General features: G+C 60.3%; 48 protein-coding genes (2 of these 48 running past the window's edge). 25 read left to right on the top strand and 23 right to left on the bottom strand.

Annotated elements, in window-relative coordinates:
- The 3 genes from Q7C20_RS04275 to Q7C20_RS04265 form a co-directional block, all read left to right on the top strand.
- A protein-coding gene (locus Q7C20_RS04275; protein WP_375065694.1) for an EAL domain-containing protein crosses the window boundary here: on the top strand, nt 1-1,135 show its final stretch. 1,712 nt of this gene lie to the left of the window's left edge; 1,135 of the gene's 2,847 nt are visible here — the last part of the coding sequence; the start codon falls outside the window, past its left edge; its stop codon occupies nt 1,133-1,135.
- 162 nt (nt 1,136-1,297) lie between these two features.
- Nucleotides 1,298-2,164 (top strand): transcriptional regulator HexR, encoded by an 867-nt coding sequence (hexR, locus tag Q7C20_RS04270; protein WP_010168370.1) that lies wholly within the window; start codon nt 1,298-1,300, stop codon nt 2,162-2,164.
- Between the two features lie 225 nt (nt 2,165-2,389).
- Nucleotides 2,390-2,584: a PA3496 family putative envelope integrity protein gene (locus tag Q7C20_RS04265; RefSeq protein WP_348062234.1), complete on the top strand. Its 195-nt coding sequence runs from the start codon at nt 2,390-2,392 to the stop codon at nt 2,582-2,584.
- On the opposite strand, the gene Q7C20_RS04260 is transcribed toward Q7C20_RS04265, so the two are convergent.
- Complete coding sequence (locus tag Q7C20_RS04260) at nt 2,514-3,488, bottom strand: LysR family transcriptional regulator (protein WP_375065690.1); 975 nt, start codon at nt 3,486-3,488, stop codon at nt 2,514-2,516. The genes Q7C20_RS04265 and Q7C20_RS04260 overlap by 71 nt on opposite strands.
- 196 nt (nt 3,489-3,684) lie before the next feature.
- Here Q7C20_RS04260 and Q7C20_RS04255 point away from each other — a divergent pair, with 196 nt between their 5' ends.
- On the top strand, nt 3,685-5,100 hold the full coding sequence (locus tag Q7C20_RS04255) for an acetyl-CoA carboxylase biotin carboxylase subunit (protein WP_078739853.1): 1,416 nt from the start codon (nt 3,685-3,687) through the stop codon (nt 5,098-5,100).
- Between the two features lie 11 nt (nt 5,101-5,111).
- Nucleotides 5,112-6,920, top strand: coding sequence for a sodium-extruding oxaloacetate decarboxylase subunit alpha (gene oadA / locus Q7C20_RS04250; protein WP_375065687.1), 1,809 nt, complete (start codon nt 5,112-5,114; stop codon nt 6,918-6,920).
- A 75-nt stretch (nt 6,921-6,995) separates the two neighbouring features.
- On the opposite strand, the gene Q7C20_RS04245 is transcribed toward oadA, so the two are convergent.
- From Q7C20_RS04245 to Q7C20_RS04235, 3 genes are all read right to left on the bottom strand, one after another.
- On the bottom strand, nt 6,996-8,270 hold the full coding sequence (locus Q7C20_RS04245) for an autotransporter domain-containing protein (RefSeq protein ID WP_375065685.1): 1,275 nt from the start codon (nt 8,268-8,270) through the stop codon (nt 6,996-6,998).
- A gap of 232 nt (nt 8,271-8,502) precedes the next feature.
- The gene (locus Q7C20_RS04240; RefSeq protein WP_375065683.1) at nt 8,503-9,333 is read right to left on the bottom strand and encodes an amino acid ABC transporter permease; all 831 of its coding nucleotides are present in this window, start codon (nt 9,331-9,333) and stop codon (nt 8,503-8,505) included.
- Complete coding sequence (locus Q7C20_RS04235) at nt 9,330-10,151, bottom strand: ABC transporter substrate-binding protein (protein ID WP_348057601.1); 822 nt, start codon at nt 10,149-10,151, stop codon at nt 9,330-9,332. The genes Q7C20_RS04240 and Q7C20_RS04235 overlap by 4 nt, the downstream gene beginning before the upstream one ends.
- A 110-nt stretch (nt 10,152-10,261) precedes the next feature.
- On the opposite strand from Q7C20_RS04235, the gene Q7C20_RS04230 reads away from it, so the two are divergent.
- Nucleotides 10,262-11,161, top strand: coding sequence for a homocysteine S-methyltransferase family protein (locus Q7C20_RS04230; protein ID WP_375065680.1), 900 nt, complete (start codon nt 10,262-10,264; stop codon nt 11,159-11,161).
- Between the two features lie 135 nt (nt 11,162-11,296).
- Here the strand turns inward: Q7C20_RS04230 and Q7C20_RS04225 are convergent, their stop codons facing one another.
- From Q7C20_RS04225 to Q7C20_RS04215, 3 genes are read right to left on the bottom strand one after another with little or no spacing between them, the layout of a single operon-like run.
- Nucleotides 11,297-11,968, bottom strand: coding sequence for a GNAT family N-acetyltransferase (locus Q7C20_RS04225; protein WP_375065678.1), 672 nt, complete (start codon nt 11,966-11,968; stop codon nt 11,297-11,299).
- 10 nt (nt 11,969-11,978) lie between these two features.
- A complete protein-coding gene (locus Q7C20_RS04220) occupies nt 11,979-12,425 on the bottom strand; it encodes a GNAT family N-acetyltransferase (protein ID WP_348057607.1) in 447 nt (148 codons plus the stop codon).
- A complete protein-coding gene (locus tag Q7C20_RS04215; protein WP_348057609.1) occupies nt 12,422-13,060 on the bottom strand; it encodes an FMN-binding negative transcriptional regulator in 639 nt (212 codons plus the stop codon). Before Q7C20_RS04215 ends, Q7C20_RS04220 begins: the two co-directional genes overlap by 4 nt.
- Before the next feature lie 87 nt (nt 13,061-13,147).
- Here Q7C20_RS04215 and Q7C20_RS04210 point away from each other — a divergent pair, with 87 nt between their 5' ends.
- Nucleotides 13,148-14,686, top strand: a complete 1,539-nt coding sequence (locus tag Q7C20_RS04210) for a PLP-dependent aminotransferase family protein (protein ID WP_375065675.1) — start codon at nt 13,148-13,150, stop codon at nt 14,684-14,686.
- Nucleotide 14,687: 1 nt separating this feature from the next.
- Here Q7C20_RS04210 and Q7C20_RS04205 read toward each other — a convergent pair whose 3' ends face one another.
- From Q7C20_RS04205 to aspA, 4 genes are all read right to left on the bottom strand, one after another.
- Nucleotides 14,688-19,289 (bottom strand): hypothetical protein, encoded by a 4,602-nt coding sequence (locus Q7C20_RS04205; protein WP_375065673.1) that lies wholly within the window; start codon nt 19,287-19,289, stop codon nt 14,688-14,690.
- Between the two features lie 116 nt (nt 19,290-19,405).
- On the bottom strand, nt 19,406-20,383 hold the full coding sequence (locus Q7C20_RS04200) for an asparaginase (RefSeq protein ID WP_375065671.1): 978 nt from the start codon (nt 20,381-20,383) through the stop codon (nt 19,406-19,408).
- A gap of 76 nt (nt 20,384-20,459) precedes the next feature.
- Entirely contained in the window at nt 20,460-21,905 is a 1,446-nt protein-coding gene (locus tag Q7C20_RS04195) for an alanine/glycine:cation symporter family protein (RefSeq protein ID WP_375065669.1), read from the bottom strand.
- A gap of 390 nt (nt 21,906-22,295) precedes the next feature.
- Nucleotides 22,296-23,720, bottom strand: a complete 1,425-nt coding sequence (gene aspA / locus Q7C20_RS04190; RefSeq protein WP_375065667.1) for an aspartate ammonia-lyase — start codon at nt 23,718-23,720, stop codon at nt 22,296-22,298.
- Nucleotides 23,721-23,902: 182 nt separating this feature from the next.
- On the opposite strand from aspA, the gene Q7C20_RS04185 reads away from it, so the two are divergent.
- The 7 genes from Q7C20_RS04185 to Q7C20_RS04155 all read left to right on the top strand — a co-directional run bounded on the left by Q7C20_RS04185 (nt 23,903) and on the right by Q7C20_RS04155 (nt 29,439).
- Nucleotides 23,903-24,832: a LysR substrate-binding domain-containing protein gene (locus tag Q7C20_RS04185; RefSeq protein ID WP_348057620.1), complete on the top strand. Its 930-nt coding sequence runs from the start codon at nt 23,903-23,905 to the stop codon at nt 24,830-24,832.
- Nucleotides 24,833-25,021: 189 nt separating this feature from the next.
- Nucleotides 25,022-25,387 (top strand): helix-turn-helix domain-containing protein, encoded by a 366-nt coding sequence (locus Q7C20_RS04180; RefSeq protein WP_375065664.1) that lies wholly within the window; start codon nt 25,022-25,024, stop codon nt 25,385-25,387.
- A complete protein-coding gene (locus Q7C20_RS04175) occupies nt 25,384-26,688 on the top strand; it encodes a type II toxin-antitoxin system HipA family toxin (RefSeq protein ID WP_375065662.1) in 1,305 nt (434 codons plus the stop codon). Before Q7C20_RS04180 ends, Q7C20_RS04175 begins: the two co-directional genes overlap by 4 nt.
- 196 nt (nt 26,689-26,884) lie before the next feature.
- On the top strand, nt 26,885-27,376 hold the full coding sequence (gene purE, locus Q7C20_RS04170) for a 5-(carboxyamino)imidazole ribonucleotide mutase (RefSeq protein WP_003176980.1): 492 nt from the start codon (nt 26,885-26,887) through the stop codon (nt 27,374-27,376).
- A gap of 12 nt (nt 27,377-27,388) precedes the next feature.
- A complete protein-coding gene (locus tag Q7C20_RS04165; RefSeq protein ID WP_375065659.1) occupies nt 27,389-28,474 on the top strand; it encodes a 5-(carboxyamino)imidazole ribonucleotide synthase in 1,086 nt (361 codons plus the stop codon).
- 105 nt (nt 28,475-28,579) lie between these two features.
- Complete coding sequence (locus Q7C20_RS04160; RefSeq protein WP_348057628.1) at nt 28,580-28,825, top strand: GlsB/YeaQ/YmgE family stress response membrane protein; 246 nt, start codon at nt 28,580-28,582, stop codon at nt 28,823-28,825.
- Nucleotides 28,826-28,902: 77 nt separating this feature from the next.
- Entirely contained in the window at nt 28,903-29,439 is a 537-nt protein-coding gene (locus Q7C20_RS04155) for a DUF3299 domain-containing protein (protein ID WP_348057630.1), read from the top strand.
- A 118-nt stretch (nt 29,440-29,557) separates the two neighbouring features.
- On the opposite strand, the gene Q7C20_RS04150 is transcribed toward Q7C20_RS04155, so the two are convergent.
- The gene (locus tag Q7C20_RS04150; protein ID WP_375065656.1) at nt 29,558-30,457 is read right to left on the bottom strand and encodes a D-hexose-6-phosphate mutarotase; all 900 of its coding nucleotides are present in this window, start codon (nt 30,455-30,457) and stop codon (nt 29,558-29,560) included.
- A gap of 57 nt (nt 30,458-30,514) precedes the next feature.
- Nucleotides 30,515-30,919, bottom strand: coding sequence for an acyl-CoA thioesterase (locus Q7C20_RS04145; RefSeq protein WP_003176975.1), 405 nt, complete (start codon nt 30,917-30,919; stop codon nt 30,515-30,517).
- Between the two features lie 517 nt (nt 30,920-31,436).
- On the opposite strand from Q7C20_RS04145, the gene Q7C20_RS04140 reads away from it, so the two are divergent.
- The 7 genes from Q7C20_RS04140 (at nt 31,437) to Q7C20_RS04110 (ending at nt 41,090) form a co-directional block, all read left to right on the top strand.
- On the top strand, nt 31,437-32,726 hold the full coding sequence (locus Q7C20_RS04140) for an MFS transporter (RefSeq protein WP_375065652.1): 1,290 nt from the start codon (nt 31,437-31,439) through the stop codon (nt 32,724-32,726).
- Between the two features lie 338 nt (nt 32,727-33,064).
- Nucleotides 33,065-34,051, top strand: coding sequence for a phosphate ABC transporter substrate-binding protein PstS (locus Q7C20_RS04135; RefSeq protein ID WP_375065650.1), 987 nt, complete (start codon nt 33,065-33,067; stop codon nt 34,049-34,051).
- A gap of 386 nt (nt 34,052-34,437) precedes the next feature.
- On the top strand, nt 34,438-36,471 hold the full coding sequence (locus tag Q7C20_RS04130; protein ID WP_375065962.1) for an ABC transporter permease subunit: 2,034 nt from the start codon (nt 34,438-34,440) through the stop codon (nt 36,469-36,471).
- Nucleotides 36,472-36,486: 15 nt separating this feature from the next.
- The gene (pstA, locus tag Q7C20_RS04125) at nt 36,487-38,157 is read left to right on the top strand and encodes a phosphate ABC transporter permease PstA (protein ID WP_375065648.1); all 1,671 of its coding nucleotides are present in this window, start codon (nt 36,487-36,489) and stop codon (nt 38,155-38,157) included.
- A gap of 190 nt (nt 38,158-38,347) precedes the next feature.
- Complete coding sequence (pstB, locus tag Q7C20_RS04120; protein ID WP_056860879.1) at nt 38,348-39,181, top strand: phosphate ABC transporter ATP-binding protein PstB; 834 nt, start codon at nt 38,348-38,350, stop codon at nt 39,179-39,181.
- Nucleotides 39,182-39,252: 71 nt separating this feature from the next.
- Entirely contained in the window at nt 39,253-40,014 is a 762-nt protein-coding gene (phoU, locus tag Q7C20_RS04115) for a phosphate signaling complex protein PhoU (RefSeq protein WP_375065645.1), read from the top strand.
- Between the two features lie 167 nt (nt 40,015-40,181).
- The gene (locus tag Q7C20_RS04110; protein WP_375065643.1) at nt 40,182-41,090 is read left to right on the top strand and encodes a response regulator; all 909 of its coding nucleotides are present in this window, start codon (nt 40,182-40,184) and stop codon (nt 41,088-41,090) included.
- Between the two features lie 149 nt (nt 41,091-41,239).
- On the opposite strand, the gene Q7C20_RS04105 is transcribed toward Q7C20_RS04110, so the two are convergent.
- The 3 genes from Q7C20_RS04105 to phoB form a co-directional block, all read right to left on the bottom strand.
- The gene (locus Q7C20_RS04105) at nt 41,240-42,580 is read right to left on the bottom strand and encodes a hemolysin family protein (protein WP_375065641.1); all 1,341 of its coding nucleotides are present in this window, start codon (nt 42,578-42,580) and stop codon (nt 41,240-41,242) included.
- 269 nt (nt 42,581-42,849) lie between these two features.
- The gene (gene phoR / locus Q7C20_RS04100) at nt 42,850-44,136 is read right to left on the bottom strand and encodes a phosphate regulon sensor histidine kinase PhoR (RefSeq protein WP_375065960.1); all 1,287 of its coding nucleotides are present in this window, start codon (nt 44,134-44,136) and stop codon (nt 42,850-42,852) included.
- Between the two features lie 81 nt (nt 44,137-44,217).
- The gene (phoB, locus tag Q7C20_RS04095; RefSeq protein WP_003231714.1) at nt 44,218-44,907 is read right to left on the bottom strand and encodes a phosphate regulon transcriptional regulator PhoB; all 690 of its coding nucleotides are present in this window, start codon (nt 44,905-44,907) and stop codon (nt 44,218-44,220) included.
- Nucleotides 44,908-45,060: 153 nt separating this feature from the next.
- Between phoB and Q7C20_RS04090 the strand changes: the two genes are divergently transcribed.
- Entirely contained in the window at nt 45,061-45,438 is a 378-nt protein-coding gene (locus Q7C20_RS04090) for a hypothetical protein (protein WP_375065638.1), read from the top strand.
- 253 nt (nt 45,439-45,691) lie between these two features.
- On the opposite strand, the gene ubiA is transcribed toward Q7C20_RS04090, so the two are convergent.
- Both ubiA and Q7C20_RS04080 read right to left on the bottom strand, forming a co-directional pair.
- Nucleotides 45,692-46,582, bottom strand: coding sequence for a 4-hydroxybenzoate octaprenyltransferase (gene ubiA / locus Q7C20_RS04085; protein ID WP_348055408.1), 891 nt, complete (start codon nt 46,580-46,582; stop codon nt 45,692-45,694).
- Nucleotides 46,582-47,145, bottom strand: coding sequence for a chorismate--pyruvate lyase family protein (locus Q7C20_RS04080; protein WP_375065636.1), 564 nt, complete (start codon nt 47,143-47,145; stop codon nt 46,582-46,584). Before Q7C20_RS04080 ends, ubiA begins: the two co-directional genes overlap by 1 nt.
- 195 nt (nt 47,146-47,340) lie before the next feature.
- Here Q7C20_RS04080 and Q7C20_RS04075 point away from each other — a divergent pair, with 195 nt between their 5' ends.
- From Q7C20_RS04075 to Q7C20_RS04065, 3 genes are all read left to right on the top strand, one after another.
- Nucleotides 47,341-47,508 (top strand): rubredoxin, encoded by a 168-nt coding sequence (locus Q7C20_RS04075; protein ID WP_003213373.1) that lies wholly within the window; start codon nt 47,341-47,343, stop codon nt 47,506-47,508.
- A gap of 35 nt (nt 47,509-47,543) precedes the next feature.
- Nucleotides 47,544-48,692, top strand: a complete 1,149-nt coding sequence (locus Q7C20_RS04070; RefSeq protein WP_375065633.1) for an NAD(P)/FAD-dependent oxidoreductase — start codon at nt 47,544-47,546, stop codon at nt 48,690-48,692.
- A gap of 191 nt (nt 48,693-48,883) precedes the next feature.
- Nucleotides 48,884-49,159 (top strand): HU family DNA-binding protein, encoded by a 276-nt coding sequence (locus tag Q7C20_RS04065; RefSeq protein WP_003213368.1) that lies wholly within the window; start codon nt 48,884-48,886, stop codon nt 49,157-49,159.
- Nucleotides 49,160-49,280: 121 nt separating this feature from the next.
- Here Q7C20_RS04065 and Q7C20_RS04060 read toward each other — a convergent pair whose 3' ends face one another.
- From Q7C20_RS04060 to tssH, 5 genes are all read right to left on the bottom strand, one after another.
- Nucleotides 49,281-49,757 (bottom strand): hypothetical protein, encoded by a 477-nt coding sequence (locus tag Q7C20_RS04060; RefSeq protein WP_375065619.1) that lies wholly within the window; start codon nt 49,755-49,757, stop codon nt 49,281-49,283.
- Nucleotides 49,744-54,078 (bottom strand): RHS repeat-associated core domain-containing protein, encoded by a 4,335-nt coding sequence (locus Q7C20_RS04055; RefSeq protein ID WP_375065617.1) that lies wholly within the window; start codon nt 54,076-54,078, stop codon nt 49,744-49,746. The genes Q7C20_RS04060 and Q7C20_RS04055 overlap by 14 nt, the downstream gene beginning before the upstream one ends.
- A 12-nt stretch (nt 54,079-54,090) precedes the next feature.
- Nucleotides 54,091-54,525, bottom strand: a complete 435-nt coding sequence (locus tag Q7C20_RS04050; protein ID WP_348055419.1) for a DcrB-related protein — start codon at nt 54,523-54,525, stop codon at nt 54,091-54,093.
- 15 nt (nt 54,526-54,540) lie between these two features.
- Nucleotides 54,541-56,481, bottom strand: coding sequence for a type VI secretion system Vgr family protein (locus tag Q7C20_RS04045; RefSeq protein WP_375065614.1), 1,941 nt, complete (start codon nt 56,479-56,481; stop codon nt 54,541-54,543).
- 158 nt (nt 56,482-56,639) lie between these two features.
- Nucleotides 56,640-57,671, bottom strand: partial view of a type VI secretion system ATPase TssH gene (tssH, locus tag Q7C20_RS04040; RefSeq protein ID WP_375065612.1) — the final stretch only. 1,626 nt of this gene lie beyond the right edge of the window; the window shows 1,032 of its 2,658 coding nt (coding positions 1,627-2,658); the start codon falls outside the window, past its right edge — the gene reads right to left on this strand; it ends in the stop codon at nt 56,640-56,642.

The following is a 57,671-nucleotide window of genomic DNA, read 5'->3' as shown; positions in this document are numbered from 1 at the left end:
AGTGGCCGACCAGTTGTTGCAGAAAATGGCGCGCCGGTTGATCAATGCCTTGCCGGAAGCCGACACCATCGCACGGCTGTCCGGCGATGAGTTTGCCGTATTGTTCGATGCCTACGGCAACCTCTCCAGCCTTGCGCGGGTGGCCACGCGGTTACTTGCCAAGCTGCGCGTGCCGGTAACGGTGGAAGGGCATGAGCTGGTGGTCAGCGCCTCGATGGGCGTCAGTTTGTTGCCGGATAACGCGCGGGAAATTTCCGCGTTGGTCAGCCAATCGAACATGGCCATGCAACACGCCAAGCATTTGGGCGGCAACAACTTCCAATTCTTCACCGACAGCCTGCAAGCCAGCACCCTTGAGCGTTTGCAGCTGGAAAACCACCTGCGCAAGGCCATCGACGAGCGCCAGTTGACCGTGTTCTACCAGCCGAAGCTGTGCCTGGCCACCGGCAAGCTCAACGCCGCCGAAGCGTTGGTCCGCTGGGAGCATCCGCAGTGGGGCATGGTGCCGCCGGGGGATTTCATCGGTTTGGCCGAAGAGACCGGTTTGATCGTGCCGCTGGGCGAATTTGTGCTGCGCCAGGCGTGCTGGCAGGCGTGCGAGTGGCAGCGCCAGGGGCTGGCGCCGATTCGCGTGTCGGTGAACCTCTCGGTGCATCAATTGCGTCAGGGCAAGTTGGTCAGCCTGGTGCGCCAGGTGCTGGAAGAAACCGGCCTGGACCCGCAATACCTGGAGCTGGAGCTGACCGAGAGCCAACTGCTCGACAGCGTTGAACACATCATCGCCAACTTTCAGCAATTGCGCGATTTGGGCGTGAAGCTGGCCATTGATGATTTCGGCACGGGTTATTCATCCCTCAGCTACCTCAAGCGCATCCCGGTGGATTACGTGAAGATCGACCAGACGTTTATTCGCGGGCTGGGCCAGGGCCGCGAAGACGCGGCGATCACCCGGGCAATCATTGCCATGGCCCATGGGCTGGCGCTCAAAGTGGTGGCCGAAGGCGTGGAAGATCAGCAGCAGCTGGATTTCCTGCGCGGGGAACACTGTGACGAGGTGCAGGGCTACCTGATCAGCCGGCCGATGGAGGCTGAAGGGCTGGCGGACTTGTTACGCAAGGATGCGGATTTTCCCTGACGCCGCGTGGGCGACCTTTATGGCTACATCGCGCCTGCCCTTTGAATCAGAGGGCAGCAGGGCGATTTTGTGATGCATCGGACGGGTAAAACGACGATTCTTGTAGTATAACTACAAGCTTGCTACATCCCTGGCACCTGCCAATAACAAGAGTCCTGCCCTTTGAACCTGTTGCAACATATCGCCCAGTCGCGCCACCTGTTACGCAAATCGGAACTCAAGGTTGCCGATCACGTGCTGCTTGACCCTGCGGCTGTGATGCACAGTTCCATGGCCGACCTGGCCCACAGCGTGGGCATCAGTGAGCCGACCATCGTGCGCTTCTGCCGCGCCATCGGTTGCTCCGGGTTTCAGGACTTGAAACTCAAGCTGGCCCAGAGCCTGGCCGCTGGTGCGAGCTTCGGGCAGTTTGCGATCCATGAAGACGATTCCGTCGCCGACTACAGCCTGAAAATCTTCGACACCACGCTGCACACGCTGATGGAAGTGCGCGAGAAACTCGACCCGGTTGAGCTGCAAAAGGCCGTGACGGCCATGTCCCAGGCCCAGCGTGTCGAGTTTTATGGCTTTGGCGCTTCGGGCGCCGTTGCGGCAGATGCCCAACACAAATTCTTCCGTCTGCTGCTCACCGCAGCCGCTTACAGCGACCCGCACATGCAGGCGATGTCGGCTGTGACCTTGAAGCCGACCGACGTGGCGATCTGCATTTCCCAGTCGGGCCGCTCCAAAGACCTGCTGATCACCGCCAACCTGGTGCGTGAAAGCGGCGCGACGCTGATTACCCTGTGCCCGAGCCAAACGCCGCTGGCAGAACTGTCGACGGTCAATCTGGCGATCGATGTGCACGAAGACACTGAAATCTATACGCCGCTGACCTCGCGTATCGCGCATCTGGTGGTGATCGACGTGCTGGCGATGGGCGTGGCCATGGCGCGTGGCCCGAGCCTGGTCAACCACCTCAAGAGCGTGAAGCGCAGCTTGCGCAGCCTGCGGCTGTCACCCAAGTCCGTCAAAGCCCTCGACGACTGACAGGTCGCAGTGGGGCAGGGCTTGTGTGGGAGCGGGCTTGCTCGCGAATGCGGTGTGTCAGCCAAAGATTATTGACTGACACACCGCATTCGCGAGCAAGCCCGCTCCCACATTTTAATCTCATGCAGTTTTCAGAAATTTCATCGTCCTGTAACCCCCGCGCCGCCAAACCGTCATCCCCTGCGCCCATTCTGTACTCCCCGTACTCGCATTGGGAGACTCAACATGGCCCGGCAATACGAAGACAGCAGCAGTGTAAAAACCCGTCGTCAGCAAGAAGACCAGCGCCGTATGGCGTTCCGTCGTGCAATCGAAGACCGTTGTGAGGAGCGACAACTGCTCCAGAGCATCAGTGACTACCCGGAACTTCACTGGCAGGCACCCGCGGCTGCCCAGCGAACCGCTCAGCCAGCGCGCTGATCTGCACCCGTTCGCTGCGGATAAAGCCCAGGAACGCATGGGCCACCGGTGACAGGCGTTTGGCTTTGGCCTGCACCAGGCACCAACTGCGGTACAGCGGCAGCTCGTCCACCGGCAACTCTTTGAGCCCGCCGGTGGCCAGTTCCAGGTTGACTGCGTGGCGCGTCAGCAAGGCCACGCCCAACCCGGCGTTCACACATTCACGCTGCGCCTCGGCCGAGGCCACTTCCACCGTTTGGGTGAAGTGCACGCGTTTGTCCTTGAAATACTCCTCGCACGCCAGCCGCGTGCCCGACCCTGGTTCGCGCAACAGCAGCGTGTAAGGCTCGAGGTCTTGCAGGCGCAGCGGGCCTTGCCGGCTCAAGGGATGATCCGGCGGCGCCACGGCGACAATCGGGTTGTTGAGGAACGGCAGGAATTCCAGGCCCATGTCTTGCGGCACCATCGACATGATCACCAGGTCATCGCGGTTGTCCGACAGCCTGCGAATCACCTGCGCGCGGTTGACCACCGTCAGGTGCAATTGCACTTCCGGGTGCTGGCGTTTAAAGGCTGCAAACAGGTGCGGCACGAAATACTTGGCGCTGGATTCCACCGCCAGCTTCAACTGACCCTGCAGCGAACCCTGCATGTCCGAGAGCTGCATATCGAGGTTTTCCAGGCGCCCGAAAATATCGCGGCTGGCCCGTTGCAAGGCTTCGGCGGCCTCGGTCATGTAGAGCTTTTTGCCGACGTAATCGAACAGCGGCTGCCCGATCAGCTCTTCCAACTGGCGAATTTGTAGGCTAACGGCCGGTTGCGTGAGAGACATTTCCTCGGCTGCACGGCTGTAGGACCGCAAATCACACACTTCATTGAAAATCTGCAACTGACGCAATGTCATACGCATCAATGACTTACGCATGCTTCCAACCCCCAATCCGGCCATCTTGGCGCCAACTATAAGTCTTTACTTATACACAACCCAACAATTATTGATTTTTGTTAATCCTCCGGTGCGCATAGTGTGTGTCTTGCGACTGTCATGAAATATTTAGTCACGCGCCGACCCGGATTCAGGGGGTCGTAGATTGCAGCAATCGGCTCAAGGGAAATTCCAAGTGATAAAAAAGATCCTGATCGCCAACCGTGGTGAAATTGCCGTACGAATCGTGCGTGCCTGCGCCGAGATGGGCATTCGCTCGGTCGCGGTCTTTTCCGACGCCGACCGCCATGCGTTGCACGTCAAACGTGCCGACGAAGCTCACAGCATTGGCGCCGAGCCTTTGGCCGGCTACCTCAACCCGCGCAAGCTGGTGAACCTGGCTGTGGAAACCGGCTGTGACGCGCTGCACCCTGGCTACGGTTTCCTCTCGGAAAACGCCGAGCTGGCCGACATCTGCGCCGAACGTGGGATCAAGTTCATTGGCCCATCGGCTGAAGTGATTCGCCGCATGGGCGACAAGACCGAAGCGCGCCGCAGCATGATCAAGGCTGGCGTACCGGTGACACCCGGCACCGAAGGCAACGTTGCCGACATTGCCGAAGCCCTCACCGAAGGCGACCGCATTGGTTACCCGGTGATGCTCAAGGCCACCTCAGGTGGTGGCGGTCGTGGTATCCGTCGTTGCAACAGCCGCGAAGAACTCGAACAAGCCTTCCCCCGTGTTATATCCGAAGCCACCAAGGCCTTTGGTTCGGCGGAAGTGTTCCTGGAAAAATGCATCGTCAATCCCAAGCACATCGAAGCGCAGATCCTCGGCGACAGCTTTGGCAACGTGGTGCACCTGTTCGAGCGCGATTGCTCGATCCAGCGCCGTAACCAGAAGCTCATCGAAATTGCCCCAAGCCCGCAGCTGACCCCTGAACAGCGCGCCTACATCGGCGACCTGTCGGTGCGCGCGGCCAAGGCCGTGGGCTACGAGAACGCCGGCACCGTGGAGTTTTTGCTCGCCGAGGGCGAGGTGTACTTCATGGAGATGAATACCCGGGTGCAGGTGGAACACACCATCACCGAAGAAATCACCGGCATCGACATCGTCCGCGAGCAGATTCGCATCGCCTCGGGCCTGCCGCTGTCGGTGAAACAGGAAGACATCCAGCACCGTGGTTTCGCGTTGCAGTTCCGCATCAACGCCGAAGACCCGAAGAACAACTTCCTGCCGAGCTTCGGCAAAATCACCCGTTATTACGCCCCCGGCGGCCCCGGCGTGCGCACCGACACGGCGATCTACACCGGCTACACCATTCCGCCGTTCTACGACTCCATGTGCCTGAAACTGGTGGTGTGGGCGTTGACCTGGGAAGAAGCCATGGACCGTGGCCTGCGTGCCCTGGACGACATGCGCCTGCAAGGCGTGAAGACCACCGCCGCCTACTACCAGGAAATCCTGCGCAACCCGGAATTCCGCAGCGGCCAGTTCAACACCAGCTTCGTTGAAGCCCACCCTGAACTGACCAACTACTCGATCAAGCGCAAACCCGAAGAGCTGGCCCTGGCCATCGCCGCCGCCATTGCCGCCCACGCAGGCCTGTGAGGAACACAACAATGTCCAAGAAAATTTTCGTAACCGACACCATCCTGCGCGACGCACACCAATCGTTGCTGGCGACCCGCATGCGCACCGATGACATGCTGCCGATCTGCGACAAGCTCGACAAAGTCGGCTACTGGTCGCTGGAAGTCTGGGGCGGCGCGACCTTCGACGCCTGCGTGCGTTTTTTGAAAGAAGACCCCTGGGAACGCCTGCGCAAACTGCGCGCCGCGTTGCCCAACACGCGCCTGCAAATGTTGCTGCGCGGCCAGAACCTGCTGGGCTATCGCCACTACAGCGACGACGTGGTCAAAGCCTTCGTCGCCAAGGCCGCCGTGAATGGCATCGACGTGTTCCGCATCTTCGACGCCATGAACGACGTGCGTAACCTGCGCGTGGCTATCGAGGCCGTCAAAGCCGCCGGCAAACATGCCCAGGGCACCATCGCCTACACCACCAGCCCGGTGCACACCGTCGAGGCCTTTGTGGCCCAGGCCAAGCAGCTGGAATCCATGGGTTGCGACTCGATCGCGATCAAGGACATGGCCGGCCTGCTAACGCCGTACGCCACCGGCGAGCTGGTCAAGGCGCTGAAAGGCGCGCAAAACCTGCCAATTTTTATCCACTCCCACGACACCGCAGGTTTGGCCGCGATGTGCCAACTCAAGGCCATCGAAAACGGTGCCGACCACATCGACACCGCGATCTCCAGCTTCGCCTGGGGCACCAGCCACCCGGGCACCGAGTCGATGGTCGCCGCCCTTAAAGGCAGCGAATTCGACACCGGCCTGAGCCTGGAGCTGTTGCAAGAGATCGGCCTGTACTTCTACGCCGTGCGCAAGAAGTACCACCAGTTTGAAAGCGAATTCACCGCCGTCGACACCCGCGTGCAAGTCAATCAGGTGCCGGGCGGGATGATTTCCAACCTGGCCAACCAGTTGAAAGAGCAGGGCGCGCTGAACCGTATGAGCGAAGTGCTGGCCGAAATCCCGCGTGTGCGTGAAGACCTAGGCTTCCCGCCGCTGGTGACCCCGACCTCACAGATCGTCGGCACCCAGGCGTTTTTCAACGTGCTGGCCGGCGAGCGCTACAAGACCATCACCAACGAAGTGAAGCTCTACCTGCAAGGCGGCTACGGTAAAGCGCCAGGCACCGTGAACGAGAAACTGCGTCGCCAGGCAATCGGCAGCGAAGACGTGATCGACGTGCGCCCGGCGGATTTGCTCAAGCCGGAAATGACCAAGCTGCGCGGCGAAATCGGCGCATTGGCGAAGTCTGAAGAAGACGTGCTGACCTACGCCATGTTCCCCGACATCGGCCGCAAGTTCCTCGAAGAACGCGACGCCGGCACCCTGGCGCCGGAAGTGCTGCTGCCGATTCCTGAAGCGGGCGGCGTTGCCCGTGCCGGTGGTGAAGGCGTGCCGACCGAGTTCGTCATCGACGTGCACGGCGAAAGCTACCGCGTCGACATCACCGGTGTTGGCGTGAAGGCCGAAGGCAAGCGTCACTTCTACCTGTCCATCGACGGCATGCCCGAAGAAGTGGTGTTCGAACCGCTCAACGAATTTGTCAGCAGCGGCAGCAGCAAGCGCAAGCACGCCACTGAGGCGGGCCACGTCAGCACGGCGATGCCGGGCAACATCGTCGACGTACTGGTCAAGGAAGGTGACGTGGTCAAGGCCGGCCAGGCCGTACTAATTACCGAAGCCATGAAAATGGAAACCGAAGTGCAGGCAGCGATTGCCGGCAAGGTGACCGTTGTTCACGTGGCCAAGGGCGACCGGGTCAACCCTGGCGAAATCCTGATTGAAATCGAAGGCTGATACAGCCTTCGACGCTACCGTTTAATCCTCGGGGGGGCAGGTGCCCTCCTTTTTTTTGCCTGGAATTTGGTGGGGTTAAAACCTCATTTTCCATTGCCCCGTCAGGCCGTGGCCGCTGCTGTTGTCGCCTTTTTCAGCGCTGTAGGCCAGGCCCAGGCTGTGGTCGGTGGACAGCCCCAGCTCCAGCCCGGCTTGCAGGTTCAAACTGTTGCGATCCAGTGAAGTGCCGTTGATGGTGAAGGAATCCGTGCGCAGTGCGCTCAGGCCGAAAGACTGGCGAACCTGGCTGTCCACGTTGCCGTACAGGTGTTTCCAGTGGGTGCTCACATGGGGCGTGAGGCTCATCTGGTTGTCGAACCGGTACACCGTTGCCAGGCGAAGGCCGAAGGTGCTGCTCAGGTTTTGCTGGGTTTGTGGGCCGACGTTCAGCGCCGTCACGCCGCCTCTTTCCTTGAATGCATCGCGGTGATAGCGCTGGTAACCGAGGCCCGCGAATGGCTCAACACTCAAGTCCGCGCTGCCCAACTCATAACCCAATTCCGAGAACAGGGTTTGGCTGGTCGCGTCATAGCGGCTCTTGAGAGATTCCTTGTCATCCAAGAGCTCGACGTTGCGCGTGTTCTTGCCACCGTGGCTGCTATGGATCGCCCCCAGACGCAGGGCGAGCGGGCCGTCCCTGCGCACCGCATAACCGCCCAGGTGCCAGCTGTCGAGGTCGGCGGCGAAGCGTTTTGCGTCGAGGCGGCTGCTGGATTTTGCACCCAGCACGCCTACCCGCCAGGCGTGGTCCAGCGACCAATCGGCGCCGAGCATCAAACCTTGTGTACCGTATTTCAGGTCGTCGTCGAGACGCCCGTCGTTGCCCAGGCCTTGCACCCAAAAATGGCCGTCTTCGTCATTCGGCAGGGTGCGCAGGGTCGAGAGCAATTGTTGGCTTATTTGCTGTGTGGCGTTTTGCGTTGCGGCGGCCAAGTTGGCGTGCTGGCTGCCTGCAAGTTGTTCGAGGGCTGCGCCAATCCCGCCCGGCTCCTGCTCCAGATGAGCGCCGAATTTTTCCAGGGCGTTGATATGCTCCGAGGTCAACTGACCGGATTGCAGCAGCTGGCTTAGCTTCGGCTCCAACAGCCTGGCTACCTGTAAACCATTGTGCGTGGTGGCTTTCAGCGTGAGGTAACCCTCGATCGTTTCCGCTTCAGCTTCTGGCGGGTATAACCAGTCATCGTCAGGCCAGTCGTAGAACTCAGGCGCCTGAGAAACGTGGCTGAGAGGTTCGTGCGCCTGAGCCTGCTGAAGGCTGGCGGCGGCCGCGAGGCTGATCACCAAGGCAATTTTGTGGAGTGTAAAGGGCATGAATTCCCGACCTCTTATGGATGAGGCCGGGAATTTAGCGAGGTAGCGGGTTGAAAACTGTCAGGGCATCGACCCCTGATTCGCGGGAGTTGTCCTTAGTGCGCAGCGATAAAAACGCATCTGCCGTTGGCCGACCAACGCGTGGTGTAGCCCACACCCACATTTGAATTGAGGTACGCCCGCCCGCTATCGGTCGAGTTTCAAACCGTCACGGTAGCAAGCGGCACTACTCTCAGCGCTGTCGTACGTACCCTTTGCCGTAATGCCGCTCCATGCGGGACTGGATCAGTTCCAGGCCGAGCGACATGACCCAGTAAATGATTGCTGCGGTGGTCAGCATTTCGATGTAGCGGTAGCTCGAGCGCCCATACGATTGCGCCAGGAACATGACCTCCCACACACCCATCACCGAGATCAGTGACGAGTCCTTGAGCATTGAGATGAATTGGTTGGTGGCGGGCGGGACGATGGTGCGCATCGCCTGGGGCAAGGTGATGTGCCAGAAGATCGCACTGTCGCGCATGCCCAGGGCCAGCGCGGCTTCGCGTTGGCCATGCGCTACGCCGAGGATGCCGGCGCGGAAGATCTCACTCAGGTACGCCCCGTAGTTCAAGGAGAGCGCAATAATCCCGGCGACGATGGCGCCCGGTACCAGGCCCAGTTGCGGCAGGCCGAGGTAGATCAGCAGGATCTGAATCAGCAGCGGCGTACCGCGAAAGAACGAGGCATAAAAGCTGGCGATGCCGAAGGCTACCGCGCTTTTTGACAAGCGCCCAAGCGCGGTAACAAAGCCCAGCATCGACGACGCCAGCATTGAGCACAGGCACAGGAACACAGTCAGCGCCGCACCTTGCAGGAACCCGTTGGGTGCCAGGTGCAGGCCAACCAGGTTGGGCAGCTTGTCGAGGATGATCGAAAACTTCAGGTCAAAGCTCAGGAAAAAACTGGCAAACAGGCAAAGCAGGGCCGCCCACGTCAGGTACAGCCGCGTACGAAAGCCCAAAAGTCGCCGCAACCGCGACTCGCTCACCGCAGGTCTGGGAGGTTTAGGGAGTGCGTTCATTGGCTGATGTCGGCGCCGATCCATTTTTGCGACAGCTTGCTCAAGGTTCCGTCCTGTTTGAGCTGCGCGAAGACCTCACGCACCTTGCTATCCCACTGCGGATCGCCTTTTTCGATGGCGACCGAATTGGGTTCTGAGTACAGCGGTTCACCGGCGAGTTTGAAACGCTTGTCCTGGGTCAGGCGCGGTTGGGCGGTGACCAGGTTGGTCAGGATCGCGTCGAGGCGTACGCCTGCGCCCAGGCCGAGGTCCTGAAAAGCCACGTTGTCGGTATCGTAGGGAGCGATCTGTACATCCTCGAACGGATACTGCAGCTGAGTCTCCTCAGCACCTTCGATCACCAGGTTCTTGTTCAAGTAGCTTTCGTAACTGGAAGCGCTGGTCAGCCCGACTTTTTTGCCGCTCAGGTCCTTGGCGCCGTGGATGCGGTCATCCTTGGCGTTGACGACGATAACCGCCGGCGAAGCGTAGTACTCCACCGGGAAATCGAAGACTTCAGCGCGGGCCTTGCTCGGGGTCATGGAGCAGATGCAAATGTCATAGCGCCCGCTCCAGCGGCCAGCGGCTATCACGTCCCAGGACGGGGTTTCCAGGCGCAGTTTCACGCCGAGCTTTTGCGCCACTGCCTTGGCGACATCAACGTCAAAACCATCAAGCTGGTTTTGTTCATTGAGAAACGAGAACGGTGGATAGCTTTCCATCAGCACTCCTACCAGCTCCTTTTTTTGCTCGATGCGGTCCAGGGTGGCACCGCCGAAGGCTTGAGTGGAGGCGGCCAATATCGTCAGGCCCAAGGCCAACAGTGGTTTAAATCTCACGGTGGATTCCCGAAAAAAGAGGTTGTTATTAACTGGATGGTACGCATTAAATAGTTATAAGAACGACTCTGATAGTGAGTTATTTTCATAAGCTTATGAGTGAATTGCATATGGGCGCAGCAAATACAGTAATTCTCGATGGCGGCATGGGACGTGAACTGCAGCGCCGTGGCGCGCCATTTCGTCAGCCCGAGTGGTCAGCATTGGCCCTGAGTGAAGCCCCTCAGGCAGTTGAAGCGGTGCACGCGGCCTACATTGAGAGCGGCGCCAACGTCATTACCACTAACAGCTATGCCGTGGTGCCGTTTCACATTGGCGAGGCGCGGTTCGCTGCCGAGGGCGAAGTGCTGGCGGCGCTGGCCGGTGAGTTGGCGCGGCGGGCAGTAGAGGCATCAGGCAAGACGGTACGTGTGGCCGGGTCGCTGCCACCGTTGTTCGGGTCTTACCGCCCCGACTTGTTTGAGGCTGGCCGGGTGACAGAATTGTTGACGCCGTTGGTGCAGGGCCTCGCGCCGTATGTCGACATATGGCTGGCTGAAACCCAGAGTTCAATTGCTGAAGCTCGCGCCATCCACGCCGGGTTGCCAGAGGACGGCAAGCCGCTCTGGTTGTCGTTTACGTTGAAAGATGAAGACACTGACGACGTACCGCGCCTGCGTTCCGGCGAGCCGGTGGCGCAGGCTGCCGAAGCGGCGGCGCAACTGGGTGTGCAAGTGCTGCTGTTCAATTGCAGCCAGCCGGAAGTGATTGGCGCTGCCATCGACGCGGCGCGCCAGACCTTTGAGCGCTTGGGGGTGACCCTTCAAATCGGCGCTTACGCCAATGCCTTTCCGCCGCAACCCAAGGAAGCCACGGCCAACGATGGCCTGGACCCGTTACGCGACGACTTGGACCCGCCCGGCTATCTGCAATGGGCTGCGGATTGGCAGGCACGTGGCGCCAGTCATTTGGGCGGTTGCTGCGGGATTGGGCCGGAGCACATTGCGGTGCTGGCCCAGAAGCTGGGGTAGTTAAGCCAACACCGGTCAACAGTGTGGGAGCTGGCTTGCCTGCGATAGCGGTGTTTCAGCAATGGATGTGTCCATTGATCCACCGCTATCGCGGGCAAGCCCGGCTCCCACAGTGATTACGGGTGTTTTGGAGATTTACGCTCGGCATTGGGCCAGGCTTTTCACCTGGCCTGAACCTGTCTGGTTAGACTCGGCCAACCACGCCTCAAACCCTGCCCCAATCGCCGGCCATTCGGTATCGATGATCGAATACCACGCCGTATCACGGTTCTGCCCCTTGACCACCATGTGCTGGCGGAACACGCCTTCAAAACTGAAGCCCAAGCGCTCTGCCGCATATTTGGAGCGGCTGTTGCCGCTGTTGCACTTCCACTCCAAACGGCGATAACCCAGCTCGAACGCGTATTTGGCGAGCAGGTACACCGCTTCGGTGCTTTTGGGTGAGCGCTGCATCGATGCGCCGAAGGTGACGTGGCCGATTTCGATGCGGCCCTGGGCCGGCACGATGGACATCAGGCTGATGAAGCCTTGCACTTGGCCGCTGGCGCGGTCGACCACGCTGAAGAAATACGGGTCGCTGTTTTGGGCATGGTTGTTGAGCCATGCATCAAAGGCGGCGCGCTCGGGGAAGGGGCCGTAGGGCAAATAATCCCAAAGCTTGGGGTCGGCATTGGGACCATGCAGGCCCTCAAACAAGTCGTCGCCATGGCGCGCCGGGTCGAGCTTTTCCAGGCGAATAAAGCGCCCTTCAAGCAGTTGCACGGTTGGCTCGGGAACGCCTTTCCAGTCGGCGAGGGAAGTGGACATGCTGCGCTCCTTAAAGACCTTTGCGAAATTGGATGAAACCCGGGCGTTCGGCAATGCGTTCGTACAGCTGGATCGCGGTGGCGTTGGTTTCGTGGGTGAGCCAGTGAACCTTGGCGCAACCATCCGCCTTGGCGGTGGCGTAGACGAATTCGATCAGTTGGCGGCCGACGCCGGTGCCACGTTGGCTTGGGTCTACCAGTAAGTCCTGCAGGTAGCAGGAATTTTCGATGCTCCAATTGGAACGGTGGTAGATGAAGTTGACCATGCCCACCGCCTTGCCATCTTGCCACGCCAGCGCCGAATGGGTGGGTTCGCTGGCGTCGATCAAGCGTTGCCAGGTGCTTTGGCTGACGGCGTCCGGCAGCTCGGTGTTGTAGAACTTCAAATACGCCTGCCACAGCGGCAACCAGGCGGTGTGGTCGGCGGCGGTGACTTGGCGGATATCGATCTGGCTCATTCTGAAGCTCCTCGTGGAATAAAGCGCGCGAGGGTCTGGTCGCGCACATCCGTGCTGGCGGCCAGGCCGTCGCGCACGCCGGCGATGTCGGCCGGGCTGCGGTTCTGGCTGAGTTTGCGTTTACCGATCAGACGGTCGATTGGCAGGGCGAAGCCGACGATGGCCTTGAGCATGCCTTCAATGTAGTCCGCCGGTGCGTCGCTGACTTTCCACGGTTCGGCGCGCTCGCCTTCGTGGCGGTCGGTCAGCGCCGTGACCACGCCGAGCAAACGCTCGGCGTCGCTGAACACCTCGGCGTTGCCGTAGGCGTGTACGGCAATGTAGTTCCAGGTCGGCACCACTTTGCCGTGCTCGGCCTTGGCCGGGTAGAACGCCGGGCTGATGTAGGCCTCGGCGCCGGCGAAAATCACCAGGGCTTCGCTGCCGTTTTGCAGGTCTGTCCACTGCGGGTTGGCTTTGGCCAAGTGCCCGTACAGTGTGCCGTTCGGGCCTTCATCGGGGTTAAGCAGCAGCGGCAAGTGGCTGGCCAGCAGGCCTTGCTCACCGAAAGTAACCAGCTGCGCCAGGCGGGTGTGCTGGATTAGTTGATGCAGTTCGGGCAAATCGTCGAGAGCAAAGGCGCGGGGTGTGTACATGGAAATATTCCTTGGCGAATGCCTGCATCCTAGGCAGGCTAATGGTTCGTTGAAAGAGCCATCTGGCATCCATTTCATAGGTCCAATATGCCGCCCATCGCGCCGCCACTGTCATTCAACCCCACCGGCATTGAGCTGGATCGTCGCCAGGGCCTGACTCGCCAGTTGTATGAGGCTCTGCGCCAGCGCGTGCTGGACGGCCGGCTGGTGAGTGGCACACGGCTGACGGCCACCCGCGACTTGGCAGCGGCGCTGTCGATCTCGCGCAACAGCGTGGTGCGGGCTTACGACCAGCTGTATGCAGAGGGGTTTATCGAGAGCCGGGTCGGCGATGGCACTTATGTGGCTCAACTGCCCACGGCAAAAAAACTATCCACAAAACCATCCACAGGGTTATCAACAGGCTTATCCCCAGCCTTATCCACAAAATGGGAGAATTTGCCCGAAAATCTGGACAGTGAAGTTATCCACAGCGGCGGCCTGGCACGGATAAAAAACAACCACCTTTCACAAACACCGTCCGGCCCGCCGCGGGCATTTCGGGTGGGTGTACCCGCCTTCGACCTGTTTCCCTTTGAGGTGTGGGCCAAGCTGAACGGGGCGTTCTGGCGCAAACCGGACCTGGAGCAGCTCTGCTACGGCGACCCGGCGGGAGACGCTCGCCTGCGCGGCTTGATCGCCGCTTACTTGCGCAGCTCGCGGGGCATGCAGTGCACGGCTGAGCAAATAGTGATCACCAGTGGCGCGCAGCAGGCAATTAGCCTTTGTGCACAGCTGCTGGTGGAGCCTGGAGACGGCGTGGCGGTGGAAAACCCCGGCTATCGCGCGGCCGGGCATGCATTCGCCTTGGCGGGCGGCAAACTGCATGGCGTACCGGTGGACGGCGAGGGCATTGATTGCCAGGTACTCAACTCGCTGGACGATTGCCGCGTGGCTTACGTAACGCCGTCTCATCAATACCCGCTCGGCGTGGTAATGAGCCTGGCGCGGCGCCTGGAGTTGCTCGCCTGGGCCGAGCGTGCGGGGGGCTGGATCATTGAGGATGACTATGACGGCGAGTACCGCTACAGCGGCGCGCCGTTGTCGCCTTTGGCGGCATTGGACCGCAGCAGCCGAGTGCTGTACGTCGGCACCTTCGGCAAGGTGGCATTCCCGGCGTTGCGTTTGGGCTATCTGGTATTACCCCTGGGTTTGGTGGACGCTTTCTCCAGGCGGCGCGCTGTGGACATGCGCCACTCCGAAGTCAGCACCCAGGCGGTGATGGCCGAGTTCATGGCGGCCGGGCATTTTCAGCGGCATATTCGGCGCATGCGCCGCGCCGCATTGAGCCGACGCAACGCGTTACTGACGGGCTGGCCCAGTGGGTTGCCGGGTGTGGGGGAGTTGCCCGGCGTGGCGGCGGGGCTGCACCTGACGGTGCGTGTCGACAGCCTGGCCCGTGAGCAACAATTGCTTGAGCAAGCGTGCGCGGTGGGTGTGGAGGTCAACGGTTTGAGCACGTACTGGCTGGCGCAGTCGAGCCCTGCCGAGGATCAGCGCGCCGGTCTGGTACTGGGCTTCGCCGCCGTGCCCGAAGCGGGGATTGCCTTGGCGCTGGCGCGGCTGCGCCAGGCCTGGCAAGGCTGAATCAGCTACCGGATTCAGATTTCGGGCGGTCGAAAAACACGCGTTGGGCTTGTTCCTGGCTGATCTCGCTGCGCAAAAAGTTGACTCTCTGCTTGCTGGTCGAGCCTTTGGAGACGTCAGCGGCTGCGCCCATGCGAAGCTCCTCGACGGTTTTCAAGCGCGCTGACAGGAACGCCTTGTCGGGTGTCCAGTTGGCGCTGTAATGAAACTGGGCATACCAAAGCACTTCATGGGTTGAGCGATCACTGATGCTGTATTCCGAAACGTAGTGGGCCTTATGCCCCCGCTGTCGGCGGTTGAGGGTTTTTTTGAGGGTGATCGCATCATGCTGCTGGAGCCAGTCAAGCGCCCAGGCGGTGGGCGGATGTTGCTTGATCGCGCTGAGCACGCACGTGTTGCTGGTCTTATAAAGGGCTTCTACAGCATCGACCAAGGCCTTTTTCACGGTACTCGCTGGCAGCGTTTCACTTTCGGTGTCGTTGCTTAACGTCAGCGTGTGCTCGATGGCATTGGCGGCCTGTTCCAGGCGCGCCGCCTGATGGTGGTAAAGCTGTTCGATGCTCACAGGGGTTCGGTCTGGCCGACTCGCTCGGGCAGTGGCGCGCAGCTGGAATGCCGGCAGTTCGTCGAGCAGTGCCTGGCCCTGTCGAATGGTGGTTTGGATATCCACTGGCGACGGTGTCGTGGGCGGCGTTTTCACGCGCAAGGCCCAGACCCCTTTGGTTTTTTCATGGAAGGTGGCGATCACTTTGTTCGTGACCGGCGAGGTGATATCCACCAGCCAGGTTTCCGTTGCTAGATCAGTCAACCGCGGTTCGCCAATGAGCTGCCCATGAAAGCGCGTGCGGATGTATTTTTTATGAGGCCTGGGCAGGCTTGGCGGCGGAGTCGGACGGCTGCGCACGCGGTCTCGTTCGGTCGTCGACACGCCAAGGTTGCTGATGGCCCGGCGCTGATAGCCGGCGAGTTGGCTGCGCAGGGTTTGCAGCGGCTTTGGCAGCACGAGCTCCGAAAAGTCGACGGCAAAATCCTGCAGCTGTTCGTCCTGCGTCTGGAATTGATCGATCAGGCTGTTGAGGGTGTCGATTCGTGCGTCGAGTTGCGACTCGCTTTGTGCAAGCAAGGTTTCCTGCAAACACTGAATCGAGATTTCGGCGCTGTTCACAATTTGATCGAGCGTCGTCCAGGCCAAAGGCGCCGCCTGAATGCTGGTCGGCGACAGGCATAAGTTGCGCGAGATCGACACGCGTAATGCTTTCAATTGGTCGACGTTATAGGCGGGCAGCGTACCCTGGATGATGCTGATCAGGTGCTTGCCATCCCTGCCCAACTGGTCAAGCTCACTGAAACGGCTCTGCATGTATTCCAGGTGTTCAATGGTGACCGGGATCAGCTCGTTGAGGCTCTGGTCCTCTTCGATCTGGCGGTCTTGTGGCGACTCGGCCTGGCGTTCGATTCGATCCAGGGCGGCGCGCAGTTTCGGGGTAAAAAGCGTGAGGATTTCGCGCAAACTTTCGCCCGTCATTTTGGTTTGTGCCTTGATGTAGCTCATGGCTTTTTGCGGGTAATCGGAAGTCGGAGCGTGAACACTCAATTCCTTGAGTTTTTGCAGGGCCGATTCGTAATCCTTGCGTTGGCTCTCCAGGGTTCGAAGGTAGGTTTGTCGACGCGCCTCGGCTGACGTTGAGGGGCCAGCTTCCATGGCCTGGCGCGTTTGTTCCAGCTGGCGCTGGGCGGCTTTTTTGGTGTTCTCGAACGCATCCAACTGTACGCGCAGCTCTTGCGCGCGTTTGAGCGCCAAGGACTGTGCCTTGCGGGTCAGGTACTTGGGGCCGCCGCCACGCAGGCGCAGGCGGGTATCCACAAACCATTGCCCTTTTCGGTTGTTGATCAACGGCGGGCCGGTACGCTCGGGCTGCGCAGGGTCGGCGATCAGCACACTGTCGTTTTCATCCACCCGCACCTGGAACCAGCGCGTGCCCACGGGCGCGTACCAGTTTTGACCGCTGCGATAGAGATGCTGATGTGCGCCCTCGACAGTGTTGGCTTCACCCAGCGCGTCGGGCTTGGCGACCTTGAAACTGTCCAGCACGACCGCCAGGCGTGAGGGCGTACGGTTTATTGCGCCACTGGTATGCAAGGGCTGGTCGTGGTTGCTTTGCGCGTCCGAGGTGATGGTTGCCAGTTTGTTGATGGACAAGGGTGTTGTCTTGACGGTGGGACGCGGCAGCTCTGCCATGTTGGGCGCGTCGATTTCCCGGCGTGGCGCGTTGCGGGTGACGCTGTGCAGGGTGAGTGCCATGCCGATGTTAAGCAGCAGGTCGGCAAGGGCCGCCCAGGGTGACGCCTGTTCAGGGTGGGCCTGGGCGTCGACCACGTGTTGCAGCTGATCCATGATTTGCCAGATCCAGGCAGCGGCGCCGACAGTCCTGCCGAGGAATGGCAGGGCAGCATTGAAGATCATCCAGCCGGCGCGCTTGAACGTGGCCCATCGCGCATCGCTGTTGGACACTGATTGGCGGTCGGCCAGTTCGACCAGAGCGTTGGCATTGGCGTTATACAGCGTGACGAACTGATCGCCCGTCAGCGCCTGCGTACCGAGCGCCATCGGCCCACTCATGATCAGCAGCTTGAGGGGGTCGACCATGAAGTCGACCACCGTCCAAGGCGAGGGCAGCTCACCGGGGAACACGTACTGGGCGTAATCATGGCGCGCGTCATCCGGCAGCCAGGCAAGCACCGAGTCTCGCAGGCTCGTGGATTGTTGCAGGGCGTAGATCAAGTTGGTGGGTGACGGGTACTGGCTCAACGGCTGGTCGAGCAGCGGCCGATACAGCAAACAAGGGCCAGCGGCCGGGTCCTGGGGGCCGATGACGAACATGTTGGCGACGGTGTCCAGGGTTTTACTCGGTCGCCGTAGCGGCTCGAACGCCAGCGGCCGTATGACGATCACCTGGCCCTGCACCTGGCGGTCGGCGGGATCGGCCTGCATCGCCGCCGCCACATAGCGATAGCCCAGCTCATCAATCCCGGCTTCATCGCGAATCTTGCACTGCAGCGCGAGCATCGGCAGTTGAAGGCGCAGGTGTTGTGCATAGAGCGCTTGGCGGCGTCTGGATTCCTGGGGATCAGCGATGAGTTTTTGCTTGATCAACGCAGGGTAGGCGTTGCCGATGTCTACGCGGCTGATCAGCGTTTTCAGGTACTCGACGGTCAGCCAGTCGGGAAGCGGTTGAGGGCTTCTTTTGCGCAACGTGGTGACGCCCAGAGGCAAGGCAATCAAGTTCTGCAGCGCCAGCTCTGCGAGGCTGAACACGGCGATGTCGAATTGCCCGGGTATCGGGAACAATCCCCAGATCACCGGGCTTTTCACCACGATATCGAGGTCTTCCAGAAGCAGCGCCGCAGCGTCGGGGTGGTCTTTGCGCATTTCGGCGTTCAGCACATCCAGTGCGTATTGCTTGATCGGGCTGATGCCATCCTGATAGGACTGGCCCTGATTGGAACTGTGCAAGTTCGCCAGGTCCTTGAGGTAGCGCGAATAGACATTCTGATCGGAGCTGGAGGCGCTGGTGAGCCAATCGGGGAGGGCCTGGATAAACGGTTGCAGATCGGGGGCTGCCACGGTGGATTGGGGGGCTGGCGGTGACACCAGGGATGTTTGAGTGGCTTGGGATTCGCGTAAATACGAAAAATCGATGGCGCCGATGGCGGCAATCTGCACGCTGATGAAGGCACACGCCAGGTAGTCAAAAAAATCGCCATCGGGTTCAAGCAGGCGCCACTGAATGGTTTTGTGGGTGGTAGCGTTATCCAGGAGGTTGGGCAGGTCCTGGGCGAGTTGTTCCAGGCTGCTGTATTTTTTGAAGCCCAGGAGCAGTGAGTGCGTGAGGATTACGTCGCTGCCCTCCTGTTGACCGATGACGACGCTGATCAGATGCTCGTTGAGGTGCGTAACGTTGCCAGCGTCGTCGATCTCGTCGATATCGATCACATAGGCCCGCACAGCATTGGGGCCACTGAGCAGGCGTGTCGCGAGGTCGGGCGTGCGGTACAGCTCACTCGCCATTTGCCGGTCTGCGGCGGTCCAGCCGGATAACTCTTCAGCATCCCAAAATTCGCGCAACGCAGCGGACAACGACTGCCAGCGCGGACCGCTTTCACCCTCGGCGCCGTTCCAGTAGGTCAGCAGCGTCTGTTGATAGCCGGGCAAGATCACGGGCGCCAGGGTGTTGAGCATGCCGGCAATGTCGAGGATGCGCACCGGAAGGTGCACCGCCGGCAAAACGATCGGCAATTGGGTCAGGAAGTGTTCACCTTCCAGGTACAGCACGGGCGTCGCCACCACTGACTGGACGGCCAGAATGTCGGTCAGTGCCTGGTAGTAGTGGCCGGCAGCGACGACCTGATCATCGACAATCTCCCATATCGGGGTAACGACCACGGCGATGTTCGGGTCGATGTCCAGTGACGGATAGAGCGTGTGCAACTGTTCGCGCAACAACTCGGCGGCGACTTCGCGAAACGCCGGGCCGAGGGACATTTGCGTGATCAAGGCTGCGGTGAGGGTGTGCGGTTGAGCCGTGGAAAGGGTGGCGGTCATGGAGCGTCCTGGCGTGCGTAAGAATGGCAACGACCCCAGAGCAACCCTGGGGTGTGGTCATGCTAGAAAACGCACGGTCAGGAACGGTGGTGCTTATGTAGCGTCGGTATTGGTGCTCAGCGCAATTCGCCGCACAGGTCCAGCTCCATCAGTCGACGGACTTCCTGAGTGTCGAGCCCGGCGCCGATCAGCGCGTTGAGCTTGCCGAATGCAGCTTCGCGGGTCATGCCGCCACCGGACAACACGCCGACGCCGCGCAAACGGCTGCCAGCTTCGTAGACGTCGAGTTCCACGCCGCCTTCATGGCATTGGGTAATCGCGACCACCACAATCCCGTGCTCCTGCGCGCGCTGGAGGCTGGCGAGAAAGGCAGGGTTGTCGCTCGGCCCGGTGCCGCTGCCGTAGCACTCCAGCACCAGCGCCTGAATGCCGCTGTCGATCAGCGCATCGAGTTGCACGGCAGCGATGCCGGGCACCAGCGGCAGCACGCCAACATTGGCCAGGGCCTTGGGCTGACGGTAGTGCAGGGCTGCCGGGATCATGTCGGCCTGGGCCACGCCGCCGTTGCGTCGCAGCGCGGCAAAGGGGTTGCGGCCGAAACTGCGGATCTTCGCGCAACGGGTCGGCGCCATCAGCGCGCCATGGAAGTACAGCTGCACGCCCGGTTCAAGGCCAGCACCCAGCGCCGCCAATGCGCCGCTGACGTTTTCCCAGGCATCGCTGTCGGGCACGCCGGCCGGCAACATCGAACCGGTGAACACCACGGGCGCGGGCAAGCCGAGCAGTTGGAAGCTCATGGCTGCCGCGCTGTAGGCCAGGGTGTCGGTGCCGTGCAGGATCAGCACGCCATCGCAGCCCAGGTCCACGGCGTCGATCACGGCCGTGTGCAGGCGCTGCCAGTAGGCGGGGGTCATGTTGGCGCTGTCGATCAGCGGAGCCATTTCCTGGAAACGCCAGGCGGGAACCGCTTGATCCGCAAGCTGCTCGCGCATGTGCGCTTCGAAACCGGATGCGGGCGCCAGGCCGTTGGCGCTGGCCTGCATGCCGATGGTGCCACCGGTGTAGAGCACCATGACGTTGTGTGAGGGTGACATTAAGATTCTCCTGAACGAAAAACGCCGCCGGGCCCAGAGCATTCCCAAGGCCGGGCGGCGTGTCATCTATCTACGCTTAGCGTTGCGCTTGAGCGTTCAGTTCAGCCGAAGCGACTGCTTGCGGTTTTGCCGGATTCGCCGGCCAGGCCTTGCGGTCCAGGTCCAGGTCAGGGAACTGGCTGGAGTCGAACACGGGCGTCTTGATGCCGGCTGCGCGCTGGTTGTCGTAGTCGTTCAGGATGCGCATGGCGATCTTGAACAGGAACGCCAGGGCGAACAGGTTGACGAACGCGAGCATCGTCATGGTGATGTCGGCGAAGGCAAACACGGTGCCCAGGTCCTCGATCGAACCCCAGAAAATCAGCGCCAGCACCAGTGCGCGGTAACCCATCAGCACCTTGCGGTTGTCGCCGACGATGAAGCGCAGGTTGCTCTCGCCGAGGTAGTAGTTGTACATGATCGAGGTGAACACGAACAACGCCAGGGCCACGGAGATGAACATGCGGCCCCAGTCGCCCACTACAGCGGCCAGGGAGTTCTGGGTCAGGGCAATGCCGTCGCCTTCAAAGCCCGGGGTGTAGAAACCCGAGAGCAGGATCAGCAACGCGGTGCAGGTGCAGATCACGAAGGTGTCGAGGAACACGCTGAACGCCTGGACCACGCCTTGGGCAATCGGGTGTTCTACCGAAGCCACCGCTGCCACGTTAGGCGCACTGCCCAAACCGGCTTCGTTGGCGAACACGCCGCGTTTCACGCCCATGATGATCGCGCTGCCCACCAGGCCACCGAAGGCTTGGTCGAGGCCGAACGCGCTCTTGACGATGGTCGCGAGCATGGCGGGTACGTGGTCGAATTGCAGCACGATCACGTACAGGGTCACGGCGATGTAGACCAGGGTCTTGACCGGCACCAGCAGGTCAGCGATCGAAGCAATACGCTTGATCCCGCCGATGAACACCAGACCCAGCAATACCGCCAGCGCCAGGCCGGTGTAGGTGGTGTCCAGGCCAAACGCGCTGTTCAGCGAGTGGGTCACGGCGTGGGCTTGCAGGCCGTTGAAGGCGAAACCGAAGGTCACCAGCAACAGGAACGCGATGACCATACCCAGCCAGCGTTTTTGCAGGCCGTGCTGGATGTAGTAAGCCGGGCCGCCGCGGTAGGCGCCTTCGGCGTCCGTGCGCTTGTACAGCTGACCGAGGGAGCACTCGATAAAGCTCGACGACATGCCCACCAATGCGGTGACCCACATCCAGAACACGGCGCCGGGGCCACCCAGGGTGACCGCAATGCCGACACCGGCGATGTTGCCGGCACCGACGCGGCCGGCCAGGCTGAGCATCAGCGCCTGGAACGAGCTGAGTTGGCCGGAGCTGCTTTTCAGGCTGTCTTTAAACACCGAGAACATGTGGAAAAAGTGACGCAGTTGAACGAAACGCGAGCGGATCGTGAAATAACCGCCGAGCCCGACAATGAGCACGATCAGTACTTTCCCTGAGAGGAAGTCGTTGATGACTTCGAGCATGGAGTGTTCCTCGCTGATTTTTTTAATGGCAAACGCAGGACGGTCCGACGCATCGCTCAGCACCAGGCAGTGCACGACGCTTCGACCCCAATCCTTTTGCGGGTGTTGTTATTCATGCGGTTTCGCGCAGCCAGGGTCTCGTTACCGACGGCCACTGACGCGAACAGGGGCGGCACTATACCTACGCGAGAGTAATCCGTCTGCACGAGGCGATTAAAGGTTTCAGCCAAGCTGTTGCAGGGGCGTTGGGTTTGCAGGGCGATTTTAGAGTTCTTATTGGCGTCATTTCACAACCTCAAGGCAAAAAAAAGGGCCTGAAGAACGAGCCTTCAGGCCCTCAAAAGGTGAGAGGTGTCTAGTCCCTCAACCTGGTGAGCGGTGCAACAAACGTCAGGCCTTCAAGGGGACCAGACGTGGGGCAATCATGTTTTCGGGGCGCAGAATGTCGTCGAGCATGGCGTCGTCGAGCAAGCCTTCTTCGCGTACCAGTTCCAGCACGCCGCGGCCGCTTTCGAGGGCGATACGCGCAATGCGGGTGGCGTTTTCATAGCCGATGTACGGGTTCAGTGCGGTGACCAGGCCGATGGAATGCTCCACCAGTTCGCGGCAGCGCGCTTCGTTGGCGGTGATGCCGACGATGCAGTGCTCGCGCAGCATGTCCATGGCGCGTTGCAGCAAGCGGATCGAGTCGAAGATCTTGAACGCGATCAGCGGCTCCATCACGTTCAGTTGCAGTTGGCCGCCTTCGGCTGCCATGGTCAGGGCCAGATCGTTGCCGATGACCTGGAATGCCACCTGGTTTACGGCTTCCGGGATCACCGGGTTGACCTTGCCGGGCATGATCGAGCTGCCTGGCTGACGCGCCGGCAGGTTGATTTCGTTAATGCCTGTGCGTGGGCCGCTGGACAGCAGGCGCAAGTCGTTGCAGATTTTCGACAGCTTTACGGCGGTACGCTTGAGCATGCCGGAGAACAGGACGAAGGCGCCCATGTCGGAGGTTGCTTCGATCAGGTCGGCTGCCGGCACCAGCGGCTGGCCGCTGATCAGGGCCAGGCGCTGGACGGCCAGGGCCTGGTAGCGCGGGTCGGCGTTGATGCCGGTGCCGATGGCGGTGCCGCCCAGGTTCACTTCGGTCAGCAGCTCTGGTGCCAGTGTTTTCAGGCGGGCCAGGTCTTCACCGAGGGTGGTGGCGAAGGCGCGGAATTCCTGGCCGAGGGTCATCGGCACGGCGTCTTGCAATTGGGTGCGGCCCATTTTCAGCACGTGGCTGAATTCGACGCCCTTGGCGGCGAACGCCTGGATCAAGCTGTCGAGGCTGGCCAGCAGCGCGTCATGGCCCAGCAGCAGACCCAGGCGGATCGCGGTCGGGTAGGCGTCGTTGGTCGACTGCGCCATGTTCACGTCGTTGTTAGGGTGCAGGTACTGGTATTCGCCCTTGTTGTGGCCCATGGCCTCCAACGCGATGTTGGCGATGACTTCGTTGGCATTCATATTGGTTGAAGTGCCGGCGCCGCCTTGAATCATGTCCACCACGAACTCTTCGTGGAAATCGCCGCGAATCAGGCGGGCACAGGCTTCGCTGATAGCCGCGTGCTTGGCATCGCTGAGCTGGCCCAACTCGCGGTTGGCGTCAGCGGCTGCTTGCTTGACCATTGCCAGGCCGACCACCAATTTCGGGTAATGCGAAATCGGAACGCCCGAGAGGCGGAAGTTATTCACCGCTCGCAGGGTCTGGATGCCGTAATACGCTTGAGCGGGTACGTCGAGTACGCCAAGCAGGTCTTTTTCTGAGCGGAATGATGCAGCGGAGGACATGACGGAAATCATCTCGATAGGGACCCGGAACTGGCCGGAACGCTGCGAATGCTAGGCTTGTAGGCGATTTTGGGCCAATGCCTTTCAGCGCTGGCCTATGCACAAACGGCATAATGTAGCTGTGACCCGGTTATCATGGCGGGCGTGTGTACCAAAATGGTGCGTATCCGTGGGAGGAACTGATGAACCTTGAGAGCAAATGGCTGGAAGACTTCAGCGCCCTGGCGGCGACCCGCAGTTTCTCCCAGGCAGCGGAGCGGCGCTTTGTGACCCAGCCGGCGTTCAGCCGACGTATTCGCAGCCTGGAAGCCGCGTTGGGTCTGACACTGGTCAATCGCTCGCGCACCCCGGTAGAGCTGACGGCGGCGGGGCAGTTGTTCCTCGTGACCGCGCGCACCGTGGTTGAACAGCTCGGTGAGGTGCTGCGCCATTTGCATCATCTGGAAGGCGGGCAGGGTGAAGTCATGCAGGTGGCCGCCGCTCACTCCCTCGCGTTGGGCTTCTTCCCGCGCTGGATCGCGCAACTGCGCAATGAGGGGCTGAACATTGCCACGCGGTTGGTCGCCACCAACGTGGGTGACGCGGTGCACGCCCTGCGTGAAGGCGGCTGCGACTTGATGCTGGCGTTTTATGACCCGGACGCCGCCATGCAGATGGACCCCGAAATTTTCCCCTCGCTGCACTTGGGCAACACCGAAATGCTCCCGGTGTGCGCCGCCGATGCCGACGGCAAGCCGCTGTTCGACCTGGAAGGCGAGGGCAGTGTGCCGTTGCTGGCCTACAGCGCAGGCGCTTTTCTCGGGCGTTCTGTTCATCTGTTATTACGCCAGCGTGCGTTGCGCTTTACCACCGTGTATGAAACCGCAATGGCCGACAGCCTGAAAAGCATGGCGCTGGAGGGCCTGGGCATCGCCTGGGTGCCGCAACTCAGTGTGCGCGCTGAATTGGCGCGCGGGGAACTGGTGGTGTGCGGCGGGCCGCAATGGCATGTGCCGCTGGAGATTCGCCTGTATCGCTGCGCGCTGGTGCGCAAGGCGAACGTGCGGTTGTTGTGGCGCAAGTTGGAAGGTGGCGCGGCGCAGAGTCCGGTGAATGAGCGTGGCCCGGCTTGATTATTGATGAATTGGATAGTTATCTGATCAATAAAGCGACTATAGTCATTTTTTGATCATTTTTCTATTCAAAAAATCAAGTTTAATACACAAATTACTGGCTGCTGGATTATTGACTGGAATACTGATCAATACTTGGTAAAAGTTAAATTTTCGATCAGGAAAATAGACAAAATGCGGATGACTGCGATGAGTGAAGAGGCTATCGCACAAGCGATTGGCTCTCGCCTTGAAGCCTTAAGGGTGAAAAAAAACATTAATCAGGAAACGGTCGCTGAGGAGGCGGGCATTTCCCGAACGACGTTACGCCAGTTGATGGCGGGTAAGGGCACTTTGCTCAACCTGATTTCGGTCTTGCGGGTGATCGGGGAATTGGACCGCTTGAGTTCTCTGGTCGAGGAGGTACGTTCAAGTCCTATCCAGATGGCGAAGATGGCCGGTAAAAAACGGCAGCGCGCCTACACCCTCCGCAAAAATCTATCCCCAGATGCTTCGGTGACCGGCCAGAAAAAACTCATCGCTCCCGATGCAGCCAAAAAGGACACTCGTTGGTGATCGCACAAATCTACCTGTGGGGCCTGTACGTCGGCGCGCTCAATTGGGATGAGGCAACCTTGGTGGGTGAGTTCGAGTTTTCTCCCGAGTTTGTGGCAACCGGGCTGGAAATCTCGCCCATCCACATGCCCGCTCGTGTCGGTTACACGTACGCGTTTACTCACTTGAACCGAGAAACCTATAAGGCACTTCCAGCGATCTTTGCCGATTCTCTCCCCGATGACTTCGGTAACGCTCTGATTGACGCCTGGTTGGCCCAGCAAGGTCGCGACAAGCGTTCCTTCACGCCGGTAGATCGGCTGTTGTATCAGGGCAATCGCGGCATGGGGGCGTTGGAGTACCGGCCTGCCATGAAAACAGAGGCTAACGAAGCCGAGAGTATCGAGATCGAGGCGTTGGTCCAGTTGGCCGGTGAGGTGCTTGCTGGGCGCGAGAGCCTGGAGGACCGCCTGACGTCCAATGACCCCACGGTCGATGATGTCGCGTTGCAACGCTTGATCCAGGTCGGCACCAGCGCGGGTGGCGCACGCGCGAAGGCGATCATTGCGATCAATGACGAGGGGCATGTCAGGTCGGGTCAAGTGACGGCCCCGAAGGGTTACAGCTATTGGTTGCTCAAGTTTGACGTCGCCAGGAACACCGATGTGCTTGCCGATAGTCAGGGTTTTGGCCGGATCGAATACGCGTATCACTTGATGGCCAGGCAGGCCGGTGTGGTGATGACCGAATGCCGCCTGCTTGAAGAAGGAGGGCGCGCCCACTTCATGACCCGGCGATTCGACCGCACCGATGAAGGCGATAAAATCCATACCGCCACGTTGTGTGCGCTTGATCATGCCGACTACAAAAAACCCGGGGAATATTCTTACGCTGAAGCGTTAAGCGTACTCAGGGTATTGAAACTGGGGCGTCGAGAAGCCGAGCAGTTTTTCCGGCGGATGGTGTTCAACGTGATCGCTCGAAATCAGGACGACCACACCAAGAACATCAGCTTTTTGCTGGACACCGATGGCACTTGGTACCTGTCGCCCGCCTATGACGTGACGTGGTCCTATCTGCCTGGAAATTTCTGGGTCGATAGCCATCAGATGAGCGTTAACGGCAAGCGCGACCATTTTGCGGTGGAAGATCTCCTCAAGGTGGGAGAGCAGATCAAGGGAATGAAAGCCAGGCAGATCATCCGAGAGGTGCATGACGCTGTTTCGCAGTGGCCGGTGATCGCAACCGAAGCGGGCGTCTCACACGCCATGATTGATGCCATTGCCAGGACCCATCGACTGGGCCTCATCGCTGACTTGTAAGTCAATAAAACCGCCACTTTGCGCCGCTGGACAGATGGTCATCCAAGGGGCTGTTTATCTGAATTATTACGGTATACTGCGCGGCCTTCGGCCGGTCCAATCGGCCAGAATTCGTACAACAAGCCACGCTGGATTTCCCGCGTGGCTTGTTGTTTTTTGACGCGCCTGCGGGCGCCCAGAGAGAAGAGGCACGACGATGAGTGCATTGGTTGGCGTGATCATGGGCTCCAAGTCCGATTGGTCCACCCTTAGCCACACCGCCGATATGCTGGAGAAACTCGGCATTCCGTATGAAGTGAAAGTGGTCTCTGCCCACCGCACCCCGGATTTGCTGTTCCAGTATGCCGATGAAGCAGAATCCCGTGGCATCGAGGTGATCATCGCCGGTGCCGGCGGTGCGGCGCACCTGCCAGGCATGTGTGCGGCCAAGACCCACCTGCCGGTGCTCGGTGTGCCGGTGCAGTCGGCCATGCTTTCGGGCGTCGATTCGCTGTTGTCGATCGTGCAGATGCCGGCCGGTATTCCGGTGGCGACCCTGGCAATCGGCAAGGCTGGCGCGATCAATGCCGCCTTGCTGTCCGCCAGCATCCTGGGCGCCAAGCACCCGCAGTTCCACGCGGTGCTGAAAAAATTCCGCGCCGAGCAGACAGACAGCGTCCTGGACAATCCAGACCCACGCATCGCCTGAGGTGGTTGATTGATGAAAATCGGTGTAATCGGTGGCGGCCAACTGGGCCGCATGCTGGCTCTGGCGGGAACTCCGCTGGGGATGAATTTCGCTTTCCTGGACCCGGCGCCGGACGCCTGCGCGGCGGCATTGGGTGAACACCTGCGTGCTGACTACAGCGATCCGGACCACCTGCGCCAACTGGCCGACGAAGTCGACCTGGTGACCTTCGAGTTTGAAAGCGTCCCGGCTGAAACCGTGGCCTTCCTGTCGCAGTTCGTGCCGGTGTACCCGAGCGCCGAAGCCCTGCGCATCGCTCGCGACCGCTGGTTCGAGAAGAGCATGTTCAAGGACCTGGGCATTCCGACCCCGGCCTTCGCCGATATCCAGTCCCAGGCAGACCTCGACGCCGCTGTCACCAGCATCGGCCTGCCGGCCGTGCTGAAAACCCGCACCCTGGGTTACGACGGCAAGGGCCAGAAAGTCCTGCGCACTGCCGCCGATGTGGTCGGCACCTTTGCCGAACTGGGCAGCGTCGCCTGCCTGCTGGAAGGCTTCGTGCCGTTTACCGGCGAAGTCTCGCTGATCGCGGTGCGTGCCCGTGATGGCGAAACCCGCTTCTACCCGTTGGTGCACAACACCCACGACAGCGGCATCCTCAAGTTGTCCGTGGCCAGCACCGATCACCCGTTGCAGGCCCTGGCCGAAGATTATTCCAGCCGTGTGCTCAAGCAGCTGGATTACGTCGGCGTGATGGCGTTCGAGTTCTTTGAAGTCGACGGTGGCCTCAAGGCCAACGAAATCGCCCCGCGCGTGCACAACTCCGGGCACTGGACCACCGAAGGCGCCGAGTGCAGCCAGTTCGAAAACCACCTGCGGGCGGTGGCGGGCTTGCCGCTGGGTTCCACGGCCAAGGTCGGCGAGAGCGCAATGCTCAACTTCATCGGTGTGGTGCCGGCGGTGGAAAAAGTCATCGCCATCGACGACTGCCACCTGCATCACTACGGCAAAGCCTTCAAGGCCGGGCGCAAGGTCGGCCACGCCAACCTGCGTTGCAAGGACCGCGCGACACTTGACGCGCAAATCCTCAAGGTCCAGGCGCTGATCGCCGAGCAGTAATCCAGGAATCGGCGGGAACCATTGGTTGCCGCCGCCTCTCTCATTGCAGGACGCTAAAGTCTGACTAGGCTTTTGCGTAGTTCACTTCATACAGAGGGAAATGCCATGGGTATCATCGGAACCATCTTCATCGGCTTGATCGTCGGTCTGCTCGCGCGTTTCCTCAAGCCAGGCGACGACAGCATGGGCTGGATCATGACCATCCTGCTGGGTATTGCCGGTTCGCTGGTTGCCACTTACGGTGGTCAGGCACTGGGCATCTACCAGGCTGGCCAGGGCGCAGGCTTCCTCGGTGCGCTGGTCGGCGCCGTCGTGCTGCTGGTGATTTACGGCTTGCTGCGCAAAAAGTAATTTAGCGACGAAGCCCTCTGCGCTACGCAGGCGCAGAGGGCTAGAATGCTCGGCTTCCGACTTTGCCGAGCCTCTCCATGCGCCGTCTTATTTTGACTCTCCTCTTGCTGGGCTCAGGCCTGGCGCACGCCGGCGAACTGCCGGAAACCGACTGGCTCGAACTGATGCCGCTTTCCGACCAGAAAGCCCTCGAAGCCATGCCCGAAATTGACCACAACTCCCCCGAAGCACAAGGCACGTTCACCGACAAAGGTGGCTTGAAGCAAAGCAAAGGCTTACCGGCGGTGATGTATTCCACCAAGACCGTGGCCGCCATGAACGGCAAGAACATCCGCATCGGCGGTTATCCGGTGCCGCTGGAAACCGATGCCAAGGGCCGTAGCACGCTGTTCTTCCTGGTGCCGTATCCGGGCGCCTGCATCCACGTGCCGCCACCGCCGCCTAACCAGTTGGTGCTGGTGCGTTATCCCAAGGGCTTGAAGCTGGATGATATCTACACGCCGCTGTGGGTCACGGGCACGTTGAAAGTGGAGAAGGTGAATAACGATCTCGCGGATGCGGCGTATGCGCTGGATGCGGGGAAGGTAAGGGCCGTGAAAGAGTCCGATCTCTAAATTGACGAAGAACCCAATGTGGGAGCGGGCTTGCTCGCGAAAGCGGAGTGTCAGCCACTGTATATGTAGCTGATACACCGTATTCGCGAGCAAGCCCGCTCCCACATTTTGATTGGGTTTACAGAGTAATACCGGTGATGCTTACGGCCAGGGTATGGCTTTCACCGGGCGCCAGGGTCACCACATCATCCAGCACATTCGCCGTTTCGATGCACAACATTCCCTGCCAGCCATCATCGGCCATGTCATCGAACGCTTTGGCGCGTTCGGTCCAGGGATTCCAGATCACGGTCGATTTCGAACCTTCGCTGGTGAGCTGGATCCGACGCTGCCAATCTTTATCGACGATATTCAACTGCGTCGGTGTGTTGAGGTAAATGCGATCAGTCTCGGCGGTGAACGACAGCAACCCCGACTGTGTCTTTTTGCTCCAGCCGTCTGCAGTGTCGATATACGCCAACCCGTCCAGACCTTCGACCTGCACGTTGCGCACATCGCTCACGGCGAAATAGGTGTGCAGCGCCTGGCTTAAGGTCACGGTGTCGGTGCCACGGTTGTGGCTGGTCAGGCGAATATGCAACTGGTCGTCCAGTAGCAGGCTTAACGTCAGGTCGACATGATGGGGCCAGCCGGGAAAGCCGCCAGCGGGCACCGGTAGCGAGAACTCCAGTTGCAACGCATCGGCAACCGGAATCACCTCATCCAGTTTCCAGATCGCCGTGCGCACAAAACCGTGGGCGCCGGCAGGCTGTTCGCTCTGACGCATCGCCTTGACGCTATCGGGGTTGCGGTCGAATACACCAAACCACGGCCAGCACACCGGGACGCCGGTGCGGATGCCTTTGCCTTTCTTGAACACCGCCTCGGGGTTCGGCCAGATCAGCGGCTGCTCGCCCTGGCGCTGATAACTGAATATGTGCGCGCCCTGTTGGGCAACCATCAATTCAGCGCCGTTGTGGCGGATGCGCCAGCAGTCCAGTTCGTCGGTTTTCACGGTTTCAACGTGGGGCACAGGCATACAGAGCACTCTTTATGGCAGGCAATGGGGCAATTGACCGTCAAAACCCGGCGATGTTTAACGCGCGCGCGACGGCACTGAACGCGTACGGCCACTGCCATCGATGGCGACGAACACAAACACCGCTTCGGTAACCTTGCGCCATTCGCTGGACAGCGGGTCGTCGCTCCACACTTCGACCATCATCTGAATCGAGCTGCGGCCGATTTCCAGCGCCTGGGTATAAAAGGAAAGCTGCGCGCCCACGGCCACTGGCACCAGGAATGCCATGCGATCAATCGCCACGGTCGCCACGCGCCCGCCCGCTACTTTACTGGCCATTGCTGTGCCGGCGAGGTCCATTTGAGCGACCAACCAGCCGCCAAAGATGTCGCCAAAACCGTTGGTTTCACGCGGGAGCGCGGTGATTTGCAGGGCGAGATCGCCTTGCGGGATTGGATCTTCTTGTTCGAGTTCGATCATGCCGAGGGTGCCTCTGACCCGTGACGCTTCGGGTACTTCAAGTGGATAGCCGTCTTCTGGAAAAACGTTTCAGCACCAACATACACCGCGTGATGCGTTTCTCGTAAGGCGAACTAAAGGGAAACTCTGCCAAATCGGCTGGGTGGCACCCAACGACGCTTTGGCGCAGCAGCCCCTCAAGCCAGCGGGTTTGGCGCTGGCAAGGGCCGAGTATATCGAGACGCTGGCGCCGCGACGACCTCTCGGGGCTCATTTGGTCGGCTAATCGCGGCTGTATGGCGGCTTTTTCCCGCAACTGTGCTCATGGCGGCAGTATTGGCAGTCTGTGAGGTGCTGTTTCAAGAGAGCCCGATGGGTCCGGCTTACTCCGTGGCGCCTGTGTGTCGGCGCTTACCTGTGCAACCGCGGGCGTCAAGCAACGCTGTGCTTTTGCGGGCGATTTGCTATCGTGCCAAACCGACCCTGGCACGTGCCGGGGTCTCGCGTTCGCAATTTTGACAATAAGAGAAGCCTTGCCATGTCCTCCGTGCCCGCAAGCAGTGCGCAACCTTCGCGCCCGCTGACCCGCAACGACTACAAAACCCTGTCGCTGTCTGCCTTGGGCGGGGCGCTGGAGTTTTACGACTTCATCATCTTCGTGTTTTTCGCCACCGTGGTCGGAAAACTGTTCTTCCCCCTCGACATGCCTGAATGGCTGCGCATGATGCAGACCTTCGGCATCTTCGCCGCCGGCTACCTGGCGCGCCCGCTGGGCGGCATCATCATGGCGCACTTCGGCGACCTGCTGGGCCGCAAGAAAATGTTCACCTTGAGCATTTTCATGATGGCCGTGCCGACCCTGATCATGGGCCTGCTGCCCACCTACGCGCAGATCGGCCTGTGGGCGCCGCTGTTGCTCCTGCTGATGCGCGTCATCCAGGGCGCAGCGATTGGCGGCGAAGTACCGGGCGCCTGGGTGTTCGTTTCCGAGCACGTACCGCCGCGCCATATCGGCTACGCCTGCGGCACGCTGACCAGCGGCCTGACCGCCGGCATCTTGCTGGGCTCGCTGGTGGCTACCGCGATCAACACCTTGTACAGCCCGGAACAGGTTTCGGATTACGCTTGGCGCATCCCGTTTTTGCTGGGTGGCGTGTTCGGCCTGCTGTCGGTGTACCTGCGTCGCTGGTTGCATGAAACGCCGATTTTCGCCGAGATGCAGCAACGCAAAACCCTGGCGGCCGAACTGCCGTTGCGCGCGGTATTGCGCGACCATCGCAGTGCCATCGTCCTGTCGATGCTGCTGACCTGGCTGCTGTCGGCCGGTGTGGTGGTGGTCATTCTGATGACCCCGACCGTGTTGCAAACCGTCTACCACTTCAGCCCGACCATAGCGCTGCAAGCCAACAGCATGGCCATCGTCACCTTGAGCCTGGGCTGCATCGCCTCCGGTGCCCTGGCCGACCGCTTTGGCGCAGGCCGCGTGCTGGTCGTGGGTTGCCTGCTGCTGCTGGCGACCTCGTGGACGCTCTATCACAGCCTCATTGACCACCCGAACTGGCTTTTCCCGCTGTACACCTTGACCGGCCTGTTTGTGGGCGTGATCGGCGTGGTGCCTTACGTGATGGTGAAAGCCTTCCCGCCGGTGGTGCGGTTCAGTGGGTTGTCGTTCTCCTACAACGTCGCCTACGCCGTGTTTGGCGGTCTGACGCCGCTGGCGGTGTCGCTGCTGATGAAGGAAAGCCCGATGGGCCCTGCTTACTATGTCGCCGTGCTGTGCGTGATGGGGATGTTGGTGGGTGGTTACCTGTGGAAGCGCGGGCGTTAATTCACTGATAACCCTGTGGCGAGCGAGCTTGTTGTGGCGAGCGAGCTTGCTCGCGCTGGAGTGCGTAGCGCTCCCGCCTTATCTGGGGCCGCTACGCAGCCCAACGGGAGCAAGCTCCCTGCCACAGGTTTTGTATTCTGCCAACGGTTACAGAGTGTTTCTGAAATAGCGCCTCAACCTCCTCGCACGCCCCGTTTTTACTGATCTTCCCCCTTTCTGTCAGAGTTTTCATAAATGCTGGCCTTTCATCTAATTGTCACATTGCGGACATAGAGTGTTCACACGGCCTACCGATACTTGGCCCCGATCCAACTATCCTTATCTGCTAGGAGCAAGGCATGAAACTGAAACGTTTGATGGCGGCAATGACTTTTGTCGCTGCTGGCGTTGCGACCGCTAACGCGGTAGCCGCTGGTGTTGACCCGGCAATTCCGGCCTACGCCAAGACCACCGGTGTATCGGGCAACCTGTCCAGCGTTGGTTCCGACACCCTGGCGAACCTGATGACCTTGTGGGCTGAGTCCTACAAAAAGGAATACCCGAACGTTAACATCCAGATTCAGGCCGCTGGCTCCGCCACTGCGCCACCTGCGCTGACTGAAGGCACCTCCAACCTGGGCCCGATGAGCCGCAAAATGAAGGACACCGAACTGGCGGCCTTCGAACAAAAGTATGGCTACAAGCCAACCGCTATCCCGGTGGCTGTGGATGCCCTGGCTGTCTTCGTACACAAAGACAACCCGATCCAGCACCTGACCATGGAACAGGTCGACGCAATCTTCTCCTCGACGCGTCTGTGCGGCGGCAAAGCCGATGTGAAAACCTGGGGTGACCTGGGTGTGACCGGCGACCTGGCCAACAAGCCGGTTCAACTGTTCGGTCGTAACTCGGTATCCGGCACCTATGGCTACTTCAAAGAAGAAGCCCTGTGCAAAGGCGACTACAAGCCAAACGTGAACGAACAACCAGGCTCGGCTTCGGTCGTGCAGTCGATCAGCTCCTCGCTGAACGGCATCGGTTACTCGGGCATCGGCTACAAGACTGCAAGCGTGAAGACTGTAGCCCTGGCCAAGAAAGGCAGCACTGACTACATCGAAGACAGTGAAGAAAACGCCCTGAACGGCAAATACCCGCTGTCGCGTTTCCTCTACGTGTACGTCAACAAAGCCCCGAACAAGCCTCTGGCCCCGCTGGAAGCTGAGTTCGTGAAACTGGTTCTGTCCAAACAGGGCCAGGAAGTTGTAGTCAAGGACGGCTACATCCCTCTGCCAGCCAAAGTTGCCGCCAAGGCACTGGCTGACCTGGGTCTGAAAGAAGGCAACTAAGTTGCCTGCGCGGGGCCGGCTCACCGGCCCCGCCACTCAAATTTTTTAGCCCGCTGCCAGCTCTGCTACGCGGCGGCTTTGTTGCGTCACTGCACTGTCATCTTTCTGTCATACAGGACCGTTAGGGTGTGCGCATGAATGATCTGGCCAATTCCACCATGACGACGACTTCTCCTCCCAAGCGCATTGATTTCAATACGCCTGAGCTGCAACGCAAGCGCCGCATTCGCGCGCTCAAAGATCGCCTGACCCGTTGGTACGTGTTGATCGGCGGCCTCGCCGTCCTCGGCGCCATTACCCTGATCTTCTTCTTCCTGGCTTATGTTGTCGCGCCCCTGTTTCAAGGCGCCTCGCTGACCAAGGAAGAGGCGCTGACCCCAGCGTGGATCCAGGACGCCGGCAAGCCGTTGATGATCTCCCTCGAAGAACAGAACCAGGTCGCCATGCGGGTTTCCGACAAGGGCCAGGCGCTGTTCTTTGATGTGAGCACGGGCGCCGAGCTCAAGCGTGTCGACCTGCCGCTCCCGGCGGGCGTCAGCGTTGCCTCTATCGGTGAAGACCAGCCGGGCAGCCCGCTGGTGATCCTGGGTTTGTCGAATGGCCAGTCTCTGGTGTTCCGCCACACCTATAAGGTGTCCTACCCGGACGGCAAGAAAACCATTACGCCAGCGATTGAATACCCTTACGGCGAAACGCCGATCGTCCTTGACGAGCAGGGTCGCCCGCTGGAGCACGTCGCGCTCAACGCCACCGACTCCTCGCTGGTGGTTGCAGGTTCCGCAGGTTCCTACTTGAACGTGCTGAGCCTGAGCCGCGAAGAAAACATGATGACCGGCGAAGTCACCAGCGAGCAGAAGCGTATCGAGCTGCCGCAAATGACCGAGCCGGTGAAGGCGATCTTCATCGACCCGCGTCAGCAGTGGTTATACGTGATCAACGGTCGCGCCCTTGCTGACGTCTTCAGCCTGCGCGACAAGAGCCTCAACGGTCGCTACAAACTGCTCGAAGACGGCAACTCCGAAATCACCGCCAGCACCCAGCTGGTGGGCGGTATCTCGCTGATCGTCGGTAACTCCAAAGGTGGCCTGGCCCAGTGGTTCATGGCCCGCGACCCGGATGGCGAGCAACGCCTGAAGCAGATTCGTACGTTCCAGATGGGCACTGCGCCCATCGTTGAAATCACTGCCGAAGAACGTCGCAAAGGCTTCACCGCCCTCGACGCCTCCGGCAAGTTCGGCGTGTTCCACAGCACCGCCCACCGCACCTTGCTGGTCGACCCGGTGGTCGACGGCCAAGGCGTGTTCGGCCTGTCGCCACGGGCCAACCGCGTGATCGTGGAAGCCGGCGGCAAGCTGCAACCGTTGCTGCTGGACAACCCGCACCCGGAAGTCTCGTGGAGCGCGTTGTGGAGCAAGGTCTGGTACGAGAACTACGACGAGCCTAAATACGTCTGGCAATCGACCGCCGCCAACACCGACTTCGAACCTAAAATGAGCCTGGCCCCGCTGACCTTCGGTACTTTGAAGGCCGCGTTCTACGCCATGCTGCTGGCCGCGCCACTGGCCGTTGCCGCCGCGATCTACACTGCTTACTTCATGGCCCCGAGCCTGCGCCGCAAGGTCAAGCCGGTGATCGAACTGATGGAAGCGATGCCGACGGTGATCCTGGGCTTCTTCGCCGGCCTGTTCCTGGCGCCGTATGTGGAAGGGCATCTACCGGGGATTTTCAGCCTGTTGATGCTGTTGCCGATTGGCATCCTGGTCGCCGGTTTTGTGTTCAGCCGCTTGCCTGAATCGATCCGCCTGCGCGTTCCCGATGGTTGGGAAAGCGCGATTCTGATCCCGGTGATCCTGTTTGTGGGCTGGCTCTCGCTGTACATGAGCCCGTACCTGGAAACATGGTTCTTCGGCGGCGACATGCGCATGTGGATTTCCCACGACCTGGGCATCACCTACGACCAGCGCAACGCCTTGGTCGTCGGCCTGGCCATGGGCTTCGCGGTGATCCCGAACATCTACTCCATCGCTGAAGACGCCGTGTTCAGCGTGCCGCGCGGCCTGACACTGGGCTCGCTGGCTCTGGGTGCCACACCGTGGCAGACCATGACCCGCGTGGTCATCCTGACCGCCAGCCCGGGGATTTTCTCGGCGCTGATGATCGGCATGGGCCGCGCCGTTGGCGAGACCATGATCGTACTGATGGCCACTGGTAACACGCCGGTGATGGAGATGAACCTGTTCGAAGGTCTGCGCACCCTGGCGGCCAACGTCGCGGTAGAAATGCCTGAGTCGGAAGTGGGCGGTAGTCACTACCGCGTGCTGTTCCTCTCGGCACTGGTACTGCTGCTGTTCACCTTCATCATGAACACCCTCGCCGAGCTGATCCGTCAGCGTCTGCGCAAGAAATACTCGTCGCTTTAAGAAAGGTAGAAGTCTGTGAAACAGAACTCCCTGAATGGATGGTTCAAGAGCGGCGCCCCCGGCGTCTGGATCAGTGGTGGCGCGGTGTCCATCGCGGTCATCATGACCATTGGTTTGCTGGCCGTGATTGCCGTGCGTGGTTTGGGCCATTTCTGGCCGGCTGACCTGATCCAGGCCAACTACAGCGTGCCGGGCCAGGAAAACCATATCGTCGTCGGCGAAGTGGTGCAGAAAGAAGAAGTGCCCCGCGAGCGCCTGAAAAGCGCTGGCCTGCCGGTGCCGGACCAAGGCCCGGAATTCATGACCCGCGAGCTGATCAAGGTCGGCAACCGTGACTTGAACGGCAACGATTTCACCTGGATCGTCGGCGAGTGGTTGAAGGACCAGACCAAGCCCGTGGAGCTGATGGCCATCGAGCGCCGCGAGTGGGGTAACTTCTACGGCACCCTGGTTAACGTCAAGCAGGATGGCAAAGTCATCGCAGTAGGCGAGGCCGCGTGGCCTGAGCTGCAAGCCCGCGTCGACCGCGTGAACAAGCTGGCTGCCCAGCTCAAGAGCCTGGAAAAAACCGACATCGGCGCGATCAACGCCGGGCTTGAGCGCATCCGCTTGCACGGTCGCAAGCTCGAGCTGGAAGGCAAGCTGGACGCCACCGCACAGGCGGACATGGATGCCGGCCGTGCCGAGCTGAATGCTCGCTACCAGGACATCGAGGCGCGCCTGGCAGACCTGCACACCCAGTTCAACCGCGACAGCCTGACCGCCCGCGACGCCAACGGCAAAGAACTGGAAATCGGCATCGGCAAAGTGGTACACGCTTACCAGCCGAACGCCATGGGTTACATGACCAAGGTCGGCTTCTACTTCAGCAAGATCTGGGAATTCCTCAGCGATGACCCACGGGAAGCCAACACCGAAGGCGGGATTTTCCCGGCTATTTTCGGCACCGTGATGATGACCCTGATCATGGCGATGATCGTGACCCCGTTCGGCGTGCTGGCGGCGGTGTACCTGCGTGAATACGCCAAACAGAACGCCCTGACGCGCATTATCCGCATCGCGGTGAACAACCTGGCGGGTGTTCCAGCCATCGTCTACGGCGTGTTCGGCCTGGGCTTCTTCGTGTATGTATTGGGTGGCTCGGTTGACCGTATATTCTTCTCCGAAGCCCTGCCGGCCCCAACCTTCGGTACGCCGGGTCTGCTGTGGGCCTCGCTGACCCTGGCGCTGCTGGCGGTGCCGGTGGTGATTGTGGCTACCGAAGAAGGCTTGGCGCGAATTCCTCGCACCGTGCGTGAAGGCTCGCTGGCATTGGGCGCTACCAAGGCGGAAACGCTGTGGAAGATCGTGCTGCCGATGGCCAGCCCGGCGATGATGACCGGCATGATCCTCGCCGTGGCCCGTGCCGCCGGTGAAGTGGCGCCGCTGATGTTGGTGGGTGTGGTGAAACTGGCGCCGTCGCTGCCGCTGGATGGCAACTACCCGTATTTGCACCTGGACCAGAAGATCATGCACCTGGGCTTCCATATTTATGACGTAGGCTTCCAGAGCCCTAACGTCGAGGCAGCACGGCCACTGGTATATGCGACTGCACTGTTGCTGGTGCTGGTGATTGCGACGCTTAACTTGTCGGCGGTGTGGATCCGTAACCACCTGCGCGAGAAATACAAAGCGCTGGACAGCTGATTGAAGTGAACGCGGACTAAATGTGGGAGCGGGCTTGCTCGCGAATACGGCGTATCAGAAACACAGGTGCTGCTGACCCACCGCTTTCGCGAGCAAGCCCGCTCCCACATGGATCGCGTAACACACAGATTTTCGAGTAGACCGCCCCCGGCGGTCCAACACAACGAATTGGTAGCACAGGGAGCATCCCATGCAACATGAAACCCACACCCACGGCATCAACATGTCGGCACTGGGTCGCGACAAGCAGAGCCTGAGCCTGGCCCAGGAAACCGTGGCCATCGAAGTGCCGGGCCTGAGCCTGTACTACGGTGAAAAGCAGGCGCTGTTCGACGTCAGCATGAACATCCCCAAGCAGCGCGTGACCGCCTTTATCGGCCCGTCCGGCTGCGGCAAGTCCACGCTGCTGCGTACGTTCAACCGCATGAACGACTTGGTTGACGGCTGCCGCGTAGAAGGTGCTATCAACCTCTACGGCACCAACATCTACCGCAAGGGCGAAGACGTAGCCGAGCTGCGTCGCCGCGTCGGCATGGTGTTCCAGAAGCCGAACCCGTTCCCCAAGACCATCTACGAAAACGTGGTCTATGGCCTGCGCATCCAGGGCATCAACAAAAAACGCATCCTCGACGAAGCCGTTGAGTGGGCTCTGAAAGGCGCGGCGCTGTGGGACGAGGTCAAAGACCGCCTGCACGAATCGGCACTCGGCCTGTCCGGTGGTCAGCAACAACGACTGGTGATCGCGCGCACTATCGCCGTGGAACCGGAAGTGTTGCTGCTCGACGAACCGTGCTCGGCACTCGACCCGATCTCGACGCTGAAAGTCGAAGAGCTGATTTACGAGCTCAAATCCAAGTTCACCATCGTTATCGTGACCCACAACATGCAACAGGCGGCGCGGGTTTCCGACTACACCGCGTTCATGTACATGGGCAAACTGGTGGAATTCGGCGACACCGACACCCTGTTTACCAACCCGGCCAAGAAGCAGACCGAAGACTACATCACCGGTCGTTACGGCTAGCCCGCGGTGGTTCTGATTGCACTGAATGCTGCGGCTTCCCGCACCTTACCGGACGCTCCAAGGACACCCACATGATCAGCAAAGAAGGCCTTACCCATCACATCTCCGCGCAGTTCAACGCCGAGCTTGAGGAGGTGCGCAGCCACCTCCTGGCGATGGGTGGGCTGGTGGAGAAGCAAGTCAATGACGCCGTGACTGCGCTGATTGAGGCCGACTCGGGCCTGGCCCAGCAAGTGCGCGAAATTGATGACCAGATCAACCAGATGGAACGCAACATCGACGAAGAATGCCTGCGCATTCTGGCCCGTCGCCAACCGGCGGCGTCCGACCTGCGTTTGATCATCAGCATTTCCAAGTCGGTGATTGACCTTGAGCGCATCGGCGACGAAGCCACCAAGATCGCCCGCCGCGCCATCCAGTTGAGTGAGGAAGGCGAAGCGCCACGCGGATACGTGGAGGTGCGTCACATCGGCGACCAGGTGCGCAATATGGTGCGTGATGCCCTGGACGCGTTTGCCCGCTTCGACGCCGACCTGGCGTTGTCGGTAGCCCAGTACGACAAGATCATCGACCGCGAATACAAAACCGCGCTGCGCGAGCTGGCCACCTACATGATGGAAGACCCGCGCTCTATCTCGCGCGTCTTGAACATTATCTGGGTGCTGCGCTCCCTGGAACGGATCGGCGACCACGCGCGCAATATCTCCGAACTGGTCATCTATCTGGTACGCGGCACCGACGTGCGGCACATGGGCCTCAAGCGCATGAAAGCCGAAGTTGAGGGCACAGCCGACCAAATCCCTAATGTTTCGGGCGAAACTGACGATAAGTAAGGTTGCCCGAGAAATTTACGCCCGGCCATTGGCCGGGCGTTTTCGTTTGTGGCCTCTGAATTATTTGCACGGCAGGCGACATAAAGTCCTTCTGTGAACCGCGAGTTTTGGCAAAATGCCATCGGTCAGGCGTTTGCGTGCCGACGTTTTTATAGGGTGAAGGGTCGATGAGTAAAGTCAGTGTGTTGGTGGTGGATGACGCCTCGTTTATCCGCGACCTGGTGAAGAAGTGCCTGCGCAACTACTTCCCGGGGATCCAGATTGAAGACGCGGTGAATGGCAAGAAGGCGCAATCCGTCCTGATGCGCGAAACCTTCGACTTGGTGCTGTGCGATTGGGAAATGCCCGAGATGTCCGGCCTTGAGCTGCTGACCTGGTGCCGTGAACAACCGCACCTGAAGGCCATGCCGTTTGTGATGGTGACCAGCCGTGGCGACAAGGAAAACGTGGTGCAGGCGATCCAGGCCGGGGTTTCCGGCTATGTCAGCAAACCGTTCACCAACGAACAGCTGCTGAACAAGGTCAAGCAGGCCCTGCACAAGATCGGCCGTCTCGACGCCCTGATCGCCAGTGCGCCGACCAAAATGAACTCGGCGTTCGGCAACGATTCCCTGAGCGCTCTGACGGGCGGTAAACCCGAAGCGGTCAAGTCAGCCCCGGCCCCGGTCGCGGCAGCGCCTAATAAAGGCTTGCTTAACACGCCTCCCGTGCAAGCGCCGGCTTCTGCATCGCCGGCCAGCGGTCGTGGCCAGGGCCAACTGCGTCTATCCAGTGGTACTCAGCAGTGTGTGATCAAGGCGCTGAGCATCAAGGAAGCGCTGCTGGTGGTGCGTCGCACTGACGTGCTGCCTCAGGTACTGGAAAGTGCCGTACTCGACCTTGAGCAGGGCGACAACGCCGAAGTCGCCCGCCTCAACGGTTACCTGCACGCCATCGTCGCCTACGAGCCCAGGCCCGACAGCGACTGGCTGCAACTGACCTTCCGGTTTATCGACCAGGATGCGCAAAAGCTCGACTACATCTCCCGCCTGATCGCGCGCGGCACGGCGCAGAAGCATTTTGTGCCGGGTGCATGATCTAAAGAGCACCGTCTAACTAATGTGGGAGCGGGCTTGCTCGCGAAGGCGGACTATCAGTCACCGAATGTATCGACTGATCTACCGACTTCGCGAGCAAGCCCGCTCCCACAGTTTGATCTTCATTGATTGGCTGAAGGTGTTGTTGATCAATCCAGCAACAGCACCTTGGCCAGCACAATCTTCGGGCCTTTCATCTTCTTGATGATGATCCGCAAGCCATCGACTTCCAGCACTTCTTCCTCTTCCGGCACGCGTTTAAGCGTGTCGTAGATCAGGCCGGCCAGGGTCTCGGCTTCGATGTGGTCCAGGTCGACACCCAGCAGGCGTTCCACTTTGAACAACGGCGTGTCGCCGCGCACCAGCAGTTTGCCCGGCTGGTAGGCCAGGATGCCGCGCTCGGCCTTGCGGTGTTCGTCCTGGATGTCGCCGACCAGCACTTCGAGCACGTCTTCCATGGTCAGGTAGCCGATGATATTGCCGTCGGCTTCCTCCACCAGGGCGAAGTGTGCGCCGCCTTTGCGGAACTGCTCCAGTAGCTGCGACAACGGCATGTGCCGTGAGACACGCTCCAGCGGGCGGGTCAGCTCGGCCAGGTTGAACGACTCGGGAAGGTGGTCCAGGGCTGCCAGTTCCAGCAGCAAATCCTTGATGTGCAGCAGGCCGACGAACTCGTTGCGCACCGCGTCATACACCGGGTAGCGGCTGAATTTGTGGCGGCGGAACAGCGCAAGGATTTCCTTGAGCGGGGCGTTGAAGTCCAGGGTCACCAGGTCTTCCCGGGAGTTGGCCCAGTCGACCACTTCCAGCTCGCCCATTTCCACAGCGGACGCAAGGACGCGCATACCTTGGTCGCTGGGGTCCTGGCCACGGCTGGAGTGCAGGATCAGCTTGAGTTCTTCCCGGCTGTAATGGTGTTCGTGGTGCGGGCCAGGCTCGCCTTGGCCAGCGATGCGCAGGATGGCGTTGGCGCTGGCGTTGAGCAGGTAGATCGCCGGGTACATGGCCCAGTAGAACAGGTACAGCGGCACCGCCGTCCACAGCGACAGCAGCTCGGGTTTGCGAATGGCCCAGGATTTGGGCGCCAATTCACCGACCACGATGTGCAGGTAGGAGATCACGAAGAAGGCGGCAAAGAACGACACGCCCTTGATCACTTCAGGCGACTGCACGCCGACGGCGCCCAGCAGCGGCTCGAGGATGTGCGCAAACGCCGGCTCACCGACCCAGCCCAGACCCAGGGAGGCGAGGGTGATACCCAACTGGCAGGCCGACAGGTAGGCGTCGAGCTGACTGTGCACGGTGCGCAGGATCTGCCCGCGCCAGCCGTTGGTGTGGGCGATGGCCTCGACCCGGGTCGAGCGCAGTTTGACCATGGCGAATTCCGCCGCAACGAAGAAACCGTTGAGCAGTACCAGGATCAGTGCAAAAAGAATCATGCCGAAGTCGGCAAAGAGTGTCGCGAGGGTGATGCCAGGGGAAGGGTCCATGATGGGGTTTTGCAGGTTCCGTGTGTTCAATAAGGAGTGACAGAAGGGCCTGAAAGGCAGGCGCAAGTCGGCCAATGTAGCGGCTGACGGGGCGCTTGCCTAGTGCCTGCTGCCGGGCGGGCCCTGGAATACGCTCTCAAAAACGATGTAGATCCAATGTGGGAGCGGGCTTGCTCGCGAATGCGGTGGGTCAGGTATAGATGTGTTGGCTGACCCACCGCATTCGCGAGCAAGCCCGCTCCCACATTTAGCGCTGCGTCTTCTTTGGGTTACTCATCATTCCCCAGCTCCTGCGAACGGGTCATCTGCGCCGGCTGGAAATGGCAGGTAAAGGTGCTGCCATGCCCCAACACACTGCTGATTTCCAGGCGTGCGCGGTGGCGCAGCAACACGTGTTTGACGATGGCCAAACCCAGGCCGGTGCCGCCGGTGTTGGAGTTGCGGCTGGAATCAACGCGGTAGAAACGCTCGGTCAGGCGTGGCAAGTGCTTGGCGTCGATGCCGATGCCGGAGTCCTGCACGCTCAGGTGCGCCCCGTGTTCGTCGGCCCACCAGCGGATGCGGATATTGCCCTTGTCCTGTGTGTACTTCACGGCGTTGAACACCAGGTTGGAGAACGCGCTGCGCAATTCGCCTTCGCTGCCCTTGAGCAGGATCGACGCATCGGCTTCCAGGCTGATGTGCTGCCCGCGTTCGCCGGAGAGCGCCTGGGCGTCGTTCTTGATGGTCTGCAACAAGCTTTGCACCGCCACCGGGTGGTTGTCCGACGGGTAGTCCGTAGCTTCCAGCTTGGCCAGCAGCAGCAGGTCATTGAGCAAGGTCTGCATGCGTGAGCCTTGCTGCTGCATCTGTTGCAGGGCACGGCTCCAGCGCGGGTTGATCTCGTCGACGTTGTCCAGCAGCGTCTCCAGGTAACCGCAGATCACCGTCAGCGGCGTGCGCAGTTCGTGGGATACGTTAGCGACGAAGTCTTTGCGCATCTGTTCCAGCTGGTGAATGCGTGTGACATCGCGCACCAGCATCAAATGTTCGTTGTTGCCGTAGCGCGTCAGGTAGAGCTGGATGCGCACGCGGTCATTGGCGGGCGAGGGGATCTCCAGGGCTTCTTCGTAGTTCTCCTGTTCGAAGTACTCCTTGAAGCGCGGGTGGCGCACCAGGTTGGTCACCGGCTGGCCGCTGTCCTGAGGCGTCTTCAGACCCAGTAGCGTCTCGGCGGCGCGGTTCCACCATTCCAGGTTGCCGTCGCTGTCGAGCATGATCACCGCGTCTTTGAGCGCGGCGGTGGATTCCTGCACCCGGTCGATCACCGCTTGCAGGCGCCCGCGTACACGCTGGTCGCGACGTTGCAGGTGGTAGATGCTGTCAAACACCTCGCCCCACAAACCATAGCCATCGGGCGGTGCTTCGTCGTGTTTTTGCTTGCGCAGCCATTCATGCAGGCGCAGCAGTTGTTTGAGCGTCCAGCCCAGGTACAGGCCGATGCCCACGGCCAGCGCCCAGCCATATTGGCCAGTGACCAGGCCAACCACCAGGCAGCCGGTGATCAACAGAAGCATGTGGCGGATCAGGGTGCCATGCCAGTTTTGATTCACTTGAACACGCGTCCTTGTCAGCAGTTAAGTCAGGCAGCGACCGGCTCAGCCCTTGGTCGAAAACCGGTAGCCGGTACCGCGCACGGTTTGTACCAGATTCTCGTAGGCATCGCCCAAGGCTTTACGCAGGCGGCGGATGTGCACGTCCACGGTGCGCTCTTCCACGTACACGTTGCCGCCCCAGACCTGGTCGAGCAATTGGCCACGGGTGTAGGCACGTTCCTGGTGAGTCATGAAGAATTGCAGCAGGCGGTATTCGGTGGGGCCCATTTCAGCCGGCGTGCCGTCGATGGTCACGCGGTGGCTGATCGGGTCAAGGATCAGGCCGCCCACTTCAATTGGCGCTTCGCCATCGGTAGGGCCGGCGCGGCGCAGTACAGCTTTCAGACGTGCGACCAGTTCCCGTGGGGAAAACGGCTTGGTGATGTAGTCATCGGCGCCGACTTCAAGCCCCTGGATCTTGTTGTCCTCTTCACCCTTGGCGGTGAGCATGATGATCGGGATATCCCCGGTCAGCTCGTCACGCTTGAGGCGGCGCGCCAACTCGATGCCAGAGGTGCCAGGCAGCATCCAGTCAAGCAGGATCAGGTCCGGCTTGCGGTCAACGATAATGGCATGGGCCTGCTGGGAGTTCTCCGCCTCCAGGCAGTCATAGCCGGCCATTTCCAACGCAACGGCGATCATCTCGCGAATGGGCGCTTCGTCGTCAACGATCAGAATGCTCCTGCCAACCATGCCTAAATCCTCTTGTCATTTAACTGTCTTGCGCCGCATTAGATAACGGAATTATTGCAGTCGTGTGACAGTAATTTAGTCGCTCGGGCAAATAACGGCACTCTGGACTACCCTTTGGGTCCGAATCCTGACAACCAAAAAAGGAAGGTTCCGATGACTTACCGCACTATTTCCTGGAAAGCCCTGCTGGTGACGGCTGCGTTGACACTGCCAACCCTGGCGTTCGCCGCAGAGCCGGCAATGACCAAAGACGGTATGTTGGTGGATCACAAGGGCCTGACCCTCTACACCTTCGACAAGGACGCCGACGGCAAATCAGTGTGCAAAGACCAGTGCGCGACCAACTGGCCGCCGCTGAAGGCGGAGTCTACCGACAAGCCTGCGGGCAAGTGGACGGTGATCACCCGTGATGACCAGACCAGTCAGTGGGCTTACAACGGCAAACCGGTGTACACCTACAAGGAAGACACGAAGGCCGGTGAAAAGACCGGTGATGGCAAGGGCGGAGCGTGGCACATCATCAAGCCCTGAGGTGATTCCTGTGGCGAGCGGGCCTGTTGTGGCTAGTAGGCTTATTGTGGCCAGTGGGCTTGCCGTGGCCAGTGGGCTTGTTGTGGCGAGCGGGCTTGCCCCGCGTTGGGCTGCGAAGCGGCCCTGAGACCAGGCAACCCGGTTAATCTGAAACAGCGCGGTGGTCCTGAAAGGGGCCGCTTCGCGCCCCAACGCGGGGCAAGCCCGCTCGCCACAACAAGCCCGCGCGCCACAACAAGACTCACAGCCCGGCTCAGCGAAACCCGTAATCCGCCACAATCCCCACAAAAATCGCCAGCCCTGCCCAGTGGTTGTGCAAAAACGCCTTGAAGCACTTCATCCGGTCCTTGTCCCGGGTGTACCAGAACTCCCAGGCAAAACACCCAGCCGCCGCCAGCAACCCCAGGTGAAACCAACCGCCCAGCTCGAACCGCAGGCCCGCCAGCCACAGGCAGACCAGCGACAAACCCTGCAGGCTCAAGATAATGATGCGATCGGCATCGCCAAACAAAATCGCTGTAGATTTCACCCCGATCCGCAGGTCGTCATCACGGTCAGTCATCGCGTAATACGTGTCATAACCCACAGTCCACAGTAGGTTGGCGATGTACAGCAGCCACGCTGCGGCAGGCAAATGCCCGGTTTCGGCGGTGAACGCCATCGGCATGCCCCACGAAAACGCCGCACCCAATACCACCTGCGGGTAATAGGTGTAGCGCTTCATGAACGGATAGCTCGCCGCCAGCGCCAAACCGCCGAGGGATAGCAGAATGGTCGTGGCATTGGTCAGCAGCACCAGCAGGAAACTGATACCCATCAGCAGCGCAAAAAACACCAGCGCCTCTTTCGAACTGATCTTGCCGCTGACCAGCGGGCGCTGCTCGGTGCGCTTCACGTGGCCGTCGACCTTGCGGTCGGCCCAGTCATTGATCACGCAGCCGCCAGCCCGGGTCAGCACCACGCCCAGCACAAAAATCACGATATTGATAAACGACGGTGAGCCCTTGCCGGCAATCCACAGCGCCCACAGCGTCGGCCACAGCAGCAGGTAAATGCCGATTGGCTTGTCCATGCGGGTCAACTGAATGAAATCCCAGGCCCGTGGGTTCAGGCGATTCAGGGATTTGAGCAAGCGTTGATACATCAGCGGTTCTCCGGATGGTCGTGCAACGCGTGCCAGAAGCTCGGCAGGAAGATTTCCGCCACGAGCACGCTCAACGCCCCGCGATCAAAGCGCGAGCGGCGGGCCCACAGTCCATCGGCCTGATCTGCCGTGGGCAGCCATTGCCGAGGGTAATGGCACACCTCGATCACCTGGCGGGTGAACGCCCGGTCGCAGAACAGCAATTCACCCAGGGAGCGGCTGCCCAACGCATCCATGTGCAAGCCGTCGCCCTGCAAGGCACTGCGCGATGCAACGCTGCGGGCAAACACCCACGGCTGACCATGCCCGCGCAAATACACCTCACGCACCCAACCGACAGTGGCCGGCGCCAGGTTCAGGGCGGCGCATTCATCATCACGCAGCGGCTGCCAGCCTTCGAGCAACGGCGTCACGCTGAAACCGTCGTCTGACAGCCACGTCAGCCGCCGCGTCAGCGAACCTTCATCGAACAGCCAGTTGAGAGTCAAGGGCGCAGGCAGGGGGCTCAGAAGGCTCTGGGTCAGCCATTGGCAAGCATCGGTAGGGACGATTGAGTGCGGCACGGTGAGTCAGTATCGGCAGCAAAAGAGGCGGCGAGCTTACCATGGCGCCCTGGAGTTTTGCCGAGCCGAACCGGCCCCATGCGTCGATCACGCTTGCATCTGGCGGCCCCGATCAGTACAAAACGCCCTGAGCCGCGCGGCAACGTGGGTCTATCGACCGCCGGCCAAGATGCCTGGACCCTGAGGAAGCAAGAAATGAAGAAGTGGCAATGTGTAGTCTGCGGCCTGATCTATGACGAAAAAGACGGCTGGCCGGATGACGGAATCGCGCCGGGCACCCTGTGGCAGGACGTCCCGGAAGACTGGCTTTGCCCGGATTGCGGCGTGGGCAAAATGGATTTCGAAATGATCGAAATCGGCTGATCTGATTTTAAGAAATGGTTTACAAGGAGAAAGGAATGAACTCACCTGTCGTGATCATCGGCACAGGATTGGCCGGCTACAACGTGGCCCGAGAGTTTCGCAAGCTCGACAGCGAGACCCCGTTGCTGCTGATCACCGCGGACGACGGGCGCTCCTACTCCAAGCCCATGCTCTCCACCGGCTTTGGCAAGAACAAGGAAGCCGATGGCCTGAGCATGGCTGAACCGGGTGCCATGGCCGAGCAGCTCAAGGCCGAAGTGCGCACCCACACGCGCATCAGCGGCATCGACCCGGGCCACAAACGCCTGTGGATCGGCGAGGAAGCGGTGGCTTACCGCGACCTTATTCTGGCGTGGGGCGCCGAAACCGTGCGCGTGCCGGTTGAAGGCGACGCGGCGGAGCTGGTTTTTCCGATCAATGACCTTGAAGACTACGCCCGCTTTCGCGCGGCTGCGGCGGGCAAACGCCGGGTGCTGTTGCTCGGCGCTGGCCTGATCGGCTGTGAATTTGCCAACGACCTGATCCTCGGCGGGTATGAAATCGACCTGGTGGCGCCGTGCGAGCAAGTCATGCCAACCCTGCTGCACCCGGCGGCCGCCGCTGCCGTGCAAACCGGGCTGGAAGGCCTGGGCGCGCGTTTCCACCTCGGCCCGGTGCTCAACCGCCTGCAGCGCACGGCTGACGGCCTTGAAGCGCACTTATCGGACGGTGAAGTGATCAACTGCGACCTGGTGGTCTCGGCCATCGGCCTGCGCCCGCGCGTAGACCTCGCCGCCGCCGCCGGCCTGCAAATCAACCGTGGGATCATGGTGGACCGCCACCTCAAAACCTCCCACGCCAACATCTATGCCCTGGGCGACTGCGCCGAGGTCGACGGCCTGAACCTGCTGTACGTGATGCCGCTGATGAGCTGCGCACGCGCCCTGGCCCAAACCCTCGCCGGCAATGTCACCGCCGTCAGCTACGGGCCGATGCCGATCACCGTCAAAACGCCGATCTGCCCGCTGGTGGTTTCGCCACCGCCACGCGGCACCGAAGGCGTTTGGACCGTTGAAGGGCAGGGCGCTGACATCAAGGCCTTGTGCCGCGACGCCAGCGGCCGACTGCTGGGGTATGCACTGACTGGCAGCGCCGTAATGGAAAAAATGGCCCTGAACAAAGAGCTTCCGCCGTTGCTGGCGTAAATACCGGTCGTTCTGTCGGAATCAGCGCCTTCCTATTCTCAGAAAGGTCGCCGCGAGGCTGGCGGAGCGTGCGAGGGCGTGCCATCCTCACTCGCGTCTGCCGCAGAGTAGAGCCTGCGGCGCCTTGGGCGCTGCTCCGTTAGAGAGCAGCACGGACATAACAACAAAAAACCGTCAAAGAGGCTTCACTTATGCGTAAACCAGAACTCGCAGCCGCCATCGCTGAAAAAGCGGACCTCACCAAAGAACAGGCCAATCGCGTACTCAACGCCGTTCTCGAAGAAATCACCGGCGCCCTGCACCGCAAGGACAGCGTCACCCTGGTCGGCTTCGGCACCTTCCTGCAACGCCATCGCGGCGCCCGCACCGGCAAAAACCCGCAAACCGGTGAGCCGGTGAAGATCAAGGCGAGCAACACCGTTGCGTTCAAGCCAGGCAAGTCGCTCAAAGACAGCGTCAACCCGTAATAGCGATACCGTCTCGAAGGGAGGCGGGGCGGTAAAAGAAATGGGCACGCCGACTGGGTCGGGTGCCCATTTTTATTGGAAGGTGTAATTACAGCGTTAAACGCATTTTTACGCCTCAGCTTTATCCTCTAACCAACTCATCATGCTCGTCTGCCGGTTCTTTCGCCACGAGCTCTTCGTAATCCTTAGGTTCTGAATTTAAATCACTTGGAATCCATTCGCCGTTCAGCTTCTTGTAGCTCCCGGCTCTGTACGGAAATGAGCTGATGATGGCTGTAATTTCTTTTTGCAGATTTTTTTCTTCGTACCAAACACTGCCGCATTCACCACATCCCCAGAAGGGCGGGGATTGCTCATCAGTTAGATCAACCCAGCCAGCGCATTGGCTAATCGGACAACGGTAATTGGCAGCCCGCAGTGCTGTTACTAAGGGTTGCTCAGCTTTCACATATTGGGTTGAAGAGCCGCAGGAAGGGCACTCGATCATGATAAAGCGCTGGCCCTTTGCAACGAGTGGCGCAATGAATTGTTTCTGCTTCGCGTCCAGCTCAAAAGTTTCTTTGCAGAGCTGGCAGCGGGCGTTATTAATTGAGTCCATACGGATTTTCCCCTTCAGGATACCAATGCAGGGCCTTGCTATTTGCTTTGTGGTAGGACTTGTCCATGAGTTCAAGGTTACTTTGGCGATTATTGCCGCCCCTGAATATTGGCTTTTTATGATGCACGTCAAATCCCTCTGGAACTTGGCCTTTTTTCATTCTATCTACCCCGGCCGGACCATATTTCAGAAGTGATTTGGGGTCTTTGGCCAATTTCTTCATGTATTTCTCTTTGGCGCCGCCTTTCTTATCGAAGTTGGCGCGAATTTTTTTGATCTCACTCTTCGTTCTCTTGTGATAACAGGTCTTCAGGCCCCATGGATCGATCCATGTTAAGGGGTTAGGCGAGTACTGGTAGAGGTTGAAACCGCCATCCAACCCAATCGGATCCGGCGTCGTAAACCGCCCCACATCCGGATCATAAAACCTGAACGTATTGAAATGCAGCCCCGTCTCCCGGTCCAGATACTGTCCCTGAAACCGCAAATTCTGCTCTTCAATGTAGTAAGGCTCACGCACCTCCTCCAGCGTGTTGCCCCACACCCGATAAGTTGCCTGCCAGACGTTGTGTCCATCGGCCTCGGTCAGCTGTTCTGGCAGCCCATTCAGATCGTTGTGGTAGTAACGAATTTTTTGCAGCGGGCCGCTGCCGTCGACACGGGCCAGAGGCTCGTAGCCGCTGTCGTCTTCATAAACATAAAGGCTGGTCTGGCTGTGTTTATGTTCTTGCAACAACCGCAGTCCGTCCCAGGTGAATCGAGCTTCTCCCAGCGGATAACCATCGTTGCCGTACTCAGTTTTCTCGATGCGTCGACCCAGCGGGTCATAGGTCATCCTGACCACGCTGCCGTTTTCATTACGCACTTCGATCAGTCGACTTTCGGCATCGTAGGCAAAACGTTGCAACCCACGCTTGGCGCTGCGCTTTTCAATCATCCGTCCAAACGCATCGTAGCGATAACGCTTGTCCTGATAGGTCACCAGCTTGTTATGTACCACCAACCCGGCACCCGCCTGCGGGCCATCCAGCAGGTTGGCAGCGGCGTCGTAGGCGAACGTTTCACGCTGGCCGTGCAGGCTTTCCTGGCTGGCGATGATGCGGCCGGTGGCGTCGTAATGCAGCAGTTGGCGGTGTTGCGCTGCGGGTTGCTGGTCGAGTTTGCCGATCAGGTTGTCGGCGGGGTCGTATTCGAACTGTTTTTGCGCCGCTGCGGGCATCAGCGAGGGCTGACTGTTAAGTCGGCGCTGGCGTGAGCGCAGACGGCCGCTGCGGTCGTATTCGCTGCGGGTGCTGAGCTGGCCTTGAGTGCGCAGCACTTCGCGGTGCAGGCGGTCGCGTTCGAAGTCGCTGATGACCTGGCCGTCGAGGTTGATCTGGTGCAGGTGGCCGCTGCCGTAGTACAGACGGTTGAGCCAGCGGCCGTCCGGCAGTTGGGTCTGGATCAGGTTGCCGAGTTCGTCGTAATGGTGCTGCAGGTTGCCGGTGGCGCTTTGTTCAACGAGCAACTGGCCGAGGGCGTCGTAGGCGAAGCCCAGGGCCTGCGCATTGCCTTGCAGGTCGGTAAAGGTGACGGCGGTGAGTTGGTCCACCGCGTCGTAGCTGTACTCTGTTCGGCCATCGTCAGTGGTTTTTGCAACCAGTCGGCCAACGGCATCGCGCTCCAGCCGATGAACGATGGGCGCGGGTGGCGTCTCGGGCACCACCGCCAAACCTTTGCCATAAGGCGCCGCAAGCGCAGTCACCGCCTTGATGTTGTCGAGCAAGTCGTAGTCGTAGCGCTTGGCACTGCCGTCGAGGTCTTGCTGCTCGGTCAGCCGATCCCCGGCGTCCCATGCGAACCGATAGCTTTCACCGTTTTCGTTGACCAGCGCTTGCAGCCGCCCATAGCTGTCATACCCAAATTGCACCTGCCGGCCATGGGCGTCGGTGCGTTGGCGTACCTGGCCGCGTCGGTTGTGTTGGTAGAGCGTGGTGTGCCCGGCGGGGTCGGTGTAGCCCACCAACTGCCCGCTGGCGTCGCGCTGATACTGCTCGGTGCGCCCATCCGGTAATTGGCTGCTGAGCAAACGCCCCTGGGCGTCATAGCTGAACTGCGTGCGTTCACCCAAGGCATCAGTGATGACCTGCAAATAACCGCGCTCGTCGTAGCTGAAACGCGTCGGGTAGCCCGAGCAATCGATATGCTCGACCAACTGCCCAAACGGGTTCCAGCGCAGTTGTTTGCTTTTGCCAGTGGCATCGATGATTTCTACTGGCTGGCCGTGGGCGTCATAGCGATAGCGGGTGATATAGCCCAGCGGATCGGTCTCGGCGATGCAATTACCGCGCGGATCGTAGCGATACTGCCAGCTATTGTCGGCAGCGTCGGTTTCCACCAGGGGCAAGGCCCAATGTTCCAACCACAGCGTCGAATCGCTGCGACCCAGCGGGTCGGTTTCGCCGATCAGGTTGCCGGCCTCGTCGTAGCTGTATTCAAAGCGCCCGCCCAGCGGGTCGGTGGCGCTGAGCAACTGGCGCTCGTCGTTCCATTCGAACAGCCAGGTGTGGTCAAGGTTGTCGCTGTACCGAATGATCTGGTGTTGGGTGTTCCAATGCCGGGTACTAACGCGTTGCAAGCCGTCGGTAATACGGGTGATACCGGCCTGCAAGTCATAGTCGAACTGGTAAGCGTCGCCCTCATCGGTCCAGTGCCGGACCACGCGCCATTCCAAACCTTCAACCAAAGACCATTCGTAGAAGCAACGAAGCCCGGTCGGCAGTTGATGCTCCACCATCCTGTGACCGCTGTCGTAGGCAAAACGACGCTGAACCTGGCCCGTCGCATCGCGCACTTCAGCCAGGTTGCCCTGTGCGTCGAAGCCATAGCTGACCAGCACTTCTCGGCGCTGATCAGGGTACAGACGTTCGATGCGCGCCAACTGGCCCTGATCACGGATCAACTCAACCTGCACCAAGTCGAATGTGTCGCGTAGCCGCACCATGTGCCCGGCTTCGTCATAATCGATATAGATGCGGTTGTCGTTTCGGTCGCCCAATTGAGTAAGGCGCAGCAGCGACGGGTTGGCGGAGGGTTCAAGCAAGCGATACAGGCCGTCATCGCTCTCAATCAGCAACTGCCCATTGAGGTGCCGCCGCACGGCGAGCCCTTCACCGGCGCTGAATACCGCGCCGCCCAAGGGAATCGAGCCCATTTCGATAGGGCGCCCTTGCTCGTCGGTGTAGACCAGCGTATCGCCGCCGTCGGGATGGGGCCGGACTTCGACGCAGACCTCATACGGCACGCTCCAGCCCGCGCCAAACAGACTGCCGGTGCGTTCGTCACGGCTGTTATAGAAACGTTGCCAGTCAATCGGCAAGATGCCGGGGAGCACGAAATCCAGCTCATCGATATCGCCCAATACCTTTGCGCCCGTCGCTGCATGCACCGGATTCGACGAGCCCATGGCAGCATTCGCCATCGCCCCCATCGCACTGCTGACGGCCATCGAAGTGGCGCCGCCGATGAGCATGCACGGCAACTTGCTGAAGAACTTGCCCTTGCCGCCCTTGAGCATCAACAACGCCGTCACTGCCAGCCCGACGCCCGGCGTCTTGCCGCTGCGAATCTCGCGCACCACCACCGAGCCGCCGCCGATGGTCACGTTGGATGAAATCAAGCCGGACGACACCACGGTCGCATCACAGGTGCTGCGATCACCACTGCGCACCGCTGGCTGGCCGTTGATGGTGACCTTGTCCGAGCCCTCGGCCAGAAACTGCGGCGGCATCGGCGGGTGCTTCATGCACACCACCAGGTCCAGTGGTTTGGGCACGGCGCCAGGAGCGGGGGTTGCAACTGTAGGGCGCCACATCTGCGAGAAGAAACTCTCGGCCATGTCCAGGTAGCTGGCTTCTGGCTCAGGCGCAGGTTCTTCCGGCTCGGTGCCGGCCGGCGCGACATGTGAGCTGATTGCCCCGGCGGCGCGGGCAGCGGGGATGTTGTTGGTCAGCGTGTCGGTGGAACCAGTGAGAATATTGGCCTGCACCGTGGGCGGGAACAGCGCATTGCTGAAGCTATCGCATAAATTCGTCAGACCTTTGTCTGCCCCCGTCTTGCTCATGGCCAGGCCGACAATCGTGCCCACCACTGCGCCCAACAGGAAACAGCCCAGCCCGCCGGTTGCGACGGTAATCCCGGTAGCGGCGACGACAGCGGCGGTCGCCACGGCCGTGATCGCGATATTGGCTGCCACTTCCAGCACACCGCCGAGGATGTCCGCCATCATCGAGGTGTGGGAGAGCGCATCGCCCATGCGGGCGGCCCATAAAGCGTCAGACATGCAGGCGGCTCATCAGGAAATGGCGTCGAACGACAGCGAGTTTTTGATCAAGGCCCAGTGCGCAGCCTCGGCATCCCCGAGTTTTTCCGCCTTCACGTAACTCAGCGCTAGCATCTTGCGCGTACCCGGTATCACCAGGGCCATCTGATACTGGAACACCTTGTCATTGCCCTTGTTGAACTGGCTGCGCAGTTCAATGCCTTCCACTTCCTGAGCCGCGCCTAAACGCACGCTCACGCTCGGTTGGCAGCGCAAATCCTGCACCTGTTTTTCCAGCCGCTGGAGCTGATCGTTGAAATTGCTGTGCAAGGTTTCGCCCTCCGCGAGCAGGCTGCGGCTGACGATCAGTGACGTACCCAATTCAGGAAACTTGAGGATATTGATCGTCGCGTCCTGCAACTCACTGGCGGGCAGTTGAAACTGGAATTCATTGATTCGGTACGTCATGGCAAACAGGTCTCGTCAGGAGCTTTTAGGCGCGGGGAACGCGGCGTTGATATTCGCATCGATACTGGCTTTCACGCCTTGGCCATCGGGTGTCGCGCCTGCGCCGCCGCCGTTGTTCAGGTGCAGCACGCCGCCGGTGTTGAACTCGGCGTCGCCGCTGGCGTAGAAGCTGATTTGCACGCCGGTGAGGTTGATCTGCCCGCTGGCATTCAACTCCAGGATGCTTTCACCGCAGACCAGGCGCAGGTTCTCACCCACTTCGATGACGTAGCTCTGGCTGATGCTGTCGGTCTTCCTCTGGCCCACGGAGAGGATGTCTTCCTGTTTAACGATGCGCAGGCGGTTGTTGCCGATGGTCACCGTCTCGTTGTGCCCAATGCTCTTGTTACGGTCATGCCCCACCGAATGGCTCTCATCCACCTCCACCACGATGTCCTGATTGCGCTCGGCGTGGATATACAACTGCTCCAGCCCCTTCTTGTCCTCCATGCGGATTTCATTGAAGTTGGCCGGCGTGCCGCCCTTGCTCGAGCGGCTTTTCATGCCGCTCTGGGTGGCGTTTTCGGGTAAATCGTAAGGCACCGTCTGCTCGGCGTTGTACACCCGGCCGGTGATGATCGGCCGGTCCGGGTCGCCTTCAAGGAAGCTGACAATCACTTCCTGGCCGATGCGTGGAATCTGCATCGAGCCCCAGTTTTTTCCGGCCCAGGCTTGCGACACGCGAATCCAGCATGAGCTGTTTTCGTTGGATTGATCGTGACGGTCCCAATGGAAGTGCACCTTCACGCGGCCGTACTGGTCGGTCCAGATTTCCTCGCCTTTGGGGCCGACCACCAGCGCGGTTTGCGGGCCTTTGACGATGGGTCGATGGGTGTTGGCCAAGGGGCGGAAACTTTGCTGGGCATCGATGCAGGTGAGGCTGCTTTCGAACTGCGCCGACCCTGAGCCGCCGCCGCTTTCCAGGCTTTCCTGGACGATGTAGTAGCGGATGCCGACGATCAGGTATTCGCGGTTCTGGTCCTGGCGGCTGAAGCCGGTGAGGCTGAACAGGTGGCCTGAACCCAAGCCCCGCGCGTTGCCGCTGAACTCGATCTGTTCGTGCAGGGTTTGCAGGGCTTCGATGCGCGTTCGCGCGTAGTGTTCGCCGTCGGCGCTTTGTACGTAGGTGCCGGGGTAGTCGTACAGCGGGTAGTCGCCCGCGGTGTGCGGGCGCGGCATCGCCGAGCGCACATCGATGCTGGCGCTGGGGCGCTGGAAGTCGTAGTCGTTGAGCTCCAGCGAGCCCGGCTGCACCTCCTGCGCCAGGTGCCAGTTGTGCATGTGGTCGCGTTCGCGCTGCTGCTCGTCCTTGGGGTAATACGGGATCGACGCGTAACCCGGCACCGTGGTGTGAGCGCCATAAGCGTCGGCCAGCACCAACACATGGCGGTCCTGCTCATGACGGAAGAAGTAGTAAATACCTTCCTGCTCCATCAAGCGGCTGACGAACTCGAAGCTGGTCTCGCGGTACTGCACGCAGTATTCCCACTCGCGGTACGGCCGGCTCAAAGCGTCTTCGAAGTCGGAGAAACCGAGGTCACGAAACACCTGCTTGATGATCTGCGGGATGCTCAGGTTCTGGAAAATCCGGCAGTCGGAGGTGCGGCTTAGCAGCCATAACCACGGGCGCAACGTCACCTGGTAACTGGCGAACTGGCCCTGATCAATGTTCTGGCTACAGCGTGCGACGAGGCCGTGGAAATACCGCTCACCGCCGTCCGCCAACTGCACGCCCACGCTCATCGGTTTGCCGAGCAACTGATTGAGGTCGATGTTGGCGTCGAGCGAGGTCAGTTGCAGCTCATAGTTGAACGGCCTGCCCAGCTCTTCGCCGCCGCCCATTTCATTGAGCAACAGCACATCCGGCCCGAGGGGGCTGGTGATTCTGGCCAGGCGTGAGGCTTGGTTGAATAGCATCGGTTAACCCGTAAATGACTAAATATCTGAAGAAACCGGCTCAAAATGTGGGAGGGGGCTTGCTCCCGATAGCGGTGAATCAGTCACCCAATTCATCAACTGGCACACTGCTATCGGGAGCAAGCCCCCTCCCACAGTTTTGATCGCGTTCCGTCAGCTCAATCGTTGAACTGGTAGTGCAATTCATTATCCCGACTGCTGATCCGCACCCCCGCCAGCGCCTTGCCTTCAAGCATGCGCGTGAGGAATTCACGGCTCATGTCCGGCAGCAGGCTGTTGGTGAGGATGGTGTCGATCATGCGCCCGCCACTTTCGGTTTCGGTGCAGCGCGAGACAATCAGATCGACCACCGCGTCGTCGTAGTCGAACTCCACTTTGTGCGTAGTCTCCACGCGCTTCTTGATGCGGCCCAGTTGCAGGCGAGTGATCGCCTTGAGCATCTCATCGCTCAGCGGGTAGTAAGGAATGGTCACCAGGCGCCCCAGCAAGGCCGGTGGGAAAATCTCCAGCAGCGGCTGGCGCAGGGCCTTGGCAATTTCTTCCGGCTCGGGGATGTTCGCCGGGTCTTTGCACACGCGCGAAATCAGCTCGGTGCCGGCGTTGGTGGTCAGCAGGATCAGGGTGTTTTTGAAGTCGATCACCCGGCCTTCGCCGTCTTCCATCACGCCCTTGTCGAACACCTGGAAGAAGATTTCATGCACGTCCGGGTGGGCTTTTTCCACCTCGTCCAGCAGCACCACGCTGTAGGGTTTGCGCCGCACTGCTTCAGTCAGCACGCCACCTTCGCCGTAGCCGATATACCCCGGCGGCGCGCCCTTGAGGGTCGACACCGTGTGAGCTTCCTGGAACTCGCTCATGTTGATGGTGATGACGTTCTGCTCGCCGCCGTACATGGCTTCGGCCAGGGCCAGGGCGGTTTCGGTCTTGCCCACGCCGGAGGTGCCGGCGAGCATGAACACGCCAATTGGCTTGCTCGGGTTGTCGAGGCCGGCGCGGGAAGTCTGGATGCGCTTGGCGATCATCTGCAAGGCGTGGTCCTGGCCGATGATGCGTTTTTTCAGGTGCTGATCGAGGTTGAGCACCGTCTCCAGCTCGTTGCGCGCCATGCGGCCCACCGGAATGCCGGTCCAGTCGGCGACCACCGAGGCCACCGCCTGGTAGTCCACGGTCGGCAGAATCAGCGGGGTTTC

This window comes from Pseudomonas sp. AMR01 (assembly GCF_041946035.1).
Taxonomy (GTDB): Bacteria; Pseudomonadota; Gammaproteobacteria; order Pseudomonadales; family Pseudomonadaceae; genus Aquipseudomonas; species Aquipseudomonas antarctica_B.
The sequence above is the reverse complement of the archived record's forward strand: the minus strand, read 5'-3'. Positions and strand labels throughout refer to the sequence as shown.

What these genes read in the sequence shown, in the direction of transcription:
- Q7C20_RS04065 (WP_003213368.1), top strand. Translation starts at nt 48,884, where the DNA reads ATGCGTAAACCAGAACTCGCAGCCGCCATCGCTGAAAAAGCGGACCTC.
- Q7C20_RS04185 (WP_348057620.1), top strand. Translation starts at nt 23,903, where the DNA reads ATGAACCTTGAGAGCAAATGGCTGGAAGACTTCAGCGCCCTGGCGGCG.
- Q7C20_RS04110 (WP_375065643.1), top strand. Translation starts at nt 40,182, where the DNA reads ATGAGTAAAGTCAGTGTGTTGGTGGTGGATGACGCCTCGTTTATCCGC.
- Q7C20_RS04075 (WP_003213373.1), top strand. Translation starts at nt 47,341, where the DNA reads ATGAAGAAGTGGCAATGTGTAGTCTGCGGCCTGATCTATGACGAAAAA.
- Q7C20_RS04165 (WP_375065659.1), top strand. Translation starts at nt 27,389, where the DNA reads ATGAAAATCGGTGTAATCGGTGGCGGCCAACTGGGCCGCATGCTGGCT.
- Q7C20_RS04140 (WP_375065652.1), top strand. Translation starts at nt 31,437, where the DNA reads ATGTCCTCCGTGCCCGCAAGCAGTGCGCAACCTTCGCGCCCGCTGACC.
- phoB (WP_003231714.1), bottom strand. Translation starts at nt 44,907, where the DNA reads ATGGTTGGCAGGAGCATTCTGATCGTTGACGACGAAGCGCCCATTCGC.
- Q7C20_RS04195 (WP_375065669.1), bottom strand. Translation starts at nt 21,905, where the DNA reads ATGCTCGAAGTCATCAACGACTTCCTCTCAGGGAAAGTACTGATCGTG.
- purE (WP_003176980.1), top strand. Translation starts at nt 26,885, where the DNA reads ATGAGTGCATTGGTTGGCGTGATCATGGGCTCCAAGTCCGATTGGTCC.
- phoR (WP_375065960.1), bottom strand. Translation starts at nt 44,136, where the DNA reads ATGCTTCTGTTGATCACCGGCTGCCTGGTGGTTGGCCTGGTCACTGGC.
- Q7C20_RS04135 (WP_375065650.1), top strand. Translation starts at nt 33,065, where the DNA reads ATGAAACTGAAACGTTTGATGGCGGCAATGACTTTTGTCGCTGCTGGC.
- Q7C20_RS04245 (WP_375065685.1), bottom strand. Translation starts at nt 8,270, where the DNA reads ATGCCCTTTACACTCCACAAAATTGCCTTGGTGATCAGCCTCGCGGCC.
- Q7C20_RS04050 (WP_348055419.1), bottom strand. Translation starts at nt 54,525, where the DNA reads ATGACGTACCGAATCAATGAATTCCAGTTTCAACTGCCCGCCAGTGAG.
- Q7C20_RS04055 (WP_375065617.1), bottom strand. Translation starts at nt 54,078, where the DNA reads ATGTCTGACGCTTTATGGGCCGCCCGCATGGGCGATGCGCTCTCCCAC.
- Q7C20_RS04260 (WP_375065690.1), bottom strand. Translation starts at nt 3,488, where the DNA reads ATGCGTAAGTCATTGATGCGTATGACATTGCGTCAGTTGCAGATTTTC.
- Q7C20_RS04210 (WP_375065675.1), top strand. Translation starts at nt 13,148, where the DNA reads ATGCCGCCCATCGCGCCGCCACTGTCATTCAACCCCACCGGCATTGAG.
- Q7C20_RS04230 (WP_375065680.1), top strand. Translation starts at nt 10,262, where the DNA reads ATGGGCGCAGCAAATACAGTAATTCTCGATGGCGGCATGGGACGTGAA.
- Q7C20_RS04225 (WP_375065678.1), bottom strand. Translation starts at nt 11,968, where the DNA reads ATGTCCACTTCCCTCGCCGACTGGAAAGGCGTTCCCGAGCCAACCGTG.
- Q7C20_RS04060 (WP_375065619.1), bottom strand. Translation starts at nt 49,757, where the DNA reads ATGGACTCAATTAATAACGCCCGCTGCCAGCTCTGCAAAGAAACTTTT.
- Q7C20_RS04220 (WP_348057607.1), bottom strand. Translation starts at nt 12,425, where the DNA reads ATGAGCCAGATCGATATCCGCCAAGTCACCGCCGCCGACCACACCGCC.
- Q7C20_RS04205 (WP_375065673.1), bottom strand. Translation starts at nt 19,289, where the DNA reads ATGACCGCCACCCTTTCCACGGCTCAACCGCACACCCTCACCGCAGCC.
- Q7C20_RS04145 (WP_003176975.1), bottom strand. Translation starts at nt 30,919, where the DNA reads ATGATCGAACTCGAACAAGAAGATCCAATCCCGCAAGGCGATCTCGCC.
- Q7C20_RS04240 (WP_375065683.1), bottom strand. Translation starts at nt 9,333, where the DNA reads ATGAACGCACTCCCTAAACCTCCCAGACCTGCGGTGAGCGAGTCGCGG.
- Q7C20_RS04105 (WP_375065641.1), bottom strand. Translation starts at nt 42,580, where the DNA reads ATGGACCCTTCCCCTGGCATCACCCTCGCGACACTCTTTGCCGACTTC.
- Q7C20_RS04265 (WP_348062234.1), top strand. Translation starts at nt 2,390, where the DNA reads ATGGCCCGGCAATACGAAGACAGCAGCAGTGTAAAAACCCGTCGTCAG.
- phoU (WP_375065645.1), top strand. Translation starts at nt 39,253, where the DNA reads ATGATCAGCAAAGAAGGCCTTACCCATCACATCTCCGCGCAGTTCAAC.
- aspA (WP_375065667.1), bottom strand. Translation starts at nt 23,720, where the DNA reads ATGTCCTCCGCTGCATCATTCCGCTCAGAAAAAGACCTGCTTGGCGTA.
- oadA (WP_375065687.1), top strand. Translation starts at nt 5,112, where the DNA reads ATGTCCAAGAAAATTTTCGTAACCGACACCATCCTGCGCGACGCACAC.
- Q7C20_RS04045 (WP_375065614.1), bottom strand. Translation starts at nt 56,481, where the DNA reads ATGCTATTCAACCAAGCCTCACGCCTGGCCAGAATCACCAGCCCCCTC.
- Q7C20_RS04180 (WP_375065664.1), top strand. Translation starts at nt 25,022, where the DNA reads ATGAGTGAAGAGGCTATCGCACAAGCGATTGGCTCTCGCCTTGAAGCC.
- pstB (WP_056860879.1), top strand. Translation starts at nt 38,348, where the DNA reads ATGCAACATGAAACCCACACCCACGGCATCAACATGTCGGCACTGGGT.
- Q7C20_RS04090 (WP_375065638.1), top strand. Translation starts at nt 45,061, where the DNA reads ATGACTTACCGCACTATTTCCTGGAAAGCCCTGCTGGTGACGGCTGCG.
- Q7C20_RS04200 (WP_375065671.1), bottom strand. Translation starts at nt 20,383, where the DNA reads ATGTCACCCTCACACAACGTCATGGTGCTCTACACCGGTGGCACCATC.
- ubiA (WP_348055408.1), bottom strand. Translation starts at nt 46,582, where the DNA reads ATGTATCAACGCTTGCTCAAATCCCTGAATCGCCTGAACCCACGGGCC.
- Q7C20_RS04070 (WP_375065633.1), top strand. Translation starts at nt 47,544, where the DNA reads ATGAACTCACCTGTCGTGATCATCGGCACAGGATTGGCCGGCTACAAC.
- Q7C20_RS04150 (WP_375065656.1), bottom strand. Translation starts at nt 30,457, where the DNA reads ATGCCTGTGCCCCACGTTGAAACCGTGAAAACCGACGAACTGGACTGC.
- Q7C20_RS04215 (WP_348057609.1), bottom strand. Translation starts at nt 13,060, where the DNA reads ATGTACACACCCCGCGCCTTTGCTCTCGACGATTTGCCCGAACTGCAT.
- Q7C20_RS04160 (WP_348057628.1), top strand. Translation starts at nt 28,580, where the DNA reads ATGGGTATCATCGGAACCATCTTCATCGGCTTGATCGTCGGTCTGCTC.
- Q7C20_RS04155 (WP_348057630.1), top strand. Translation starts at nt 28,903, where the DNA reads ATGCGCCGTCTTATTTTGACTCTCCTCTTGCTGGGCTCAGGCCTGGCG.